This window comes from Nocardia sp. alder85J, from assembly GCF_020176955.2.
Classification (GTDB): domain Bacteria; phylum Actinomycetota; class Actinomycetes; order Mycobacteriales; family Mycobacteriaceae; genus Nocardia.
In genome coordinates, this window is record NZ_JAIUCZ020000003.1 from 1 (window position 1) to 57,671 (window position 57,671).

49 protein-coding genes and 1 pseudogene (1 of these 50 running past the window's edge) are annotated in these 57,671 nt (G+C 67.4%); 22 read left to right on the forward strand and 28 right to left on the reverse strand.

From position 1 onward, the window contains the following. The 5 genes from LBW94_RS11600 to LBW94_RS11610 all read left to right on the forward strand — a co-directional run. A partial coding sequence (locus LBW94_RS11600; protein WP_266270653.1) for a polymorphic toxin type 28 domain-containing protein occupies positions 1–1,696 on the forward strand: 1,696 nt, incomplete at its 5' end. A 41-nt stretch (positions 1,697–1,737) separates the two neighbouring features. Further along, the gene (locus tag LBW94_RS11605; RefSeq protein ID WP_225060982.1) at positions 1,738–2,157 is read left to right on the forward strand and encodes a contact-dependent growth inhibition system immunity protein; all 420 of its coding nucleotides are present in this window, start codon (positions 1,738–1,740) and stop codon (positions 2,155–2,157) included. 138 nt (positions 2,158–2,295) lie between these two features. Next, complete coding sequence (locus tag LBW94_RS44395) at positions 2,296–2,619, forward strand: RHS repeat-associated core domain-containing protein (protein ID WP_225060983.1); 324 nt, start codon at positions 2,296–2,298, stop codon at positions 2,617–2,619. A gap of 829 nt (positions 2,620–3,448) precedes the next feature. After that, the gene (locus tag LBW94_RS44400) at positions 3,449–3,646 is read left to right on the forward strand and encodes a DUF6881 domain-containing protein (RefSeq protein ID WP_416276894.1); all 198 of its coding nucleotides are present in this window, start codon (positions 3,449–3,451) and stop codon (positions 3,644–3,646) included. Positions 3,647–3,741: 95 nt separating this feature from the next. Beyond that, positions 3,742–4,437: an ADP-ribosyltransferase domain-containing protein gene (locus LBW94_RS11610; RefSeq protein WP_225060984.1), complete on the forward strand. Its 696-nt coding sequence runs from the start codon at positions 3,742–3,744 to the stop codon at positions 4,435–4,437. Between the two features lie 74 nt (positions 4,438–4,511). Here LBW94_RS11610 and truA read toward each other — a convergent pair whose 3' ends face one another. The 8 genes from truA to infA all read right to left on the reverse strand — a co-directional run bounded on the left by truA (position 4,512) and on the right by infA (position 9,349). Beyond that, positions 4,512–5,393 (reverse strand): tRNA pseudouridine(38-40) synthase TruA, encoded by an 882-nt coding sequence (gene truA / locus LBW94_RS11615; protein WP_225060985.1) that lies wholly within the window; start codon positions 5,391–5,393, stop codon positions 4,512–4,514. A gap of 109 nt (positions 5,394–5,502) precedes the next feature. Next, the gene (gene rplQ / locus LBW94_RS11620) at positions 5,503–6,021 is read right to left on the reverse strand and encodes a 50S ribosomal protein L17 (protein WP_225060986.1); all 519 of its coding nucleotides are present in this window, start codon (positions 6,019–6,021) and stop codon (positions 5,503–5,505) included. Positions 6,022–6,071: 50 nt separating this feature from the next. Continuing rightward, the gene (locus LBW94_RS11625) at positions 6,072–7,130 is read right to left on the reverse strand and encodes a DNA-directed RNA polymerase subunit alpha (protein ID WP_019929495.1); all 1,059 of its coding nucleotides are present in this window, start codon (positions 7,128–7,130) and stop codon (positions 6,072–6,074) included. Positions 7,131–7,255: 125 nt separating this feature from the next. Further along, positions 7,256–7,861, reverse strand: coding sequence for a 30S ribosomal protein S4 (gene rpsD, locus LBW94_RS11630; protein WP_225060987.1), 606 nt, complete (start codon positions 7,859–7,861; stop codon positions 7,256–7,258). A gap of 21 nt (positions 7,862–7,882) precedes the next feature. Further along, positions 7,883–8,296: a 30S ribosomal protein S11 gene (gene rpsK / locus LBW94_RS11635; protein WP_019929497.1), complete on the reverse strand. Its 414-nt coding sequence runs from the start codon at positions 8,294–8,296 to the stop codon at positions 7,883–7,885. Positions 8,297–8,302: 6 nt separating this feature from the next. Further along, positions 8,303–8,674, reverse strand: coding sequence for a 30S ribosomal protein S13 (gene rpsM / locus LBW94_RS11640; protein WP_019929498.1), 372 nt, complete (start codon positions 8,672–8,674; stop codon positions 8,303–8,305). Between the two features lie 205 nt (positions 8,675–8,879). Continuing rightward, a complete protein-coding gene (rpmJ, locus tag LBW94_RS11645; RefSeq protein ID WP_011207363.1) occupies positions 8,880–8,993 on the reverse strand; it encodes a 50S ribosomal protein L36 in 114 nt (37 codons plus the stop codon). 134 nt (positions 8,994–9,127) lie between these two features. Then, the gene (gene infA, locus LBW94_RS11650) at positions 9,128–9,349 is read right to left on the reverse strand and encodes a translation initiation factor IF-1 (protein WP_003886926.1); all 222 of its coding nucleotides are present in this window, start codon (positions 9,347–9,349) and stop codon (positions 9,128–9,130) included. Between the two features lie 3,264 nt (positions 9,350–12,613). Here infA and LBW94_RS44405 point away from each other — a divergent pair. Both LBW94_RS44405 and LBW94_RS11660 read left to right on the forward strand, forming a co-directional pair. Continuing rightward, positions 12,614–13,741, forward strand: a pseudogene (locus LBW94_RS44405) (MinD/ParA family ATP-binding protein); the annotation flags it as partial. Positions 13,742–13,899: 158 nt separating this feature from the next. Further along, on the forward strand, positions 13,900–14,745 hold the full coding sequence (locus tag LBW94_RS11660; protein WP_225060989.1) for a class I SAM-dependent methyltransferase: 846 nt from the start codon (positions 13,900–13,902) through the stop codon (positions 14,743–14,745). Between the two features lie 28 nt (positions 14,746–14,773). On the opposite strand, the gene LBW94_RS11665 is transcribed toward LBW94_RS11660, so the two are convergent. Next, a complete protein-coding gene (locus tag LBW94_RS11665; protein WP_225060990.1) occupies positions 14,774–15,238 on the reverse strand; it encodes a DUF4254 domain-containing protein in 465 nt (154 codons plus the stop codon). Between the two features lie 226 nt (positions 15,239–15,464). On the opposite strand from LBW94_RS11665, the gene LBW94_RS11670 reads away from it, so the two are divergent. Beyond that, positions 15,465–16,304: a GntR family transcriptional regulator gene (locus tag LBW94_RS11670; protein ID WP_225060991.1), complete on the forward strand. Its 840-nt coding sequence runs from the start codon at positions 15,465–15,467 to the stop codon at positions 16,302–16,304. Continuing rightward, the gene (locus LBW94_RS11675) at positions 16,301–16,921 is read left to right on the forward strand and encodes a GNAT family N-acetyltransferase (RefSeq protein WP_225060992.1); all 621 of its coding nucleotides are present in this window, start codon (positions 16,301–16,303) and stop codon (positions 16,919–16,921) included. Before LBW94_RS11670 ends, LBW94_RS11675 begins: the two co-directional genes overlap by 4 nt. Here LBW94_RS11675 and LBW94_RS11680 read toward each other — a convergent pair. The 4 genes from LBW94_RS11680 to eccD all read right to left on the reverse strand — a co-directional run bounded on the left by LBW94_RS11680 (position 16,904) and on the right by eccD (position 24,440). Further along, positions 16,904–17,404, reverse strand: coding sequence for a hypothetical protein (locus LBW94_RS11680; RefSeq protein ID WP_225060993.1), 501 nt, complete (start codon positions 17,402–17,404; stop codon positions 16,904–16,906). The two genes, LBW94_RS11675 and LBW94_RS11680, sit on opposite strands and share 18 nt — an antisense overlap. A gap of 87 nt (positions 17,405–17,491) precedes the next feature. Next, positions 17,492–21,520 (reverse strand): type VII secretion protein EccCa, encoded by a 4,029-nt coding sequence (eccCa, locus tag LBW94_RS11685; RefSeq protein ID WP_225060994.1) that lies wholly within the window; start codon positions 21,518–21,520, stop codon positions 17,492–17,494. 20 nt (positions 21,521–21,540) lie between these two features. Beyond that, entirely contained in the window at positions 21,541–22,968 is a 1,428-nt protein-coding gene (gene mycP / locus LBW94_RS11690; RefSeq protein WP_225060995.1) for a type VII secretion-associated serine protease mycosin, read from the reverse strand. Next, positions 22,965–24,440 carry a type VII secretion integral membrane protein EccD gene (gene eccD / locus LBW94_RS11695; protein WP_225060996.1) on the reverse strand — a complete coding sequence of 492 codons (1,476 nt, stop codon included), beginning with the start codon at positions 24,438–24,440 and terminating at the stop codon, positions 22,965–22,967. Before eccD ends, mycP begins: the two co-directional genes overlap by 4 nt. A gap of 152 nt (positions 24,441–24,592) precedes the next feature. On the opposite strand from eccD, the gene eccA reads away from it, so the two are divergent. Continuing rightward, entirely contained in the window at positions 24,593–26,416 is a 1,824-nt protein-coding gene (gene eccA, locus LBW94_RS11700) for a type VII secretion AAA-ATPase EccA (protein ID WP_225060997.1), read from the forward strand. 31 nt (positions 26,417–26,447) lie between these two features. Further along, a complete protein-coding gene (eccE, locus tag LBW94_RS11705) occupies positions 26,448–28,202 on the forward strand; it encodes a type VII secretion protein EccE (RefSeq protein ID WP_225060998.1) in 1,755 nt (584 codons plus the stop codon). A gap of 149 nt (positions 28,203–28,351) precedes the next feature. On the opposite strand, the gene eccB is transcribed toward eccE, so the two are convergent. The 10 genes from eccB to LBW94_RS11755 form a co-directional block, all read right to left on the reverse strand. Further along, complete coding sequence (gene eccB / locus LBW94_RS11710; protein ID WP_225060999.1) at positions 28,352–29,866, reverse strand: type VII secretion protein EccB; 1,515 nt, start codon at positions 29,864–29,866, stop codon at positions 28,352–28,354. 97 nt (positions 29,867–29,963) lie between these two features. Continuing rightward, positions 29,964–30,257: a WXG100 family type VII secretion target gene (locus LBW94_RS11715; RefSeq protein ID WP_225061000.1), complete on the reverse strand. Its 294-nt coding sequence runs from the start codon at positions 30,255–30,257 to the stop codon at positions 29,964–29,966. Between the two features lie 42 nt (positions 30,258–30,299). Beyond that, complete coding sequence (locus tag LBW94_RS11720; RefSeq protein ID WP_225061001.1) at positions 30,300–30,599, reverse strand: WXG100 family type VII secretion target; 300 nt, start codon at positions 30,597–30,599, stop codon at positions 30,300–30,302. 76 nt (positions 30,600–30,675) lie between these two features. Beyond that, positions 30,676–31,473 (reverse strand): ESX secretion-associated protein EspG, encoded by a 798-nt coding sequence (locus LBW94_RS11725; RefSeq protein WP_225061002.1) that lies wholly within the window; start codon positions 31,471–31,473, stop codon positions 30,676–30,678. Continuing rightward, positions 31,470–32,516, reverse strand: a complete 1,047-nt coding sequence (locus tag LBW94_RS11730) for a PPE domain-containing protein (protein WP_225061003.1) — start codon at positions 32,514–32,516, stop codon at positions 31,470–31,472. Before LBW94_RS11730 ends, LBW94_RS11725 begins: the two co-directional genes overlap by 4 nt. A gap of 26 nt (positions 32,517–32,542) precedes the next feature. Further along, the gene (locus tag LBW94_RS11735) at positions 32,543–32,869 is read right to left on the reverse strand and encodes a PE family protein (RefSeq protein WP_225061004.1); all 327 of its coding nucleotides are present in this window, start codon (positions 32,867–32,869) and stop codon (positions 32,543–32,545) included. 26 nt (positions 32,870–32,895) lie between these two features. Beyond that, complete coding sequence (locus LBW94_RS11740; RefSeq protein ID WP_225061005.1) at positions 32,896–34,293, reverse strand: hypothetical protein; 1,398 nt, start codon at positions 34,291–34,293, stop codon at positions 32,896–32,898. Next, positions 34,290–34,613: a type VII secretion target gene (locus tag LBW94_RS11745; protein ID WP_225061006.1), complete on the reverse strand. Its 324-nt coding sequence runs from the start codon at positions 34,611–34,613 to the stop codon at positions 34,290–34,292. Before LBW94_RS11745 ends, LBW94_RS11740 begins: the two co-directional genes overlap by 4 nt. Before the next feature lie 95 nt (positions 34,614–34,708). After that, a complete protein-coding gene (locus LBW94_RS11750; protein ID WP_225061007.1) occupies positions 34,709–35,008 on the reverse strand; it encodes a YbaB/EbfC family nucleoid-associated protein in 300 nt (99 codons plus the stop codon). 30 nt (positions 35,009–35,038) lie between these two features. Further along, complete coding sequence (locus LBW94_RS11755; RefSeq protein ID WP_225061008.1) at positions 35,039–35,416, reverse strand: hypothetical protein; 378 nt, start codon at positions 35,414–35,416, stop codon at positions 35,039–35,041. A gap of 307 nt (positions 35,417–35,723) precedes the next feature. Here LBW94_RS11755 and LBW94_RS11760 point away from each other — a divergent pair, with 307 nt between their 5' ends. From LBW94_RS11760 to LBW94_RS11770, 3 genes are read left to right on the forward strand one after another with little or no spacing between them, the layout of a single operon-like run. Next, positions 35,724–38,015, forward strand: coding sequence for a hypothetical protein (locus LBW94_RS11760; RefSeq protein WP_225061009.1), 2,292 nt, complete (start codon positions 35,724–35,726; stop codon positions 38,013–38,015). Positions 38,016–38,058: 43 nt separating this feature from the next. Next, positions 38,059–39,993, forward strand: coding sequence for a hypothetical protein (locus tag LBW94_RS11765; protein WP_266270670.1), 1,935 nt, complete (start codon positions 38,059–38,061; stop codon positions 39,991–39,993). Continuing rightward, positions 39,990–40,772 (forward strand): ESX secretion-associated protein EspG, encoded by a 783-nt coding sequence (locus LBW94_RS11770; protein ID WP_225061010.1) that lies wholly within the window; start codon positions 39,990–39,992, stop codon positions 40,770–40,772. The genes LBW94_RS11765 and LBW94_RS11770 overlap by 4 nt, the downstream gene beginning before the upstream one ends. Positions 40,773–40,819: 47 nt before the next feature. Here LBW94_RS11770 and LBW94_RS11775 read toward each other — a convergent pair whose 3' ends face one another. The 3 genes from LBW94_RS11775 to LBW94_RS11785 form a co-directional block, all read right to left on the reverse strand. After that, positions 40,820–43,030 carry an Hsp70 family protein gene (locus LBW94_RS11775; RefSeq protein ID WP_323137871.1) on the reverse strand — a complete coding sequence of 737 codons (2,211 nt, stop codon included), beginning with the start codon at positions 43,028–43,030 and terminating at the stop codon, positions 40,820–40,822. Between the two features lie 37 nt (positions 43,031–43,067). Next, complete coding sequence (locus tag LBW94_RS11780; RefSeq protein WP_416276871.1) at positions 43,068–43,352, reverse strand: hypothetical protein; 285 nt, start codon at positions 43,350–43,352, stop codon at positions 43,068–43,070. A gap of 121 nt (positions 43,353–43,473) precedes the next feature. Beyond that, positions 43,474–44,709 carry a hypothetical protein gene (locus LBW94_RS11785; RefSeq protein ID WP_225061012.1) on the reverse strand — a complete coding sequence of 412 codons (1,236 nt, stop codon included), beginning with the start codon at positions 44,707–44,709 and terminating at the stop codon, positions 43,474–43,476. 212 nt (positions 44,710–44,921) lie between these two features. Between LBW94_RS11785 and LBW94_RS11790 the strand changes: the two genes are divergently transcribed. Further along, on the forward strand, positions 44,922–45,236 hold the full coding sequence (locus LBW94_RS11790; protein ID WP_225061013.1) for a WXG100 family type VII secretion target: 315 nt from the start codon (positions 44,922–44,924) through the stop codon (positions 45,234–45,236). 39 nt (positions 45,237–45,275) lie between these two features. After that, positions 45,276–45,788, forward strand: coding sequence for a YbaB/EbfC family nucleoid-associated protein (locus tag LBW94_RS11795; RefSeq protein ID WP_225061014.1), 513 nt, complete (start codon positions 45,276–45,278; stop codon positions 45,786–45,788). A 173-nt stretch (positions 45,789–45,961) separates the two neighbouring features. Here LBW94_RS11795 and LBW94_RS11800 read toward each other — a convergent pair whose 3' ends face one another. Further along, positions 45,962–47,008, reverse strand: coding sequence for a hypothetical protein (locus LBW94_RS11800; RefSeq protein WP_225061015.1), 1,047 nt, complete (start codon positions 47,006–47,008; stop codon positions 45,962–45,964). Positions 47,009–47,851: 843 nt separating this feature from the next. On the opposite strand from LBW94_RS11800, the gene LBW94_RS11805 reads away from it, so the two are divergent. The 3 genes from LBW94_RS11805 to LBW94_RS11815 all read left to right on the forward strand — a co-directional run bounded on the left by LBW94_RS11805 (position 47,852) and on the right by LBW94_RS11815 (position 51,822). Further along, the gene (locus LBW94_RS11805) at positions 47,852–49,612 is read left to right on the forward strand and encodes an ADP-ribosyltransferase (protein WP_225061016.1); all 1,761 of its coding nucleotides are present in this window, start codon (positions 47,852–47,854) and stop codon (positions 49,610–49,612) included. A 504-nt stretch (positions 49,613–50,116) separates the two neighbouring features. After that, the gene (locus LBW94_RS11810) at positions 50,117–50,557 is read left to right on the forward strand and encodes a hypothetical protein (RefSeq protein ID WP_225061017.1); all 441 of its coding nucleotides are present in this window, start codon (positions 50,117–50,119) and stop codon (positions 50,555–50,557) included. Positions 50,558–51,258: 701 nt separating this feature from the next. Beyond that, positions 51,259–51,822, forward strand: a complete 564-nt coding sequence (locus LBW94_RS11815; RefSeq protein WP_225061018.1) for a hypothetical protein — start codon at positions 51,259–51,261, stop codon at positions 51,820–51,822. Between the two features lie 18 nt (positions 51,823–51,840). Here the strand turns inward: LBW94_RS11815 and LBW94_RS11820 are convergent, their stop codons facing one another. Then, positions 51,841–52,965, reverse strand: coding sequence for a hypothetical protein (locus LBW94_RS11820; RefSeq protein ID WP_225061019.1), 1,125 nt, complete (start codon positions 52,963–52,965; stop codon positions 51,841–51,843). A gap of 267 nt (positions 52,966–53,232) precedes the next feature. Here LBW94_RS11820 and LBW94_RS11825 point away from each other — a divergent pair, with 267 nt between their 5' ends. The 3 genes in view from LBW94_RS11825 to LBW94_RS11835 are tightly spaced (at most 28 nt apart) and all read left to right on the forward strand, a layout consistent with a single transcriptional unit that may run on beyond the window. Then, positions 53,233–53,553 (forward strand): hypothetical protein, encoded by a 321-nt coding sequence (locus tag LBW94_RS11825; RefSeq protein WP_225061020.1) that lies wholly within the window; start codon positions 53,233–53,235, stop codon positions 53,551–53,553. Between the two features lie 20 nt (positions 53,554–53,573). After that, positions 53,574–54,077 carry a YbaB/EbfC family nucleoid-associated protein gene (locus LBW94_RS11830; RefSeq protein ID WP_225061021.1) on the forward strand — a complete coding sequence of 168 codons (504 nt, stop codon included), beginning with the start codon at positions 53,574–53,576 and terminating at the stop codon, positions 54,075–54,077. A gap of 28 nt (positions 54,078–54,105) precedes the next feature. Beyond that, positions 54,106–57,671, forward strand: the beginning of a protein-coding gene (locus LBW94_RS11835; protein WP_225061022.1) for a toxin glutamine deamidase domain-containing protein. The gene runs 3,970 nt beyond the window's last position; the window shows 3,566 of its 7,536 coding nt (coding positions 1–3,566); its start codon is at positions 54,106–54,108; its stop codon lies beyond the right edge, outside the window.

Here is a 57,671-nt window from a genome sequence, read left to right on the forward strand (position 1 = left end):
CACCTCCGGCACCCGCGATACTGTCACTCACACCCTGACATTCACCTACACCCCTTCAGGGGACCTCGCCACCCAGCAACTCGACGACCAACCCCCCATGCGAAACGAATACGACCAAGCCGGTCGCCGCGTCCGACGCACTACCCACACTGGGTCCGTAACCACTTGGAACCACGACTACACCGGCGATGTCCGCAGTATGTCAGTTGACAGTCACCACATAGATTTCACTCACGATCTCCTGGGCCGCACTACCGGCTGGCGCACCGGAGATATCGCAGTCAGCCGCATCTTCACCGATAACGGTTACCTCGCCACTCAAGAAGTCATCGCCCACCCCGAACAAACTCTCACCCTCGACCGGAAGCCCAATCATCCCCCACCTCGCTCTCTTCGTCGGGATGACTACACCTACCGGCCCGACGGCTACTTCACCACCCACACCGTCACTCATCCCGGCGTCGGACAGGTCCACCGGCAATACAGCTTGGATCCCCGCGGCCGGGTCGCCACAATCCATACGAACGGTGTGCTGAGCGAGTCCTACAATTACGACCGCCTCAACAACATCACCGCCGCAAACACACAGCACAATCCACCTAGCCGCACAACTATCGAATCGGGCACCGACGGCGACCGCGATTTCCATGGCAGCCTGCTGACCCGTGCCGGCCGAACTCGCTACTCCTACGACCCCGCCGGGCGTCTCGTCGCCAAGAAAACCACCCGCCTGTCCCGCAAACCTGACGTCTGGCACTATCGATACAACGCTTTCGACCAGCTCACCGATGTACGCACTCCCGACGGACAGCACTGGCATTACACCTACGATGCAGCGGGGCGGCGAACCAGCAAGCAACGTCTCGATTCCGACAACATCGTTCATAACTTCGCATGGGACGGCACAACACTCGTCGAAGACTCCACACCAACTGGATCAACCAGATGGCACTACCATCCGGATTCTGTCGCGCCCATAGCCCGTATCACTGGAAAAAATGCATCCGATAATTCCTTTTCCGCCATCCTCACCGATCTCGTCGGCACACCCATGGAACTCTTCGACCCTATCGGTGTGGTCAGTATCTCGATTGCAACCATGCAGCTCTGGGGCTCCACCACATGGAGCGACAGCATCGATCCAACTGTTCGGTTTCCGGGTCAGCTCCATGATCCGGAAACCGGTCTCCACTATAACCTTTTTCGTTTCTATGATCCGTCCACCGGCCGATACCTCACACCCGACCCGCTAGGGCTCGCACCGGCGCCGAATCCCAGTACCTACCCGCACAACCCCGTCGCATGGGTCGATCCGCTAGGGTTGGCAGGATGCCGCGAACTAGGACTCAGCGACGCCGCCAACTCCGCCATCCGGCGATTCGAGAACATTATGCAGGACCCCGTCGGAGATGTTAATGCCGAGCCGAACCACAATCATTACCATGCGGCGAGAATAGAGGCCGACGGCGGCGTTGTTGCAATGCGCGCCGATGGAGTTCCGTTCGACCACATCAGCGACCTGACTCAAGCCAGGAACGGTTTGGACGGCATCCGAAGGACACTCGAACGCGAGATCGCCCGACCTCCGGACACTCTCACCGACAGAGGACTGGAGGTTCTGATCAGGAAGAGAAAGGAGGTGATCATCCAACTCGATCGACTGAACGGATTCCTGCATTCCATAGGACATCGGTGACATAGTGCCGGGCAACCTCACCTTCTAGCATCAGGACTCGAATGGGACCATCGGCCGACATTGATCAAGACAAATCCATCCAAGATCACGAAGGACCATGGCCGGAGCCCGCCGCCGGGTCTACGAGTCTGGTTCGAGCCGTCTACAAACTTCGGAAACGACCCATGAAGGAGCTTGAATCCCACGAATTAGCCAGGCTGATAACCCAGAATATCGGACTGAAGTGGTTGATGCCATTAGCTCTCGAATCCCTGCGCAGTATGATTCCAGATCCATCCGATACAAATTGGTGGTTCGACGATGAATTGCTGTCCGCGGTACTGACCAGGGACAGGAGCTATTGGGACGGGTCACCTGAACTCTATCGATACATGAAAGACACGGTCCATATGCTACCGGACGTTTCGGAGTATCTTCGTGATGACATCGATAAATTCGTCGGCTATGACGATCGGTCGTGATACTCGCAGCTCGCCGCATGGTATCTCGTTGAACAGGTCGAGCTCGGCTCCATAACGAGATGGCATTATCGGCCGGGAACCTATGCACCCGTCCTCCAGATCAGCGACCAGAACCTGGTCGACCGAGAACTCGATGCAGTGATCACCAATCCGGCCGGTGTTCCCGTCCAGTTGATAGATCCTGAAACCGCAACTACACGCTCTCTTGCCGATACCGAGTTATGGGGGGATACCAGCTGGCGCGGAGCTTCATCGATACCGTTGCGCTATCCCGGACAGATATACGACGCCGAGACCGGTCTTCATTACAACCTCAACAGGTCATACGATCCGCAAACCGGACGATTTCTCACGTCTGATCCACTGGGGCTCGGTCCGGCACCGAATCCGAGGGCTTACCCACACAATCCCACAGCATGGCCCGATCCGCTCGGGCTCGTCCCGAGGAGTGCGACGAGATAGGACAGTACAACGACACCTATCTAGGAGAATCCCAGAACAGCCCAGGTGGACACCACTGTCCTGGCGTCAGCATAGATCAGGTAAAGATGGCCCTGGGCCTGGGCCGGGCTGGCATGTCTGTCAAAGATTGACAATATAGTTCATGTCCCGACGATCGAGACACCCACCGGATTGGCATATGGAAATAGCCCCCACACCTTCGATGGACTTCCGGCCACCGGACCACGCGGGCTTCCGAAAATCGAGATTTCAGACATAGGACCGCGAGACATGGATGAGGCAGTAACCACCATCCATCATGAGATATACCATCACAAACACTACATCTCGACAAGGAACTCTCCGCACATATGGGGCGGTGACGAAGGCGCCGCAGAAGATTACGGCAGACGTATGCTTGAATATTCAAGAGAAGCGGGAACAGATGAGCGATGAGGCACGCATATGAGGGAGTACGATCAATCACAGATACCAGCCCTGGTAGCAGGCCCGCGGTTCATCGATGAACCAACGGAGCGCATTTGCCCGGCGTGCGGCCACAGAGCAGTGCGGACATATGTGTATCGCAATACCGGGCCGGGCCGCACGGCACGCATAACTTATTCATGGTGTGCATCATGTCGGCGGTTCAAGGGATGGACCGGGCCGGACTCCGACGGCCTGAAATTTTCCGATCCACTCGAATCGCTGTCGCAAGACGATCGGAACGAGATGACTCGAGATCTGGACGAATTTTTCAAGACACTCGATAAGTTGTGGGAATCAGGAGAACTACCTCAGAGATTCCACCGGTAATCAAGGCGTCTTACACTCGCCACATATCGCGACGATCTCTAATGGAAACAACGGCCGAGTTGGCGAGACCGACGAAGACCATGAGGCCGATTCGATCGGCCTCGGCCGGATACCGATACCCTCGGTGGACGAAATCAACCGAGATGCCGAATTCTCGGCTTCGGAGATATCCCGCGAAGAGTTCGACACCGCGTGGGCAGGAGCCCGGTACCCGAGCGAGTCGGCGAGGTGATCACCGTTTCGAGGGATAATCCCCAGCACCGGGAATATGGGAAAATTCCGAATAGGGTGCAGTGACGGTATCTCGCCCGTGGAGCAGGTGCGACGTTGGCTTTCGGCAGCTTGGCGGAACTGGGCCGGAGGATCGGGCGTTCCCTGATCGACGCTACGCAGGCCGGATCCACCAAAGCGTTCGAGGTGAATCGGGATGCCGCGCAGTTCGTGCGCGAGGTTCATGCCACGACGCAGGGGGCCGATCGGGCCGGCGAGGATCTCCTGTCGAAATCGACGTTCCTGGACAACGATTCGGGCGCGCTCTCCGCACGAGCAGAATCGGCGCCGGTCTCGCGGCAACTCACCGACCGTGACGTCGAGGTGATCCACGAGATCACCAAGGGAGACGGCAATTACTGGAGAATCAACCGGGGATTGCGTGCCGGGAATTTGACGGCTGCGGACAGGGTTTTCGTCGCGGATCTGCGAGCAGCGCTGGCGAAACTGCGGAGCTACCACGGGACGGTATTCCGGGATATCTCACTGTCGCCTGAGGAGATCGCACGCTACCAGCGGGGCCGAGTCATCACCGAACCGGCCTTCACCAGCACCAGCCGCGGCAGCCGCTCCATCCTCGGTGGAAATGTGCGCTTCAAGATGAAGTCGCGCACCGGAAAGCGGGTCGGCAGATATTCCGCCAAGCCTCACGAGAAAGAGGTCCTGTTTCCACCCGGCACTCGATTCGAGGTCACCGGAGTGAAGTACAACCGGTACATGTGCAGGACGGAGATAAAGATGACGGAAGTATGAGCTCCGGCTCCGCGTTTTCGCCGCGCGCGGACGGTGCGCAAGCAAGCGGGCCGCCGAGTGAGCGGCGCCGAACCTCAACTCCCGCAGCACCCTTCGTCCCCCGGCACCACCCGCATCTCCCGGGTCTGCGCATTGCGGGCCGCCAATTCCGCATCGGCCGGGTAATCGACCGCGATCAGGCTGAGCCCGTGCGCCGGAGCGACCGTCACCGCACTGGACCGGACACGTTCGGCGAGAAGAGTACGAGTCCACTCCGGCGTCCTCCGCCCCTCCCCCACCGCGAGCACCGCCCCCACCAGACTGCGAACCATGGACCAGCAGAACGCATCCGCGCTCACGTGAGCGGTCAGCAGCGCACCCGCGGAGCCCTCGAAAGGCGAAGACTCCCAATCGAACCGCTGCAACTCCCGGACCGTCGTGGCCCCCTCCCGCCGCCGGCAGAAGGCCGCGAAGTCGTGCAGCCCCAACAGGTTCCGGGAAGCAACCCGCATCGCCTCCAGATCGACCCCACGGCAGGGAACAACACTGCGCGCCTGCAAAGGCTCGGCCCCGTAAGGCGCGGTGGTCAACCGATACACGTAATGCCGCCGAACAGCCGAGAATCGAGCGTCGAACTCCCCCGGCACGAACCGAGCCCCCTTCACCCGCACATCCCTGGGCAGGAACCGCGCCAGCCGATGCACCAGCTTCGGCAGATCCAGCTCCACGGCAGCGGTATCGAACGACGCCACCTGCCCCTCCGCGTGCACCCCCGCATCGGTACGCCCGGCCACCGTCAACTGAACGGACTCCCGGAGCACCGTCGACAGCGACTCCTCCAGCACCCCCTGCACCGTCCGCAACCCGGGCTGCCGCGCCCACCCCGCAAAATCGGTGCCGTCATAAGCGATATCGAGGCGAACGCGCCGGATCGCGGGCACACTCACAGCAGACTCACCGGTCTGTTCAAACGGCACGGATCCAGTCCTTCTCGCTAGCATGAGAAAGCCCGCCGACCCGGAGGGGACGGCGGGCTCCTTCACGGCTTCCCGGCAAGATGTCGCCCCGCATCGGCGGGGCAGACTCTTATTCGGCGGCCTTGTCCTCGGCCTCAGCAGACTCGGCCTCAGCAGACTCGGCCTCAGCGGACTCGACGACGGCCTCGTCGGCAACAGCCTCGGCCGGCTCCTCGACCTTCGCCTGCGACGCGGCCACGCGGCGAGCGCGATCGGCCTCGTTGGTCACGGTCTTCTCCCGGACCAGCTCGATGATCGCCATCGGGGCGTTGTCACCCTTGCGGGGCAGCGTCTTGATGATGCGGGTGTAACCACCCTCGCGACCCTCGAACGACGGTCCGATGTTCGCGAAGAGTTCGTGCACCACATCCTTGCTGCGGATGACCTTCAGCACCTCGCGACGGTCGGCGAGGGTGCCGGCCTTCGCCTTGGTGACGAGCTTCTCGGCATAGGGGCGCAGCGCCTTGGCCTTGGACTCGGTGGTCGTGATCCGACCGTGCTCGAAGAGCGCCGTCGCCAGATTGGCGAAGATCGCCTTCTGGTGCGCCGCCGACCCGCCGAAGCGGGCACCCTTCTTGGGCTTGGGCATTGTAGGAATCTCCTTGTGGGAAGGCCACCGGGGCTGCGGGCCCCGACCGCCTAAAGCTGTTCGGTCTCGGCGTAGTCCTGCTCGCCGGCATCGGTGTCGTGGAAGGAGCCGCTGTCGCTCCAGGTTCCGGTGGAGGAGTCGTAGCCGACCACACTCGACGGATCGAAGGAGGCCGGGCTGTCCTTCAGCGAGAGGCCGAGCGAATGCAGCTTGACCTTGACCTCGTCGATGGACTTCTGCCCGAAGTTGCGGATGTCCAGCAGATCCGATTCCGTACGCGCGACCAGCTCGCCGACGGTGTGCACACCCTCGCGCTTGAGGCAGTTGTACGACCGCACGGTGAGGTCCAGGTCCTCGATCGGCAGCGCGAACGAGGCGATGTGATCCGCCTCGGCCGGGCTGGGCCCGATCTCGATACCCTCGGCCTCGACGTTCAGCTCCCGCGCCAGGCCGAACAGCTCGACCAGGGTCTTACCGGCCGACGCCAGCGCATCCCGCGGGGAGATCGAGTTCTTGGTCTCGACATCCAGGATGAGCCGGTCGAAGTCGGTGCGCTGCTCGACACGGGTCGCCTCGACCTTGTAGGTCACCTTCAGCACCGGCGAGTAGATCGAATCCACCGGGATCCGGCCGATCTCCGCACCCGAGGCCTTGTTCTGCACGGCCGGGACGTAGCCGCGACCACGCTCGACCACGAGCTCGATCTCCAGCTTGCCCTTGTCGTTCAGGGTGGCGATGTGCATGTCCGGGTTGTGGACGGTCACACCGGCCGGCGGGACGATGTCACCGGCGGTGACGGTGCCCGGGCCCTGCTTGCGGACGTACATGGTGACCGGCTCGTCCTCCTCGGACGACACGACCAGGCCCTTGAGGTTCAGGATGATGTCGGTGACATCCTCCTTCACACCCGGGACGGTGGTGAACTCGTGCAGCACGCCGTCGATGCGGATGCTGGTAACCGCGGCACCCGGGATCGAGGACAGCAGCGTACGGCGCAGCGAGTTGCCGAGGGTGTAGCCGAAACCGGGCTCGAGCGGTTCGATGGTGAACTTCGAACGGTTCTCGGCCAGGATCTCTTCGGTCAGCGTAGGTCGCTGGGAAATCAGCATGAGGATCTCCTCCTTCAGGGGCGCCCACTATTTGACGCCCGTTTCTGGGACTCCCGCACGAGCCCGAAAGCCCGTGCGGGACAGCGGCTCCGGCAGAGGCGAACCCCTGCCCGAAGCGCAAGCTCTTACTTCGAGTAGTACTCGACGATGAGCTGTTCGTTCAGCGGCACGTCGATCTGCGCACGCTCCGGCAGCTGGTGGATCAGGATCCGCAGCCGGTTCGGCACGACCTGCAGCCAGCCCGGGAGCGGGCGGTCGCCGACGGTCTCCCGCGCCACCTGGAACGGCAGCGTCGGCAGGCTCTTGTCCTTGACATCGATGATGTCGTACTGCGCGACCTGGTAGCTGGGCACGTTCACCTTCACGCCGTTGACGATGAAGTGGCCGTGCGAGACCAGCTGCCGGGCCTGCCGGCGGGTGCGGGCGAGACCGGCGCGGTACACGACGTTGTCCAGACGCGCCTCGAGCAGCCGGAGCATGTTGTCACCGGTCTTGCCCTTCTGGCGGTTGGCCTCTTCGTAGTAGCGGCGGAACTGCTTCTCCAGCAGGCCGTAGGTGAAGCGCGCCTTCTGCTTCTCCTGCAGCTGGAGCAGGTACTCGCTCTCCTTGATCCGCGCGCGGCCGTGCTGGCCCGGCGGGTAGGGACGACGCTCGAACGCCTGGTCGCCTCCGACGAGGTCGACACGCAGACGACGCGATTTGCGGGTGATGGGGCCGGTATAACGAGCCATTGTTCTCTACTTTCCTTCCCGCTAGACGCGACGCCGCTTGGGCGGACGGCAGCCGTTGTGCGGCTGGGGGGTGACATCGGAGATCGTGCCGACCTCCAGGCCCGCGGCCTGCAGCGATCGGATCGCGGTCTCACGACCCGAACCCGGGCCCTTCACGAACACGTCGACCTTCTTGACGCCGTGCTCCTGCGCCTTGCGGGCAGCGTTCTCGGCGGCCAGCTGGGCGGCGAACGGGGTCGACTTGCGCGAGCCCTTGAAACCGACGTGGCCGGACGACGCCCAGGAGATGACGTTGCCCTGCGGATCGGTGATGGACACGATCGTGTTGTTGAACGTGCTCTTGATGTGCGCGTTACCGTGCGGAACGTTCTTCTTGTCCCGCCGCCGCGACTTCTGGGTCTTCTTGGGGCCGGAGGCCCGACTCTTCGGAGGCATTTATCCCTACTTCTTCTTGCCGGCGACGGTCTTCTTCGGACCCTTGCGCGTGCGCGCGTTGGTCTTGGTCCGCTGTCCGCGCACCGGCAGATGGCGGCGGTGGCGGATGCCCTGGTAGCAGCCGATCTCGATCTTGCGACGGATATCGGCCTGCACCTCACGGCGCAGATCACCCTCGACCTTGAACTCCGACGCCTCGATGTAGTCGCGGAGCTTGGTGAGGTCGTCGTCGGTGAGGTCCTTGGAACGCAGGTCCGGGCTGACGCCGGTCTGGTCCAGGATCTCCTTGGCCCGGGTACGGCCGATGCCGAAGATGTAGGTCAACGCGATCTCCATGCGCTTCTCGCGCGGGAGATCGACTCCCATCAAACGTGCCACTGTCGTGACATCCTTTTCTGTTGCGGAGGTCTGCTCCCTGTCCGTCCTCGCGTATGAGGCCCCGGCCTCCGTACCGGGGGAAGGTGGGCACCCGCCCTTTCGAGCTCGTCGATGCCCACTGGATCTGGGAGGTCTTCTTGTTCTGCCAATCCGAACTGCGTTCGGTGCTTGGCTGGTGAACGACCGAGGTCACCCTCGGCAGGGCTCAGCCCTGACGCTGCTTGTGACGCAGGTTGTCGCAGATCACCATGACCCGGCCGTGACGGCGGATCACCTTGCACTTCTCGCAGATCTTCTTGACGCTCGGCTGAACCTTCACGTCCGTCCAATCTGTGTTGTGGTTCACAGGGTGTGAACACAGTTTTTCCCCAGTCGTACGACCGGGGAAGTTTCACCGGGGGCGAACCCCCACCCCGCCGCGCGGGGACCGTGCGGGCCCCGCGGCGGGAAGTTTCACTTGTAGCGGTAGACGATGCGCCCGCGGGACAGGTCGTAGGGCGACAGCTCCACGACCACGCGGTCCTCGGGGAGGATACGAATGTAGTGCTGCCGCATCTTCCCGCTGATGTGTGCGAGAACCTTGTGACCGTTCTCCAGCTCGATCCGGAACATCGCATTGGGCAGCGGTTCGATAACTCGACCCTCGACCTCGATGGCCCCGTCTTTCTTCGCCATATCCTCCGCGATCCTTTAGGCTGAACCCGCTTGGTTGCAGCTGTGTCGGCCAGCTTGCGCCATGCCGTCGGCCCCACGTGCAAGCACGTACAAACCAGCAGGTAGGTGCACCGCCGATCAAGCTTACCTGGCATTCTACCGAGCGACCAAATAACCCCGCCGCTCGCCTACAGCGAAACCCCGGCCCCCGCCGGGCGCCCGCCGAACATCGGTAGTCTACGCCTCCGCAGCCCCACCGGACAGCGGTTCGGCGTGACCGGCGGCAACCCCGGGCAGCCGCGTCGACAATCACCCCGGCGCACCCGCACACCTCCGCACCCATGGAGTTCCAGCCCGGCCCCCGAACCCGGACCAGGCCAACGGGTCTCGCGGATGGCAAATCTCCAGCTACGCAATTCCCCTCGGGTACCGCGCAATTCGGCAGGCCCGGGATCATCCGGGCCGGGACGAGTCGGGCATACGACCGGTCGCCCTCGCGGCGGCTCGCGTAAACTACGGCTGTCAGTTTGTGTAGGCAAGGAGATTCCAGGGGGATCCGGTGCAGGAGCGCAGCGAGCGACCCGGCGACGCAGCGTTTCCGAATTCGAGCGTCGCGAGCCCCGGCGAGGCGTGGTCGTGAGTCGCCCCAACGACGGTCTGCCCATGTTGCCGCCGTGGCTGTCGGAGAACGACGTCACCGAGAGCGGCTACGAGGCCCCGGTCCAGAACCTGCCACACGAGGAATTCATCCCGGAGAAGCCGTCGTCGCGCCGCCGGTTCGGCCGCAGGTCCGATTCCGAACGGCCCGCCCCCGAGACCGAGAAGAAGCGCGGCTGGGGCCGCCGCAAGGACAGGGCCGAGGCCGAGCCCCCGGAACAGCAGCCCTGGGGGCAATCGGAGTACGAGCCGGACTACAACGGTGGTTTCCGACCGGAAATGCCGCCGGACAACCTGCCCCCGCTGCCGCAGCGCACCGGTGGCGAATTCCAGCTACCCCCCGGCGCTCCGCAGACCGGTGGCCCCGGCCCCGGTGGCTTCCCGATGCCCCCGGACGGCCCGGGCCCGCGCCCGGACGCCCTCTCGGCGCCGCCCACCGAGCACCTCCGCCCGCCCGAATCCGGCCCGTGGTCCACACCGCCACCGGCCCACCAGGGCTTCGGTTCCGCCCCCGCCGAGACGACGGAACGACTCTCGCACCGCCCCGATCTGCCGCCCTCGCCCGCCGAGCAGCGCCCGGCGTTCCCCGGCCCACCGGGTATCGGCAACGGCCCGCAACTCTCGGGCGCACCGGCACCCGCGGACCGCCCGGAACTCCCCCCGCGGTTGCTCCCCCCGACCGGCGAACCCACCCCGCACGCGACCTCCCCCGGCCATCGGCCCGACGGATGGCCGTCCGGACAGCCCGGCACCGAAGACCCCGCGGCCGCGCACGGAGCCCAACCCCGCCCCGGCGGTGGCACCCACGGTTCCGGTGCACCGGGCACCGGCATCAACCCACCCGGCGGCCTCGACACGCCAGGCCCCGGTTTCGGCACAACAGACAGCAACTTCACCGCACCGGCCACCGGCCCGAACGCACCCGGCGGCGGCTTCACCACGCCGGGCACCGGCCCGAACACGTCCGGTGCCGGCTTCACCACACCCGGCGGCGGCCCGAACACACCCGGCGGCGGCTTCATCGCACCGGGCGGCAGTTTCGAAATGCCGGGTACCGGTCCGAATGCGCCGGTGGGCAGCTTCGACGCGTTCGGCACCGGGCCGGACGCGCTCGGCGCCGACGCCCCGGCCGCGAATTTCGCACCCGATACCCATCACAGCGGCGATCGCTCGCCGGTGGGCCCCGGCCCGGCGACCACCGCGGCGCCCGGGCCGCAACACGCCGCCACACCCACACGCGGCGACACCTCGCCCGGCGAAAGTCCTTACGCGGCTTCGCCCTTCGGTTCCGTGCCACGTCCGGAACTGCCGGATCCTCCGCGCCCTGCCGAGGCCGGGAACCCCACGGCGGACGATCTCCGGCTGCCAGGGCCGAATACGCCCGCGCCGATCGGTTCCGCCGGCGCACCGGTCCGGCCGGACCTGCCGGAACCGCCGCCCGCGAGCACCTCACGTGTGCCCGACGGAGGTCCGGCGATCGGTGGGAGCCCTTCCGCAGCAGCAACTTTCGGCAGAATCCCCGGAGCGTCGAATATTCCCGCCGGGCCGTCCGCGAATGGACCGCAGGCCCACGACGGTGGTCGTACGTCGTCGCCCGCCGGTGCTCCGCGACCCGCGGACGGCTCCGGCGACCGGCCGAACCTTCCCGGTTCGTCGGCCGATCCACTACGGCCCGCAGGCGGCGCGAGCAACCGGCCGGATCTTCCCTCCGCACCGGCCGATCCGATTCGGCCCGCAGGCGGCCAGAGCAACCGGCCGGACCTCCCCCCCTCTCCGACCGCGAATCCCGCCCGGCCGGACCTGCCCCCGGCACCGGTGGACCCCGCACGGCTCCCGGGTGGTCCCAGCGATCCGCGTACCGGTGAAAACCCCGCGGCCGCAACTTCTCCCGGGCCGGCCGCATCGAATTTCGCGCCCGCGCAGCCTTGGAACTCGCCGGCGGCCGGAGGTCCTGGCAACCAGCCGATCGGTGGCGAAAGCCATTCCGCCGCAGCCGCGTTCGGCGGCGGCCCGGCCACGCCCAACTCTTCCGTCCCGCCGAGCGCCCAGCAGCCCGGGGATGCGGGCCGACCGGCCCACGGCGGTGAACCGCCCTTCGCACCGGCGGCCTTCGGCGGCGGGGCGGCGCCTGCCGCATTCCCGTTCGCCGCGCCCGGTCGGACCACGCCCGACGGCGCCTCGTCCGGTGACGGCCGGCCGGCAACCGGCGAACCAGGACGGCCCGGCGGCGAATCCCCGTTCCCGGCAGGCCGGCCGGAGTATGACCCGCGCACCGGCGAAACCTCCTCCGTGCCCGGCACTTCGGACAATGGGCCGACGACCGCGCCGCCGGTGAACGCCCCGTGGACGCCGGCCGCCGCCGAGCGGCCGGCGAGCGGTGGCAGGCATCGGATCATCGGTGACACGCCGGGGGCCGGCGAGTTCAACGGGCTGCCACCGCACATGATCGGCGCGGGGTCCGGTGATCCGCAGTTCGAGACCACGACGCGATTCACTCCCGAGCCCGCCGCCGAGGTGCCGCCGTCACGGTTCAACGCGCCGCCGGACCCGGCGATGCCCCCGGGCCCGCCCTACGGCGCCGATCGCTACGGAAACGGCGGCGCCGCAGCCGGTTTCGGTACCGCATCCCAGGCCGGTCAGTCGTACCGGGCGCCGGACGGCACCGATGTGCCCTATGCGCAACCGAATCCCACCGGTCCGGCCGGGCAGTACCCGAACGGCCCGTACCCGAATCCGGGACCGGGCGGCCAGTGGCAGCAGCCGGGTCAGCCGCCCCAGCAGCAGTGGGGCACAACGAATTACGCCTCGCCGCAGCCCGGCGGTATGCAGCCGTCGCTGGACGATGTCCCGGTGCGGCGGGCACGCAAGTCGCCGAACACGGGCTGGCGCCGGGCGGTGCACCACATGTCCGGCGGAACCATCAATCCGGGCATGTCCGCCGAGGAGCGGCGGTTGCAGGAGTTGGTGGCCCGGATCAGGCAACCCGTGCGCGGCGACTATCGGATCGCGGTACTGTCGCTGAAGGGCGGCGTAGGCAAGACCACCACCACGATGGGCATCGGCTCCATCTTCGCGTCGATCCGCGGCGATCGGGTGATCGCGGTCGACGCCAACCCCGATTTCGGCACGCTGTCGCAGCGGGTGGCGCTGCAAACCCGTTCCACGGTGCGGGATCTGCTGCTGGATCCGAAGATCGGCGCCTACTCCGACGTGCGGCGGCACACCTCGCAGAGCACCAGCCGCCTGGAAGTGCTTGCCAGCGAACGTGATCCGGCCGCCTCCGAGTCGTTCAGCGACGAGGAGTACCGGCAGGTGGCGCGCATCCTGCAGCGCTTCTACAACATCATCCTCACCGATTGCGGTACCGGCCTGATGCATTCGGCGATGGCCGGGGTGCTGGATCTGGCGCATTCGCTGGTGCTGATCTCGTCGTCGGCGATCGACGGCGCGCGCAGCGCCGCGGCCACGCTGGACTGGTTGTCGCTGCACGGCCACGATCATCTGGTGCGCAATGCCGTCGTCGTGATCAACCTGCCGCGGCCCGGCTCACCGAACGTGGGCATCCAGCAGTTGCGCGAATACTTCCTGTCCCGGTGCCGAGCGGTGCACGTCATCCCGTTCGATCCGCATCTGTCCGAGGGTGCGGAGATAGATCTGGCCCGATTGCACAAGGAAACCAAGCGTTCCCTGGTCGAACTGTCCGCCACGGTCGCCGACGACTTCGCCACCGACCACCGGCGGTTCCACGAGTTCTGACCCGGCCGCCGGTATCGGATCAGTCGCCCGGCGCGTCCGCCGGACGGCGGGCCCGGCCGGACGCCGCCCGCCGATTCCCGGCCGTTCATGGCTTGACCTCAAGACGACTTCAACTGGCACGGTGGGGTGATCACACACCGCACGGACAGGAGCAAGCGATGAGCGGCACGAACCGGACCGGGAATCCGCAGGCCACCCTCTGGAACGGCCCCGCCGGAGAAGCGTGGGTCGCGGCGCAGGAGGTGGTCGACGGCGCCCTGCGACCGTTCCGGGATCTGCTCGTCGAGGAGGTGGTGGCCACCTCCGGGCAGCGGGTGCTGGACGTGGGCTGCGGCACCGCCGACACGACGGTCGCGATCGCGCGGCGGCTCGGCGCATCCGCGCACTGCGTCGGCGTAGACATCTCCGAGCCGATGCTCGCCGGAGCCCGTGCCCGCGCCGAAAAGTGCGGCGTCGCAGTCGATTTCCGCCGCGCCGATGCGCAGACCCATCCCTTCGAGCCCGGCTCGTTCGACACCGTGGTGTCCCGGTTCGGCGTGATGTTCTTCGATCGGCCGGTGGCCGCGTTCACGAATCTGCGCCGGGCCGCGGATCACGGCGCACAGCTGCGCTGCATCGTGTGGCGCGGACCGGCCGACAACCCGTTCATGGCGGCCCCGGAGCGAGCCGCCGCTCCGCTGCTGCCGGACCTGCCGGTGCCGGACCTCGAGGCGCCCGGCCGGTTCGCCCTCGCGGATCGCGACCGGACCGCCGCCATCCTCACCGGCGGCGGCTGGACGGATATCGACATCCGGCCGATCGATGTCGAGTGCCGGATGCCCGAGGCCGAGCTGAACGGCTACCTCACCAGGATGGGGGTGGTCGGCAATGCCCTGCGCGCGGTCGACGAGCACACCCGTGACCGGGTGGTCGGCGCCGTCCGCGCCGCCCTCGACCCCTTCGTGCACGGGGACGAGGTCCGCTATCCGGCCGGCTGCTGGATGCTGAGCGCCCTCGCCCGCTGATCGAGCCCGGCAGACCGCCCGGAGCGAACTACCAGGTGGGCAGCCGACGGCGTCCGGCCATCACGTCGCGGAGCAGGTCGTCGTAGCCGTCGGCCAGCTCGGCGAGGCGATGCCACGCGCCGTGCAGGACCTCGTTGTCGGCGTGCAACGTCATCAGGGCATGATGAGCGCGCACAGAGGCTTCGGCAAGGCGGTCGATCACCGAGCCGATGGTCTCGGTGTGCAGGGTGGCGCCGAGCCGATGTTCTGGCACGGCGCGGGAGACCCAGTCATCGATCGCCATGACCAGCTCCATGCGACGGCGGTCGATCTCGACGATGGCCGCGGGCTCCAGGTCGGGAGCGTTGTCGCCGGTTCCGCCGACGCGACGCTCGTGCAGTACGGCGAGGTCGCGCGCGAACCAGAGCAGGGGGCCACCGATCACCCGATGGCCACGGCAGGCGCGCAGTAGTAGATCGGAGCTGGGCACCAAGCCGTTGGTGAGAGTTTGCACCGCCACTCCGCCGTACGAAGCGGTGGGCAGCGCCACAACCGTCTGATACGTCTCCGAACCTGCCACGTTGCCTCGCCGTCTTCGCCGTTACAACCCTCGTTCAGGACAGTTCATTACAATAAACTTCGAAACGCGTGTGTCAAGGGTCACACGCCGATCAACTCGACGGAGTAGACTCCGGGTCCTCGAGCAACCAACGTCCTCCACCGAGATGCAGGGGGGTCACATGGTGGACGGTCCGAGGTATCAGCGGATTGCCGGCCTCCTGCGTGAACAGATCCGCGACGGCCACTGGCGACCCGGCGACCGTCTCCCGAGCCACAGCGAACTGGCCGAGCAGATGCAGGTGTCGATCACGACCGTACGCAATGCGATTCAGGTCCTGGTCACCGAAAACCTGCTGTACACAGCCACTTCCCGCGGCACCATCGTGCGCAGTCAGGAAGTGCTGGAATCGGTTGTCACCCACCACATTCGCCCGGATCGCCCGAAAGCGGGCAACGACATCTTCTCCGAGATCGCGCGGACCGCGGGCCGCGAGCCGTCCAAGCAGTTCACCGCCCGGATGGAGCCCGCCGCCCCGGATGTCGCGAATTGGCTGGGCGTGCCCAGGGATTCGTGGGTGGTGGCCCGAACCGTGGTGCAGTACCTGGACAACGAGCCCTGGTCCTGGGAGGTGAGCTTCTACCCGCGCGATCTCGCCGAGGACACCGGCATCGACTCGCCGCACGACATCCCGGAGGGCACCACCCGCCGGCTGGCTGCCTGCGGGCATGCCGAGACCGCGCACCGCGACACCGTGGTCGCCCGCCCGGCCACCGCCGAGGAGGCCACCGTGCTCGGCGTCGGCACCGGCACCATCCTGCTCGACCATCTCCGCATCGGCGCCAACCCGGCCCGCATCACCCGGGTGTCGCGGCACCGCTCGACCGCCAACCGCAACCGCCTCGCCTACGAACTCGGCGACGACGGCGGCCTCGACCTCATCCGCCGCACCCTCGGCACGCCGCAGCCGCTGGGCAATTCACACTATTTCGGCATCTCTCTGGTACCCGGTTCAGCATGAATATCCGCATTCGCCAGGCGAGCCCGGCCGATCTCGGCGTCATCTGTCGACTTCGACTCCAGCGCACAGCGTGGCTCGCGGCGCGCGGTTCGGATCAGTGGTCCGAGCCCGCGGGCGGATTGCCCATCCAGGTGTTCGCGCGCGGGGTGGCCCGATCGCTGCGCGCCGGCGAGACCTGGATGGCGGAGGCCGGTGGCGAACCGGCGGGCACCATCACCGTCAACGACCGCGCCGACGAGGGCCTGTGGTCGCCGGGCGAACTGGTGGACGCCCTGATCGTCCACTACATGATCGCGGATCTGCGCTTCACCGGCTGGGGCATCGGCGCGAGCCTGCTCGCCCACGCCGCGGCGCTGGCCCGCGCCCGGCGCCGCACCTGGGTCCGGCTGGACGCCTGGACCACCAACACCGCCCTGCACGACTACTACCGCCGGGCCGGTTTCCGCCTGGTCCGCATCGCGGAATCGGTGGCCGCCCCATCGACGGCGCTGTTCGAGCGCCGCGCCGACGCCCCGGACCGGGTACCGGAACCGCCGAGAATTCCACGGCGCATCCTGATCGGCGCCACCGACACCCGGCTGGCCGTGCCCGGTGTCGCCTCAAGCGCGCCGGGATGAGCCGAGTACCAGGTCGACCGCGATCCGGGCGTACACCCGATCCTTCTCCTGCTCCTCGTCGCTGAGCCCGGTGCCGAAAGGCTCCGTCGCCCGCGCCCGGTCCCGCTCCGCGCCGGTCATCTCGATATGGAACGGCTCGTCGTCGTAGGGCTCCATCAATGGGGCCCGCCCGGGCCGGGTGTCCGAGATCTTGCGGCGCATCCAGGCCTGATGCACATAATCCGAGATCACCTCGCGCGCCTGCGTATTGTCCGCCAACGCGATGCCGTCCATCCGCATCCGGGCGGCGATCTCGAGGGCGACCTCGACCGAGATCTGGCAGTTGCGCTGGGCGTCCTCCGGTAGGTGCCAGTAGCCAGCGATGTCCGCGGGCGACGGATCCGGTCGGACCCCGGCCGTCGCGGCGTGCGCGGCGGCGAGCTGCCGCATCTGTCCCGGATGCCCGTTGGGACGTGGTCCCAGCACCGGTTCCACCAATGCCATCGGAATATCGGACACAGACGGATTCCCCTCGCCTCACCGCGGCCGATAATCCCATTCCAACGGCACACTTCCCGGCGCCGGGAACGATCACAGCGGCGGCAGGTAGGCGATCTGCACCATCTCCTGTCCCTTGGTGCGCGAGACCAGGATGCCGCGCCCCGGCGGCAGTTTCTCCGGCCGGACATCGCCGATGATCTTGCCCTCGTCGCGGGGACCGCTGCCGATCAGCGTGTCGACACTGAGGTTCTTCATGCCGCCGACCACCGGATCGAACAGCGCGCGCGACACCCCGCCGATGCGGCGGGTGAGGACGAAGTGCAGGCCGATGTCGCGGGCCTGCGGCAGATATTCGACCAGCGGGGCCAGCGGATTGATGCCGCCGCCCGCAGCCACCACCATGTCGTAGTCGTCCACGATGATGTAGATCTCCGGCCCGGTCCACCAGCTGCGCTCCCGCAACTGCTGCGGCGTGATGTCCGAACCCGGTGCGCGCCGGGACAGATAGACGCAGATCTCCTTGATCATGTTGCCGCAGGTCTGCGATCCGGTCGAATATCCGGCCAGGAACTGTTCCGGCACCACCCCGAGCATGGTGCGCCGGTAGTCGATCAGGATGATCCGGGCCTGTTCCGGGCTGGAGTTCTCGACCACACCCATCGCGATGTTGCGCAGCAGCGTCGTCTTCCCGGATTCCACGTCGGCGAAGGCCATGAAATGCGGGTCGGCGTCGAAATCCAGTACCAGCGGCTGCAATTCGGATTCGCCGAGCCCGACCGCGATCTTGGTCGGGCCCAGTGCCAGCCCGCGCGCCCGCACCGCGGCGACCACGTGTTCGCGCTCGACCTTGTGCGGCAGCATCCGCACCTCGGGCGCGCGCAATCCGGGATACAGCTCCACCAGCGCCTGCCGCGACGCCGCGGCGCCGTCGGCGAGCGTCGCCAGCTCCATATCGGAGTCCAGGCGCGGCAGGGCGATCAGCATGTGCAGTTTCTCCGGCGTCAGACCGCGACCGGGCCGGCCCACCGGCACCAGCGCCGCGGTGCGCCGATCCATCTCGGAGTCGGAGGGATCGCCGAGCCGCAATTCGATCCTGGTACCGATCTGATCCTTGATCACCGGCCGGATCTCACCCCACCGCCGGGCCACCAGGATCACGTGGATCCCGAGCGAGAGGCCACCCCCGGCCAGCGCGTTGACCTGGGATTCGAGTGCCTCGTACTCCTCGCGGATGGTGGCCCAGCCGTCGATCACCAGGAATACGTCGCCGAACCGGTCCTCGGCCATCGGATCGTCGGGCGCGATCCGGCCGCCACCGGCGACGAGGGCGGCGTAGCGCCGAGTGCGGAAATCGGTGACGGATTCGATTCCCCAGCGGCTGAACCGTTCCTGGCGTTGCCGCATCAGTGTCGTCATCTCGGCGATGGTGCGCCGGATCCGATCCGGGTCGTTGGCGCGGGCGACCGATCCCACATGCGGCAGTCCCGACAGGCTCGACAGCGCGCCGCTGCCGAAGTCGATGCAGTAGAACTGCACCTGTTCGGGGCTGTGCGTCGCGGCGGCGGCCATGACGATGGTGCGGACCGCCGTGGTCTTGCCGGACTGCGGACCGCCGACGATCGCGACATGTCCCTGCGCACCGGCCAGATTGATGGTCAGCACGTCCCGCTTCTGCTCGTACGGCTTGTCGATGATGCCGATCGGCATCCAGAGCCGGCCGTGCCGGTTGACCGGCGAGCGCCAATCCGGATCCGGCAGCAGCATGTCCACCGTCGGCGCGTCGTCCAGCGGCGGCAACCACACCTCGTGCGCCGGCCGGCCGTGCCCGACCAGTTGCCCGACCACGACCTGCAACAGGGTGTCCGGGATGCCCTCGTCGGCCGGGGCCGGCGGCAAATCCAGCGGATCCAGGCGCGGCAGTTCGGGCGCGGCCGGCAGCTCCACCGGCGCCGCGGTGAACAGTCGCGGCGGCGCCTCGACCACCGCCCGACCCGCGACCTGCCGTCCCGCGCGCGGCGCCACATACGGACCGGAGACGTAGGTCGCGTTGAACCGCAACGGATCCGAGGCATCGCTCTTGAGGTAACCCGAACCCGGCACGGCGGGCAGATGATAGGCGTCGGTGATGCCGAGCACCGCGCGGGATTCGTTGGCGGAGAACGTCCGCAGGCCGATCCGGTAGGACAGATGCGAGTCCAGGCCGCGCATCCGGTTCTCCTCCAGCCGCTGCGAGGCCAGCAGCAGATGCACGTGCAGCGACCGGCCCAATCGGCCGATCATCACGAACAGATCCGCGAAATCCGGCTTCTGCGAGAGCAATTCGGAGAACTCGTCGACGATCACGAACAGCGCGGGCAACGGATCCAGCGGTACCCCGGCGGCGCGGGCCTTCTCGTAGTCGGTGACGTTGGCGAAATTGCCGGAGGAGCGCAGCAATTCCTGGCGGCGGTTCATCTCACCGGCCAGCGCGTCGCGCATACGGTCGACGAGCTCGATCTCCTCCTCCAGGTTGGTGATGACCGCCGCCACGTGCGGCAGCGGGTCCAGGCCGAGGAAGGTGGCGCCACCCTTGAAGTCGACCAGCACCAGGTTCAGCTGATCCGGCGAATGCGTGGTGACCAGCGAAAGTACCAGGGTCCGAAGGAATTCCGACTTGCCCGACCCGGTCGCGCCGATGCACAGCCCGTGCGGGCCCATCCCGTACTCCGCGGATTCCTTGATGTCGATCTCGACCGGCGACCCGTCCGGGGTGATGCCGATCGGCACCCGCAGCCGCTCCCGGCCGACCCGCGGCCGCCATACCTTGGCGGGATCGATCCCCGCCGCGTCCGGAATCTTCAGCAGCGCCATCAGACCCGGATCGCTGGTGGTGGTGTTGTCACCGAGGCTGACGATCTGCGCGGCGGTGGCGATGCGGTACCGGGCCAGCGCGCGAGCGTACGCCTCGGCCTCGGCGACGGTCACCGCGTCGGCGGTGGCGAATTTCTCGACCCCGGCGGCGCTCTTGGCGAACACGTCCCCGCCGGAGGCCACCAGTTGCAGGCCGCGCCGCGCGGCCAGCCCGGTCTCCGGCGCGGTGAGGTCGACCACGGTCACCGAATCCAGCCCGGATTCGCTGATCAGCCGCTCGTTACCGCTGACGTAGCCGTCGTCGATGACGACCACCACGTGCACCCGGCCCTGCGTCGGCTGTGGATTGCGCATGAACCGGCCGCGTTCGAGCAGTTCGTCGGCGAGCGCGGTCTCCAGTTCGGCCAGCGACTGGTACATCATCCGCGCCGACCCCATACCGTCGCGCTGCGAGGAGTGCTGTAGGTGTGGCAGCCACTTCGCCCACGCCCAGGTCGGCCCGTCGGGATCCGCGCAGACCACCGCGATGGCGACGTGGTCCGGTCCGTGGAATGCGGTGAGCTCCATCAGCATCGCGCGCGCCAGCGTCTGCGCGTCCGCGGCCGGACCACCGATGTTGATGGCGGGAAAGGCGCGCAGCGAGACGGCGGTCGGCAGGTGGTGCACCACCGAATGGGTGCGGACGAACCGGCGCAGCGCCACCGTCGACACCGGTTCCAGATCCTCCAGCGGACCGGTCTCCGGCCGGGCCAGCTTGGTGGCCAGCCGGTGACTGCCCACCCCGACGCGCACATGCCCGAAATCGGGGTCGTTGGGGCGGCGCTCCCACATCCGCCGGGTGCCGACCAGCCCTTGCAGATCCGCGGGTTCGGCGTGACTCCAGACCAGCATCTCCAGCTGCTTGACCCCGGTGCGGCGCACGTCGCGGCGAATCTGGTCCAGGTAGCGGAAGTAGTCCTTGCGCTCCTCGTCCAGCTCCGAGGCGCTCTTACCGCCGCGGCCGTAGCCGGCCATCATGCCGACCATCGACATGACCATCATCATCGGGAACATCATCATGTACGGGTTGGACAGCAGGCTGCGGCCCATCATGACGAACATCGCCATCATGCCCACCACGGCGACGACCATGACCACCGGCATGAGCTTCGTCAGCAGCGGGCCGGAGACCGGCCGCGGAATCTCCGGCGGCGGCGTCAATCCGACCTCGCCGCCCGGCGCCCGCGGCGGTGCGATGCGCGGACGGCGGACGAAACCCTCGGTGGCCATGGAACTGTCCCTCCCCGGTGTTACGAATCGAAATCTGGTAGCTCGTCGCCGATTCGCCTGCGCCGGTAGGGAATCGCGATCAGCAGACCGATCCCCAGGGCGGCCAGGCAGCCGATGGTGCCGATCGTGGCGACGACGCGCGGCAGCCGGGGCGGGCCCGCGAGCTGCGCGGGCGGCGCGACGGCGTGCGGCTGGTCGACCCCCGCGCTGGGCGGCTGATCCGGCAGCTGCGCGGTCAGCGCGGCCAGCGGATCGATCAGCCCGGCGCCGACCCGATCGTCACGTCCCGGACCGGGGGCGTGCGCGGTGCGGGTGATCCGGTCCATCACCTGCTGCGCGCTCAGCTCCGGGAATCGGGCGCGGATCAGCGCGGCCAGTCCGGAGACGTAGGGTGCGGCGAAACTGGTACCCGCGTACAGCTGCGGTTTGCCGTCGTTGTCCGGCAGCGCGTTGACCAGGCCGGTCGCCCCCGGTGTGTTGTCCAGCGAGATCACGCCCTCTCCGACCGCGGCGACACTGACCCACGGTCCGTGCAACGTGAACGACGACGGACTGCCGTCCTGGGCCACCGACGCCACCGACAGCACATAGGGGCCGAACCAGGCCGGGCTGGCGATCGTCGCCACCCCGTCCCAGCCGGCGACGTCGTTCTGCTGTTTGCAACGCCCGTCCCCACCGGCGTTGCCGGCCGCCGCGACCACCACGGTGCCGCTGTCGTAGGCGTACTTGACGGCGGCCCCCAGCGCCCCGTCGGCGGTGTCGGACCCCGCCGGACTGCACGCCACCTGCGAGATGTTGATCACCTTCGCGCCCATGTCGACCGCGCGCACCACGGCCGCGGCCATGGTCAGCACATTGCCGTAGCCGTCGTCGTCGACAGTGCCCGGCTGGCCGTTACCGCCGCGGTTCTTGGCCTGGAACGCGGTGCTGGACTGCCGGATGCTGAGAATGTCGGCGTCCGGCGCCACCCCGCTGAACGCATCGTCGGGACCCGGCCGGGCCGCGATGATCCCGGCCACGAAGGTGCCGTGACCGTCACAGTCGGCCAGTCCGTCCCCGCCCGCCTGCACATAGTCGCCGCCCGGCTGCACCGGTGGCAGCCGCGGATGCGGGTTCACCCCGGTGTCGATGACCGCCACCTTCACCCCCGCGCCCCGGCTGAACTGCCAGGCCGCGGGCAGATTCAGCACCTGTTGCGCCACCACCGGATCCCGCGGCGCCGGCACCTGGAGAAAGGGCTTGGCGCACAACCGTTCCGGTTCGGTCGGATCGGGCGGACCGGGCCGGCCGCTGAGGGCCTGCGCGGCGCCGAGCGCCCCCGGATCGATCATCGGCGGCGCGACGGTCCGCACCGGGACGGGTGCGGCGATCGCCGGCACCTCCCCGGATACCAGCAGGGCCGGCGCGACGAGGCACAGCAGGCACGTCCACGCAGCCCGGGACCTCATAGGTTCCGGGCCACCGTGTAGACGTCCATGACCCACAGCACCAGCGGCACCACGAGCACGATGAGCAGATACTCGACGATCTCGTCGATCCGCCGCACCACCGGCGACACCTCGACGTGCGGGCCGATCACGCCGAATCCGATCACGGCCACCGTGAACACCAGCAGCAGCCCCACCGACACCGGCACCAGCCGCGAATCCTGGACCGCCAGCAGCACCGCGAGCGCGACGAGGAGCAGTGCGCCGCCGGAGATCAGCACCGCCGCCTGGGCCAGATCGGCGAAGGCCCGCCCGCGCAGGCACAGGATGATCGCGACCACCGCGGCCAGCGCCGCACCCTGCCAGTGGCTCGCGCCGAACCGGCCCACCGAGCCCAGCGCACCGAGCCCGGCCAGTACCGCGCAGCCGAACAGCATGCCGGTCTGGAAATGGTTGGCGGTGCGCGCCCGCTGCCCGAGCCCGGCCGCCGACGGCAGCACCGTGGCGCCGATCGCGCCGATACCCTCGATCGTGGGCCGCGGCTCGTGATCGGCGGGATCGATCGCGCCACCGGCGGTGGGCACCGGCGGCACCGGCAGCCGGGCCAGTCCGGCCGCCATCCGCGGCACCAGCGAGATCAGCAGCAGCGCCGCGACCACCAGACCGGCCGCGAGCTTCGGCAACGCCGGATCCCACACCATCGAGACCGCGGCCGCGATCGCGGTGCAGCTCACCACGGTGACCACGGCCGCGATCACCGCGGGCCCCGCCCCGATCAGCCGATAGCCGATCACCGCCGACAGCAGCGCCGCCGCGGAACCGAGCAGCAGATGCGGACCGCCCAGCGCCTCGGGAACGAACAGCGCCGCACCCCCGAAGGCGGACAACAACATACACGCGGTGAGCACCGTCGCGGTCAGCTCGTCGCCGTAGCGGCGGGCCACGATCATCGCGGCCACCAGCGCCGCGACCGCGAAACCCACCAGCAGCGACGGCACGATCCAGCGATCACCGGCGGCGCGGGACGCGGCGGCCAGGCCGACGGTGGCCAGCATCGCGACCACCGCCGCGACCAGGCCGGTCCAGCGCGCGGCCCCGGCGGACCAGCCGCGGAACTCCTCGGCCGTCAGGCGGGCCACCGCATCGATGACATCGTCGAACAGCGCCGGCGATTCCTTCGCCGCCACCGGTCGCAACACCAGCAGTTCGCCGTCGTGCACATCGGCCTCGCCGAGCGTCTGCCCGGGCGCGATCATGTTGCGTCCCAACCGCGCCAGCGTCCAGTGCTGGGGCCGGGACGGCACTCCTCCGTCCTCCTGATCGGGCAATCGAGGATTGCGCGATTCGATCAATGCCACCAGGTCGCCGATGAAGGCGGCCACGGGCACGGTTGCCGGAAGCCCGACGTCGAGCTGGGTATCCCCCCCGATGACGGACACTCGGCACAATTCGGGTTCGGCGGCAGCACGTCCGCCGATCGACTGTGTCGTCACGTGTCGATCTACTCCTGTGCAGTGTCGGTTGCCCACGAGGGGCCGTCGTCCATAATGTATCGGAGAGCCGGTTTCGGCGCGACGGAACGATCCGGGGTGGGAATCATGGGCCAAACCGTAAGTAGAATAGACGAATTCGGGGTTCCGCGAACATGACCGACATTCGCCAGGCACAGCGTGCTTTCGATGCCGGCGTGCTGTCCCTGGGATTGAGCATCGACGGCCAGGAATCGACCCGTGATCCGGAGTACGCGAAGCTCGCCTTCGCCCGTGCGACGGAATGGGATCCGACGATGTGCGATGCGTGGCTCGGCCGGGCCGCGGCGGGCGAGGTCACCCCGGATGTCCTGTACAACCTCTACAAGACGAGCACCGTCAGCCTGCGTCGTGAGCAGCGGCGCCTCGGCCTGGCGGCCCGGGTCTTCGGCGGCCGCTTCCTGCCCGGCCTCTACATCGACTATCCCCTGGCGAGTTTCACCGAGATCTGGCTCGCCTATGCGGCGCATATGATTTCGGCGCGCGACTTCACCGAGGCCGAGCGGATACTCGACGAACTCGCGGTGCGGCGCCGCGAACGCGCCAACGACCCCGATCGCGAAATCGACGATCGCATCGCGGCATACGTGCGCGGCGTACTGCATTACACCACCCAGCGCTGGCCCGATGTGATGACCGTGCTGGCCGGTTCGGCGCAGTGGGAGGACCCGTATCTCGCAACCGGCGCACACGTCATGGTCGGCACCGCCTGTGCGCAACTGGGCCTGTTCGGCGAGGCGATCCGGCGGATGGAACAGGCCGAGGCCGGGCCGATTCCGGCCGCGCGCACCGCGGCCATGTTCTGCCGCGGGCTGTGCCTGCGCGAGACCGGCCACGCCGACGAGGCGCAGGCGCTGTTCGAGCAGGTGTATTCGCAGTCACCGGATTTCGCCGAGAACGCCGAGGCCATGCGGGACCGCACCTACCGCATCACCGTCACCGGCAAGGAGGTCATCGACGCCCGCACCGACCGCTGGGACCCGGCGTCGGCGCCCTCGCTGGCGGAGAAGGAACAGGCCGACGCGCAGGACCGCGCGAAGAAGATCCTCGCCGAGGCCCGCGCCGAACTCGAGCGGCAGATCGGCCTCACCGCCGTGAAAACCCAGGTGGCCAAGTTGCAGTCGAGTGCGCAGCTGGCGAAGATCCGCGCCGGGAAGGGCCTGGCCAGCGCCGCCCGCGGCCAGCATCTGGCCTTCACCGGCCCGCCCGGCACCGGCAAGACCACCATCGCCCGGGTGGTCGCGAAGATCTACTGCGGCCTCGGAATCATCAAGACCGACAAGGTGATCGAGACCAAGCGTTCCGACTTCGTGGGTGAGCACCTGGGTTCCACCGCCATCAAGAGCGACAAGCTGATCGACTCCGCCCTCGACGGCGTGCTGTTCATCGACGAGGCGTACACGCTGATCCAGCAGGGGCTTTCCGGCGGTGACGCGTTCGGCCGGGAAGCGGTGGACACCCTGCTGGCCCGCATGGAGAACGACCGCGACCGGCTGGTCGTCATCATCGCCGGCTACGACGGCGAGATCGACCGCCTGCTGGCCGCCAACGACGGCCTGGCCTCCCGCTTCGCCAAGCGCTTGCAGTTCCCCTCCTACACCGCCGCCGAACTCGGCCGCATCGGCGAGGTCATCGCGGCCGCGCGCGATTCGGAATTGTCCGAGGGCGCACTGGAACTGCTGATCGCGGCCTGCGATCGGCTGTACACCCTGGAGAGCACCGACCAGAACGGCCAGCCGCGCCGCGGGGTCGACCTCGCCGGCAACGGCCGCTTCATCCGCAACATCGTCGAGGCGGCGGAGGAGGAGCGCGAATTCCGGCTCGCCAACGACGATTCCCTGGATCTGAGCGCCGCGGACGCCTCCGTGCTCATGCGTATCGAAGCGCCGGACATGCGGACCGCGCTCGACAACGTGCTCGCCTCGCTCGGTCTCGCTTGAGCCCGGCCCGCCTCCGGCAGGACATCACCTCGTGACCACATCCACGACCACGTCGCCGCCCCGGCACGTCGCCGCACCCGCGGCACCCGCGGCGGCCCTGCGCTCCGACGACCCCTGGCTGTTCCGGTATCTGCCACTGCGCCTGATCATTCCGGTCGCCCTGGTGGCGATCGCCGCCTCCCTGGTGACCGTCGCCCTGCACGTCGTCTGGTGGGCCATCGTGGCGGCCGCGGGGGTACCCGCGCTCGTCGGCGTGCTGATCGGGCAGCGCCTGGGCCGCTGGACGGCGTTCCGCTGGCGGCAGATGCGCCACCGCGACGCCGCGGAGCCGACCCTCGTCGACGCCCCGCTGCCCGAGGGCGGCAGCTACGGATTGCAGTGGGACGGCACCTCACTGACCACCATGCTGCGCATCGATCCGCCGCCGGACACGCTGACCATGCTGCGTCGCGGCTCGCTGAGCACCGATCAGGTACTGCCGCTGACCGAGATCGCGGGCTGCCTGCTGCAATTCGACATCGCACTGGACTCGATCGACGTCGTCAGCACCGGAACCCGCACGGCCAGCAACGATGCCGTGCTGTCCGGCTACGCGGCCACCGTCGTCCCGCTGGCCCGGATGTACGACGAGATCCTCGGCCCGCTGCCCGCGATCGCGCACCGCACGGTCTGGGTGGTGCTGCGGCTCAACCCCCTTGCCAATGCCAAGGCCGTCGGCAACCGCGGCGGCGGTTCGGAGGGCGCGCTGCGCACCGCGACCGCCGCCACCCGCCGCGTCGCCAACCGCCTGGCCGCCCGCGGCATCACCGCCTCGGTGCTCACCGCCAGCGAGATGAACAGCGCGCTGCGGGAATTGACCCGCGGCATCCCGGTCGACGAGTACACCGAAACCGCGAAGTCGCTGGAGTTCAACGGCGTCCACCTGGTCAACTACCGCATCGACAGCGAACTGATCAATGCCCGCGGCCTGGCCCGGGTGTGGGCCGTGCCCAGTCTGGCGACGACCGTGGCCGTGCGGCTGCGTCCGGTCGACCCCACCAGCCGCGAATCGGCGGACACCACAATCGAGGTGGACGCCCGGGTGCGCTACGACCTGCCGAGCGTCCCGGACCAGCCGCCGATCGAGGGCCTGCGCGAACTGCCCCGGCGGCAGTCGTGGGCGCTGCTGGACAGCCTGCCGCTGGGCGTGCGCCCGGCGAGCGTGCCCGGCTATCGCGGCCCGCTGGCGGCGCTGGAGGGCTTCGCGGTGCCCACCTCCGGCTGCGGCCAGCTCATCGGCGCCGACGAGACCGGCCGCGGAATCGCGGTGCCGGTCATCGGATCCGGCTCGCGGCGCATCGACATCGTCGGCAGCCTGATGCTCGCGCAGCAGGTGATCCTGCGGGCCATCGCGCTGGGCGCGGCCGCGGTCGTGTACACCAACCGCCCCGGCGCCTGGCAGACGATCATCGCGGGCGTCGGCAACCAGCACGCGCTGTCGCTGGCCTCCTCGGTGACACAGAGCCTGCGGCACAACACCGTTCCCGGCGGGCGGTTCCCGCTGCCCGCCGCGACCCTGGTGGTCTTCGACGGCGTCACCGCCGCCGCCCCACCCGGCTCGGCGACGATCCTGACGCTGTACCCGGGTGTCGGACCGCAGTGGCAGCCGAACGCCGACGTCACCATCCTGCAACACCGCAGCCCCACCAACATGATCACGGTGATCACCCCGTCGGCCACCGCCACCGCGCAGTTGGTGACCACGCCGACGGAACAGCGCTACTTCGCGACCGCCGGACGGCGCTGAAGGCCGCGCATCGACAAGCGCGGCGGGCCGGTACCTTTCGGCGCCGGCCCGTCGACCGGTCCTGCCGGACTTCGCCCCGATACCCGTCGCGGTCACCATGCGACATCATTCACACTGCGGCACAGCATCATTCGTGCCGCCGCGGCAACTCAGTGCTTGTCGTACAGCAGCACGTCGCGGCTGACCAGCGCGCTCTGCTTGTCCAGGATCGGCCCCGGCACCAACTCGCTCACGATCGCCCACGGCGCCAGCCGCGGCGTCCGGCCCAGACCGAGCACCTCGGCGGTGGCGATATCCGGAAGGCCATACCGAATCCCGTTGTCGGACACATAGAACAGCCCGTCACGACGCGCACTGCCCGCCTCGGTGCCGGTGACCTGGACCAGTTCCCCGGTGGCCGGCGGCACGTACACGCTGTCGGCGCGACTGCCACCCCCGTTGCCGGACGCCAGATCCATCGGAATCGCCGAATCCGGCAGCGGCAACCGGGTTCCGGTCAACAGGGTCACACCCGCGCGATCCGCCGGCCCCTCCGCGGCATCCTTGCGGCCCGGCGCGGTGCCGGGATCCTTCGACCAGGCCATACACGCGACCGGCGCGTCCTCGATGCGCACGATCTTCGGCATGGCGGCGGGGAATTCGTCGACGGGCAGATCCCCCCTGGCGATCCGCATCCCGTCGAGCACATCCGGTGGCAGCTGCGGGATATCGCTCATCCCGTGCGAGTCGGCATTACGAAGGAGCTGTGCGGTGAACGCCGAAATGCTCTGCACCCCATCGTCGAGCACGACGTAGAGATCCGACTTCCCCGCATCGGCGGTGCCGGCGACCCGGATGACCGTCCCGACCCGCATATTGTTCAGCCGCCCCGGCCCGGGTTCGTCGGCATGCGGAACGACCGGCGGCGTCAGCATCGGCACCTCGGCCGCGACACCGAGCAGCCCGAGCGAGATCGGCCGGGCCGGCTGCGCCCCCAGGTTCAGGGTCCGCGCGACCACCGAACTCTGCGTATCCACCTGCGCGCGTTTACCGTCGTAGATCAGATAGGTCTTGTCCCCGCTGCGCACCAGCAGCGCCGCATCCGGATCCGCGGCCTGCACCCGCGAACCGAGCGCGAGCTTCCCCACGATGGCGGTGGTCTTCACGCCACCGGCGGGCGCCGCGGCGCCGGCCGTCCGCACCGAATCACACAACGTCCAATTCGAATGATCACCCTGACCCGAACCCAGCAGCGCCGCGGGCGCCCCCGGGATACCGAGCAACGGACCACGCGGCACGGTGTTGAGCTTGGCGTCCTTCACCGATTTCGGGGTCTCGTTGCTGCCGGTGATCAGCCGCGCCGAGGCCAGATTCAGCACCGGATGCAACGTCATCTTCGTCGCGTCGTTCTGGTCCCGATCCACGATGTACAAGGCGCCACTGTCCTTGCCCATCACGATCTTCGCCTTGTCCCCGATCGTGCCCTGGGGATGGATGAACGCCAGAATCGAGCACCCGGCCACCAGCAACAGGGCCAGTACGGCACCGACGATCAACGACCGCAACTGCGACCGCATCGGATCGTGCAGCATCCGGATGTCCCGGCGCACCATCGCATGGTCCAAGCGCCGCAACAGGAAACGATATCCGTTGACCTGGGCGCGGGTGCTCAGTTGGGCCGGCATGGGACCTCCGTCACTGTGTCAAGGGCCGGGCACAGTCGCGCACCCCTTCGGGATGACGACTCCGAAGGGGTGCGCGGATGCAATGTGCAGGTTTCGATCAGGCGAGGAAGGCCTGGCCGACATTGGAATCGGCCGCTGTGATCCGAGACAGCGCCTCGGTGACCGCGCCGGTGATCTGCCCCAGCACATTCATTCCGTCGTTGTGGTGCTGGTCCCACTGGCTGTGCACGGCGGCGAACTGCTCGTGACCGTCGTTGCCCTCCCAGGCCACACCCAGAGTCTTGGCGGCCGAACCCACCTGCTCGCCGTGCTGTTGCAGCTCGGTCAGATGGCCGTTCAGCGTCTCGGCCAGCGCGTGCAGCGACGCGGCGTGGTATTCCATACTTCCCATGGTGGTTCCCTCCCGGAAATCCGTGAATATCCGATCCGACGATCAGATGTTGATGTGCTTGAAAATGTCGATGTTGTCCTGCTCCTGCGCCGAGTAGGTGTTGGAGCCGGATTCCACGTGCTGGGAAATGGCATCGAGAGCGGCGTGCAGTTTGCGCGACTGGTCACCCCACGTGTTGCCGACGCCGACGAACGCGCCCTGCGCGTCGCCTGACCAGCCGGAGACATTGTTGACCGTGTCGTCGATCCTGCGCAGGGTAGCCCGCATGTTGTCGACTGCTTCCGACAGATTGTCCTGGGCGGACTTCGTAGCATCTGCTACGAACTTCACACCGTCAGTCATGGTGTCCTCACCTTTCGGGTTCGAATTGTTTCAGCGAGTCATTGCCGAATCGGCATGTTGCGACGATCGTGGTACGTCAGATCTGATCCGTCAGCCACCTCCCCCCGGGCAACGACTCGATCAGCCCCCGAATCGCCTGTCCGATCCGGTGATCGGTACCCGGTGCCAGCGTCGCCCAGATCTGCTGATCGGCGGCGACACCGGGAGCCGCGACGATCCGCCCGCGCGCCGTGTCGTACACGACGACGGCACCCGGCGATCGGTCGATCACTCCGTCGGCGTGTGCGTAGGCCACCAGTTCCGTGAAACGGTGGCAGGAGTCCAGCGCCAGCCCGTAGGCGGTGGCATCCCGTTCGTCGGCGCCGAGGCCGTAGACGGCATCGGTGTAGTCGGAGGAGCCGTCGGCGGCGTCCAGCCGATCGCTCAGTTCGGTCGCCGGCGCGCTGAGGTTCGCCACATCCGCGGCGGCGGCCGGGCCCAGCACGTCGAGGACGGGCCGGGCCAGCGATTCGCTGGATCCGTCCGTCCAGATCGGCCGGATGTCGTAGCTGTCCCCGCGGCGCACCGCGAGCGCATGCTCGGAACCGCGCCGAGCCAGGCAGACGCGAATCCGGTTGTCGTCGGCGACGATCCGGGCCACGAGCTCCCGCTCCGGCTGCGCCAGCACGAACAGCGCCGTGGCAACGCCGGGCTCGACGTCGCCGTGGCGGTCGATGAGACGCTGCGCCGACAGATCCGCCAGCGCCCGCGCCTGCGCGGCGGTCCAGGCCTCGAACGTGTCCTGCGTGGGGGAGGCCGACAGCACCAGTGGCAGCGTCTGCACCCCGAGGTGGGTGGCCAGTGCGAGCAGGCCGTCGTTGGTCAATGTGGTCATGTCGGCGCCTCTCCTCCCGCTGTCGCGCGCCGGACTCCGGCCCGGTCCGTGGGCTCGGCCGCCGATGCATTCGAATCACTCTGTGCCGCGACGATTCCGGTGCTCCCCGTCGGCACCCGCGACGCGGCGGGATCGAGGCCGCCCAGCACCGCGGGCGCCGCCTGCATCCCCGTCTCCAGCTCCAGTTGCGCGGCCGCGGCGGCAGCCTCGCCGGGCAGAGCAGCCCGTGGGAAGTGCTGCTGCTTGCCCTGCGGCCGTGCGGCGATCGGCGCCCCGCCGACCGGCATCGAGCCCATCGGCACCGAAACCTGTTCGGTCGCAGTGCTTTCAACGGTGGTCTCGGTGGTGACCCGGGTGACATTACGGGAGCGGTAGGCGGTCAGGGTCGGTGCGAAATCGATCGACCCGAGACCGGCGAGACCGCCCGGCAACATCGGCGCCGCGGCGGATTCCGGCGCCGCCGGCGTGGCGGTCTCCGCGGTCGGCTCGGGATCGGGCACCACCACCGGCGGTGCCTGCTGCTCCCACGGCGTGGCCAGTGGCTCGGTGGTCGCCTCGTAGGTGCGCATCACCCGTGCCGCAACGGCTTTCGCCGCGTCGGCTTGGCCGTCGAGCTGCGCGAGAGTGCCCAGCATCGGCGCGCCGAGCGCGGTGCCGACCTGCTCCAGGTTCTGCTGCAGCGCGTGGATCGCCTCGACCTCGCCCGCATCCGGCATGGCCAGGCGGGCGACCTCGTAGGCGGCGGCGTGCGCCTCGGCGTGCGCGGCATTGGCCGCAGCCGAGGCGGCGGCCTCGGTCAGCCAATCCCGCAGTGCGCGAATCCGATCCAGCACGTCACGACTCGCCCGCGACCGCCAGGCGGCATCGACCGCGGCGAGGATGCGCTCGTATTCGACAGCCGATGCGGCAAAAGTGGCGGAGAGCCGGGCCCACGCCAGCCCCGCCTCCGCCGTCGGCGCCGCGCCGGCGCCGGTGACGAGGTCGCGCGCCAGCTGCTCGGGTGGCCTGGATTCCCAGACCGTCCCGGTGAATCCCGGTTTCATCGGCTCCACCACCATCGATGCCTCGATCAGGCCGTCGCGACGCCGCCGAAGTCGGCCGCGTTGTCGGATTCCGCCTGCCCGAACCGGCCGGACTGGACCCGCAGCGTCGCGGCCAGCTTGCGCACCTCGAGCACGCCCGCGTCGGCACTGCGCTGGAACGACTCGGCGACGGAGTCGAGTGTCTGCGCCGCCCGCACCGAAACCTCGTCGGAGCCGGCCGAGGCGGCCGTCAGCCGCGGGCGCTCGTCCTGTAGATCACCGGCCAGCCGACCGGCCAGCCCGTCCAACTGGGCGGCCGCCTGCTGGGCGGCCACGGGATCGAACTGCACGCCGTCGAAATCGCTCGTGACCATGACAATCTCCTGTTCCTACCGGAATTTCAGAGCGTGAGCTCTTTATCGGGCGGTGGTTCCGGCATCGGCTCGGCCGCGCCGACCACCGGCAGCGAGACCCCCTCGATGGTGCCCACGACCTCGTCGCCGTGCGCGCTGGTGACGAGATTCGGGCGGTGTTCGTCGTCGGATCCGCCCTCGGCCCCGCGGGCGGCCCCGGCCAGCCCCGCCCCGGGCATCATCCCGGGGGCGGCGGCCGTCGTTGTCGTTGTCTCCGTTTCGGTTTCCTCGGTCTGGCCACCGGTGCGCGGCGCTTGCGACTGTCCCAGTCCCGGCAGCCCGGCGCGCGGCGCGCCGCCCTGCCAGGGACTGCCCGCCCCCGCACCTCCCGCACCGATCGGCATACCGCCGATGCCGCCACCGGCCCCGAGCGATCCGGTCGTCTCGCCGGAGTCGGCCGCACCGAGGTGCGCCGTCTCGTCGTCGGCGGACACCGGCTTGGCCGCCGTGGCCGCGCTCAGCGCCTGCCCGGCCGGGCCCAGTACCGAACCCGCCACGCTCGACAGCGCCTGCGCGCCCTGGCCGACGAGCTGCTGCCCAGCGGACACCGCCTGGCTCACCGCTTGCTCGCCGACCTGCGCGGCCTGGGTGGCGACCTGTGCCCCGGTGCTCAGGTAGGGCTGCACCAGATTCAGCGCCTCCGACGCCAGTCCGGAGATCTCTCCGAGGTCGGGCACCCCGTCGATCGGGATCTTGATCCCGGCTGTGACCATCTGCCCGGTCTGCACGGTCAATTCGCCCCGTGTCTTGGCGGCGATCACCCCGGCCTCCGAGATCGCGTCGGTGGCCATTCCCATCAACATCGGGATTCCCACCGGTGTGAACAGGAAAATGCCGCCGGCGACCACCTCGGCGATGAATTTCTGTATGACGCCCATGAGTTCGGCCGCGCCCTCGGCGACGACCTGCTGCGCTTGCAACAGAATCGTCTTCTGCTGCTGGCCCTGCTGCGCGACCTTGGCGCTGTCCTGCTGCGCCTGATCGCTTTTGTGCTGCGCCTTGTCGGAGGCGTCACTGTTCCAGTTCGGTGCGACCGCCGCATTCGCCGACGCCCCCTGCGACGCAGTCGACATCAATGCGTTCGCGACCGACGACAGCAACTGGGTCGGATCGAATCCCCCACCACCGCCGAGCTTCCCGGTGCCGAACGCCTGTAGCAACTGCAACGCGGGCTGGATCAGCGCCGACGGGTCTATGTTCGGCAGCGTGGGCATCGCGGGCAGGGGCGGCAACTGCGGCAAGGCCGGTAGCTGTGGAAGTCCCGCGTCCCGCAACATGTCCGAGACCGGACGATCCAGCATGGGACCGATGGGACTGCCGCGCAACACATCCAGCACGGTCGGATCGAGGTGACCGCCCACGGAGCCCACGGCCGGAGTGGTCACAACAGGCCGACGATACTCGATACGAACGAGTTCGCGTTGCCGAGTTCGGTACCGGTGTACGTGGCCGCGCCTTCGAGCGCACCGGTGGCGATACCGGCGTGCACAGCGGCGATCTCGGCACTGGACTGCAGGAAGCTGAACTGCGCCTGCGCGAATGCGGCCAGGAAGTCCTGCCCGATGAGTCCGAACACCGGCACCGCGGACGCCAGCGACCCCACGACATCGGCGGCGGCGGATCCCGCCACCTGCCCCGCCATCCCGGCGTGCTGAGTACCGAACGCCGCAATGGCCGCCGGATCTGCTTTCACAAGATCGCCCATTGGATTTCCCTCCCGACTATACCGACCGGATTGACGTTACAGAAATGAAAGTGATTGCGCCAGAATGTGTTCACATTCGGCCGACTCCGGCGGGATTACCCGCCCACCTGCTGCGATTGCTCATCGTTCAACTCGGTGATCAGCTCGGAGAGGCGAACAAAAGCCTGCTGCGCAGCCGCATTCGCGGTATCCACGAGGACCCGCTCGAACTCCGCCGGCGACATACGCGAAATATCCCCGGAGAACTCGAGATTCCGTAAAGCCCCATTACCGTCGACCTCGACCGCGATGGCACCGTCCTCGGAGACCTCACGCGCTCGCACGCGCGCGACATCCTCGGTGAACCCCTGCATCCGGTACAACTGCCGACGAACCATGGCCTCCAGGTCGTCCATCGATTCGATCATTGCCCACCCCTCCGACACTCAGATCGACCGTAGCCAGCTCTGCGGCTCGGTGTCGTAGTCCTGCTCCTCGACGATCTCCTGCCGAGCCAGCCCGGCTTCCGTCGGCAACCCGCTGTGCGCGAGACTCGCGGCACTGATCCCGGCCGCTTCCAACTGCTTTCGCCGCTCGAGCCCGGCCCGATTGGCCGACCGCTGACACAGTCGCAGCACCTCACCGGCCAACTGCATCGGATCCTTGCCATACAGTTCGGAAGGTTCGATCCGAATCCCCAGTGGCAGTCCTTGTTCCGTGGTTCGCACCACGATGGACCCGGTTACCGACGCCGCGGTGAATGTGGGCCAACGCTCCGAGTCCTCGCCGGCATCGTCCTCACCCGGCGGATCCAGATCACCCATACTGATGCTCCCCTCCTGTGCAGCAAAACAGGTATAGCACCCACGGCGTAGGTGCGCCAGCGGGATTCGGGCGCCGGGACCGTATCCGGTTTTCCGGTCCGGAAAACAAGCGGACGGCGCGTCCGAACTCGCGGCGACGACCCCGCGTGCGGCCGGTTGCGAGATAAGCGGTGTACGAGCAGAATCAACCCACAGCCATGCCAACAGGTCTGCGCCCCGGGGGGTTTCACACGAATATCCGGCGCTCGCCGCGTCCGGGCCCGATCGCCGCCCGGCAATCATGGGCGGCGAGAGAGGAGTCCGAGCGGTGACCGCTGGTGCAGCCGGAGTGCTGACCGTGCACATCGGCACCATGAACACAACGGCCGCACTGACGGACCACACCGGGCTGCCGGTGCCGTTGCCGTTGTCACGCGGCGGCACGACCATGTCGTCCGGGGTGTGCCTGCGGTCGCCCACATCGATCGATGTGGGCGACGCGGCCCTCGACGTCGCCGCGGCGGGCACGGGACAGTATGTCGCGCAGCCGGTGGCGTGGCTCGCCGCGGGGTACCGGGCCCTCGGAGCAGGCGACGGGTCCGTGCCCGTCCAGCATGCCTTCGCGGCAATCCTTCAGCACATCGTCGGTTGTGCTCGAGGCCGTCCGGACAGCGCACCCCCGCGGGGAATGGTGCTGACTCATCCACAGCATTGGCCCGCGCAGGCCGTCGCGGTCCTCGTCGAGGCCGCCGCCCTGATCGGATACACCGCCGACCGCGTCCGGACGGTCTCCGAACCGATTGCGACAGCGCACTTCCTCCGCAGCACGTACCCGGCGGCGGCCGGTGCGCGCCTGATCGTCGCCGATATCGGCGCGGCCACGCTGGATATCGCGGGGATCGTGATCGATCCGGCGGGAGCGGTCCGGGTGGCCGAGCCGGTCCGTGGTCTCAACGGCCCGGCGGGCGACGAATTCGACAACGCCGTTCGACGCTGGGTCGAAGTGGAACTGTCCCAACGGCATCCGCAGCAGCCGGCCGTGCCGGCCGCCACCCCCGGCACCGATTGGGCCCTGATGACGAGAATCCGGGTGGCGAAGGAGCGACTGTCCCAGCACGAGAGCGCCGAGATCACCGTGCCCGGCACCGATGTGGTGCTGGTGCTGACCCGTATCGAATTCGAGCGGCTGATCGCGCCGGAATCCACGAGAATCCAGCAGATCCTCCGGGCTGCCGATCCGGGCGGTGTGCACATCGTCCTCACCGGCGGATCGGCGGCCGTACCGGCCGTTCGCGGCCGGCTGGCGGAGCTCGGGCAGATCACCGTACTCGACGATCCGGGTGCGACTCTGGCGCAAGGGGCCGTCGCCGCTGTTCCGACGCTGTCGCCGACCGTGCCCCCGGCCCCTCACCGGCCGGCGTCCGTCGAACACGGGGCCGCGCCGAAGGCCGAACCCCGGAAGCCGAAGACTCGTCCCGCTCCGAACAATCCGAATCTCTGGGAAGCGCAACGGAACCGGGCCGGATCCGAAGGCCGTTCCCCGGCCGTGGATCGGGGCCGCCGGGTAGCGCGCCGGCACCTCTGGGTCATTGCGCTCGTCATCGGGGCGGTGGTGGTGGCGATGGTCGTGATCGGCGTGGTCGTGAGCGGCGTCGGACGCTCATCGGCCACGAAAGATGCACGCCTACCGGCCGTTACGGTCGAGGCCAAGGTGCCCGTCGCCCAGACCGCGAGCAAGGTAGCGGCGGACTCCGCCACGATCTTCATCGCCAACCACGACGGCTCATTGTGGAAACTCGACCGCACGTCCAAAGCCGTCTCCGCGGTCGTTCAACTCGGCGGATCGACGATGCTGATGGCAATCGACGGCAGCTCCCACACCGCGTATCTGCAAATCCTGGTCGACGGTTGGCGCATGCAATTGGTGAAGGTCGACGGCGCGACGAATGCGGTCGAAGCCATGCCGGAGACCCCGGGCACCACCATCACCGCGATCGCCGCCGACCCGACCTCCCACATCCTCTACGCCGGGCTGGGCAACCGATCGATCGTGACGATGGATCCGGTGACCAAATCGGTGGAGACGATGATCCAGTTCGACGGGACCGTCTCCGATATCGTCCTCGACGGGCCGAATACTCTGTACGCGCTGGTAACCGAGGCGAAGGACAGCCGATTGGTCACCGTCGACCGACTGGCGCGGACCATGCGGAGCAGCTCACCGATCGGCGACGATGCCCGAGCACTGGCGGTGGATCCGGCCGAGCACCTCGCCTACTTCACCGTTCCCGCCACCACCCCCGGCAGTAACCGCAAGACCGGGCGTGACATAAAGGTATTCGATCCGGCATCCCAGAAAACCCTGGCGACCATCGCCGATCCGGCCGATCTCGCCGAGGAGATCACACTCGACCCGGCGAGCCATACGGCCTACGTCGTGCACTTCGCCGCGGACGCTGCGACCGTGATCGATACACGATCACGCAAGGTCGTGGAGTCACTGGATATGAAGTCCGATACCGGCGGATCGCAAAGATGCCTGGACACGGCGGCGGATCCCGATGGGCACGTCGTCTACGCAATCAGCACGGAGGGGAAGATGTGGGTGTTGAAACGATGACGACACACAGTGCCACTGGACCGCAGCCGAGCGAAGGAGAGAAATGAGCCTTCAAGACGATGCCAATGATTTCAAGTTGCACATCAAATTTGATCCCGCCGAGGCGCGGAAACTGCTTCCCCTGTTCGCCGATCTCGATTATGCGTTCAAGCAGGTTCAGGCGAAGCGCGACGATCTGCACAGGATTCCGGCCTACAGCGCCCTGGCCACGGGGTCGGAGCTGACCGACAAGATGAAACAGAAGGCCGATTATCTGATCGATACCGTGATGAAGCAGCACTCGGATCTGGTCACGACCATGGCGGTGGCATTTCAGAAAGCCATAGAAAGTTTCGAGGAAACCGAAGAGAACGTCACGAATCTCTTCAAGAACATCGAGAACGGCCGCACACATCACGATTACAAGCCAGGCGACATCGACGACCCGAACTGGGGAGCTTCGAACAAGGCGAAGAGTGACGGTCTGCTCTCCTGGGGTGATGCGGGTGCGGCAGTCAGGGTCACCGGCAACCTCAGCGGCGCCGTGATGGTGAGCACCGACAATACCGATTTCGACAATGTGCTCTCCGGAACGGGTCTCGCCACGAAGGTCGACCAGATAGCAGCCGACAAGGGCGACACGAATCCCGTCGGACCACCGATCGCCGGCGGCAGTTTGAACTATGACCAATTCCACAATCACCACGTCGATATCGAGGCCCGACGAGCGGTCGACGGCTTCAAGGATGTCGCGCGCGTCTGGTCGGGCGTATCCGATCTACTCCGCACCGCTTTCTCCGAATTCCAGTCACAATTCGGCAGCATCAGCGGGGGCACTGACCGCAACCAGACGGTCTGGGGCCCGGACTCCGTGGCGGGCACTGACCGCAACCAGACGGTCTGGGGCCCGGACTCCGTGGCGGGAAAAGAAGCATCGGGACTCGTCAACAGATATATCGCCACGACACAACCGCTCGCCGACAGTATCGGCAACATGGCCACGATACTGAGCTTTTCGGGCAACTGGCTGGGGAAATTGAATCCAGAGTTGCCCGGTGTGGATTCGGCGACACTGGTCAAGGAAACGCAGAGCCCGGACATCATCTGGCAAACGCAGCAGATATACCAGAAGGTATGGGACAAGCTGTATGTCGCCAGCTATACCGAGTGCGCCGGCCACCTTCCCGTCATTCCGGCACCCGATGTCGCGCCACCGGATATCCCGGCAGCCCCGCCCGCGCCACCCGCCCCGCCCGCGCCGCCGTACGTGCCGACCGGCAACGACAGCCCGGCGGCCCTGGGCCTCGACGGCAAACCGAGCCCGACGACAGAATTGCCGGACGACAAGCAGGTTCCGGACCCGGGTACACCGGCCCCGGACAACCAACAGCCCCAGAACACCGGCGATCAGAACAACACGGCACTGCAACAGGCCCAGCAGGTCGAGCAGATGCTGCAGAGCGCCGCGCAGCAGGGCTCCCAAATGGCTCAACAGGGTGCTCAGGCGGCACAGCAGACCGCGCAGCAACTCGCGCAGGCCGCGCAGCAAGGACTTCAGCAGGCGGCGCAATCCGCCCAACAGGTCGCCGCGGCAGCGCTGCCGGGCTCACCGGACCTGCCGCTCGGCGGACTCGACAAGGTTTCCGGAGCCGGCCCGGGCGGGCCGGGTGGCGTCAAAGGCGGCGGAATCGGCGGCGGCGCGGCCCCGGGCGGGCCGCCGTCGTCGCTGGCCCGCGATTCCGCAGCGTCACGATTGTTTCCCCGCGCGGCGGCGGCTACCACGGCGGAACCGGCGGCGTCCACGTCGCGGGCCGGTCTCGCGGCGACCGGTGCGACCGCAGGCGGAATGGGTGGTGGCATGGGCAGCCCGGGTGCCCACGGTTCCGGTCAGGGTCAGAACAAGGAACACAAGCGGCCCGACTACCTCAAATCCCAGGAGCACCTCGAAGAAGGTCTCGGCGAGGCGCGGGCCGCGGTACGGCCCGTGGTCGAGAAATGACCCCGATATGGCGATTCACGGAACTGGAGTTCTACGCACTGTGGAGCGGGGCCGCCGATGACTCGCTGCCGGGGCCGTTCACATTCGTGGCCGATCCCACGTCCACCGATCAATTGGAATACGACATCCGCAGCACCCGGAATCGACTGTCGGCCACGCTGCATCCGGCCGCGCTGGCGATGTTCGAGGCGATCGCGGACCCTGATCTGTATCTCGTGGTGACCGGCTGGGACGAGCAGGAACCACTCGAGCCCGAAGGTCATCTACGGATGGTCGCGAGCCGCAGGCAGGATAAAGGATATGTAATCACGCAATTGCCCGGTTCCTCGTTCTGGCACAGTCGCGGTTACACCGCATTCGAATGCGATCCGCTGCGGCTCGCGGACGAGGCGGTCCGGGCACTTCCGGATACCGGCGCCGGAACCCACGGTGATTTCAGCCTGGTCGACGTCGGCGGATCGGGAATGGATTACGATTACGGCCGTTCATCGGTCCGGGAGCCCGAATACGAATCGATCGCCGTCAGTGCGAGAAGATTCCGGGAGTCGACGGCCCGGCGCGCCGGGCGGATCACGATAAACCAGGGCCGATCCATTTTCGGCCCGCGCGGCCAAGTGCAGTACCGATTGGGCTGGCGCGATCTCGACGGGGACGGCCGATACGTGACGACCGACGACACTCCGCCGCGCGTGATCTCGGCCGACGCCGCGCAACTGACGGCACTCGTGAACACCCGCATCGCCGCGACCATCCGCGCGATCAAGGACGAACGGCGCTGATCCAACCCGGTTCGCACGAGCGGAAGCCCACTCTCGTCCGAACCGGGTCACCGCGGTATAACCCGTACCTGCATCGATCCGCACGGAACGTAGATCTTGCCCGATCCGGCGTTCAGCGCCGCCCCACCGCTGGCAGACGTACGGCCCAGCTCGACGGTGCGAACGACGGCTCCGGTGCGGGTGTCGATGGCGACCATTCGGCCGGTATCGAAGGTACCGCCCGCAGCGTACGCGATATGACCGACCGGATCCGTTCGCACCGTACTGAACAGCGGATCGACCGGCACGGTTCCCGTGATGACGGCCGATTTCGTGTCGACCGTCAGAATACTGCCCGATTCGTCCACCACGAAAGCCGTCCGGCTGCCCGGATCCACCGCGATATCGCGGATGGAATCGCTCGCTTTCGGCAGCGCGATGAACCCGGTCAACTGATTGGTATCGAGGTTCAGCAGCATGATACCGACCGGATTGCCGGGCTGGTTTCGGGCTACCCCCGCGAAATAGGCTGTGCGAGTGACCGGGTCGATCGCTATAGCCCACGGCGTATTGTCGCCGCCGGGTACCGTCGCGAGCACGTCGAACGAGGAATGATCGAGAATCAGGACCGAACCCGATGAATAGGCGCCGGGCGGATCACCGGTCCCGGTATCGACACCGATATAGATATTGTGACTCGACGGATCCAGTGCGATTCCGTGCGCCGATTTCCCGATCGGGACGGCAGTGATCAATCGTTTCGAGATGGTGTCGACCACCGACAATTTCGCGGTGACGTTCGATTCGGCGATGTTGGTCCCGCGTCCCACCGCATACACCCGATGCAGTTCGGGATCGACGACCACGGGGCCCGGAGCCTCGCCCACCGGAATCGTCGCCACCACTTTGTCCGTGGCCGTGTCGATCACCGACAGCGTATTGTCGCGGTCGTTGGAGACATAGGCCAAGCCGGACGACGGATCCAGCGCGATATCCTTGTCCAGGGTAGACATTCCCACATCGATCGCCGGATATCGGGAAGCGGCAGGCCCTTTGGGCGTGAGACTCAGCGCCACGGCGACCGCGGCCGCGCTCACCAGGACCACTGCCACGATCGCACCGGCGATCCACCGTCCGGACTTCCGGACACCGGCGGGACGGGGAGCCGTGCCGGTCGGCGCACCCGCGAAGACCGGGCGATCCGTAGCCGGGGCCACGCCGGCCGTCGCGATCGGCGCAACCTGGGTCCTCGCCGACACCGCACCCCGGACGATCGCCGTGTTCGGCTCCGGCAACTCCACCAGCGGGAGCGCCTCGGCGAGGCGTTCGCGCAGCAACGGAACCTGCGCGGCACCGCCGATCAGCAGCACCGAATGCAGTTCCTGCGCAGTGAGATTCGCCTGCGTCAATACGGTCCGGACGAAATGTACGCACTTGGCGATCTCCGGGCCGATCAGCCGTTCGAACTCTGCTCGTCCCAATGTCAGCGCCGCCCGGCCCGCAGCCGACCACACTTCGATATCGGCACTGTCGGCGACGGTCAGGTGCTCCTTGGCGGAGGCGACAGCATTGGCGAGTCCGGGATCATTGCCGGATATCGCAACGAAGATGTTCGGGTATTCCTGAGCGAGCCGGGTGTCGACCCATCGCCGGATCGCGCTGTCGACTGCGTCGCCGCCCAACCCGGTACCGCTGCGGGTGACGACAACATGGAATTGCCCGTTCGACGCTGCGACCAGCACCGTCACATTCACTGCCGTCGCGCCGATGTCGACGACTGCGACACGGGCACCGGTCGGAACCGGGCCGATTCCGTGTACCGCGGCAACAGGCTCCGGTACCGTCCGAACCCGATCGGCGGGAAATCCCGCCAGGCGAGCCGCTTCAGCCAACAGTCCGACTTGCGGCGCTGTCCAACCGCAGGGATGGGTGATGACGATTCCGGTCGGCGGATCGGCGATCGATCGAAACCGCCACGACACCTCCCGGAGGACGGCGGCCACGATCTCGGCTGCCGAGACCACACCGGCTCGGAGCTGAAACTCGGTCGTTCCTGCCGCGATCCACTGTTTGGGGCGAGAGATGAGATCACCGACCACCGAATTGCTGTCGACCACGACGCCGGCGCGCACGACCGCAGGCGACTCGACCACGACGGCCGAAGGCATCGACAGACCACGACCGGCCGAAGGCAGTGAATCGACGCGGCCGAACCCCTCGCCGATCATTGCGACCGTACACGCTGTCCCGAAGTCCACCGCGAGCCAGCCCGCAGCCATATCCCCCTGCACAACAGCCCCTTTCGACAATTGTCTCTCAGTGATCCGCAGTGTTCCCGCCGAGTCTCGTCAGCAGCAGACAGCTTCCCGGCGCGGCCGCCGATACCAGCCAATGATCGAGCCGCGCGACCACATCGGCCTCGCGCAGAAATCGGTGCCGCAGTTCATCACTCACGGCCATCTCGCGCGTCAGCAGCTTCAATGCCACCTGCTGCGGAAGCCTCGGATGCCGGGCCAGGTACACCGTGCCCATGCCGCCTTCTCCGAGCGTGCGAACGATCGTGTATCCGGCGAAAATATCACCGGGCCTCAACTCGGCCATCTCCCCCTCGCTGATACCTGCGAAACAAGCGGAGCATAGCCGCAACGGCTCGGCGAGGCGATCCTCGCAGGTCGGACCAGCGGGCTGCCTCCAGAACTTCATGTGCGTTCGAGATACGAGATCACTCGACGGCCACGCCCGCAAGTGAGAGTTGGTACACGGCACTGTCGATACCGGCAGTCCGGACGTCGAACACGTCGGTGATCGCCTTCACCGAGACCCGGCCGGACTCCACCAGCAATACGAATGTGGCGGCGGCGCTGGATGATTCCGTTGTCCCGTGAGTACCGGCAACGCTGCGAACGACATCCGCGGTGGTCTCTGCCGTCCACATACCTGGAACAGCCTCGCTGATCTGCGCGATCGACGGTGACCGGGCGCAATACCAGCCGTCGCCACCCCACCAGTAGCAGAACGACAGCAGCCCGGAGGATGCACGCGCATTCAGGACCGGGTCGGCGATCCATGCGGGAGCGCCCGCGTAGAAGTCCGGCATGTCGGCGCCGGTGTTGTACACCGCGTCGAGTACCGGCGCATTCCATACTCCGCCGGACAGTACCGCGCGGTCACCGGGCAGGCGATACAGGGTCGACCCGCTGTGTCGCGCTCCTTCGAAGTATCCCTGCGACGGCAGTATTCGCGGGCCCAGCGGTGATTCCACGGCAGCGAAGGCCGCCGCGATCGCCGCCCAGCGTGCCCACATCACCGACAGGGGTGGGATGGCGGTGTCCGCATGTCCGGCGACGATTCCCGCGTCTCGATCGGCACGCGCCCGCGCGGCGGCCCGAGCCGGAGGGCGGTGTTGCCGGCCACCGTGGCCGATGTAGGCGCCGAGCCAGACCGGCACTCGGTTGCGTGGAAAGGTTTCGAGGTCTTCGATGTACAGGCTCGGCGCGAGCAACTGATTCTCCGGGAACGGCTCCTCTCCGTAGTCGTGGTCGATGTCGAGCTCACCGGATGCGGTGTACCGCAGCTCCATTCGCCACCACGGCCCTGCTACGGCCCGCGCCGACACCTCACGGTGGGCCCGTGCCAACTCGATGATTCGAGGCGACGGTTCGAAGCGCGCCACCCGGTCACGCGCATCGGTGTAGAACACGAACGAGACTCCGCCCGAAACCGTCAGTGCGAAGATCGCATCGACCTGCCGCCATCCGGGTGGGCCGCCGGCGCCGAGTTCACCGGCGATGGCACGGGCGAGGTTGTCCGCCTGCGCCCGGTCGTCGGTGACCGGCCGTGTTGCCACGGCTTCCACCACCTCGGCCGCCGTTGGTACACCGAGGGTGAAGCCGAGATCCGGTGTACCGGCCGCCGGGGGAGAACCCGCACCGGAGGCGGACGGCGCGGGGATGTTCATGCGGCTGTCCTCCCCCACTCGCCGACCGAATCCGACCTGATTCCGTATCTTGCCGCACCGCGGCAACTCTCCGCCACCGGCGCCGCAATTCGGCTCGTACCACGCTGTCTCCGCGCATTGTCCGGTCGGAGGCGCTGTGACACGATGGATTTCAGTGCCCACACCGGTGATCGGACCGACCGACACGGTGATGGCGAGGAGGTGGGGCTGTCATGACCGATCGGGTTCGGATCGAAACACAGCATCTGCGCGGCGTGGCCGGTGATCTCGACGGTGTGGCCGACAGCATCCAGGCGATCCTGTCGCGCTTGACCGCCGCGTCCAGCGCGCACTGGGGGCGATGGGGAGACGACGATTTCGGCCGGCAGTTCTCCGGTGGCGACAACGGTTACGTGAAATCGGACCAGAATCTACAGAGCGTCATCGGGTCCAGGGCCGAGATGCTGCGCTCGTACTCTCAGGGGCTGCGGGATGCCGCACAACACCTGGACGACACGGAACAGGGGAATACCGACGGTTTCCGGTGAGCCGGACACCGCGGCCGAGTGGATCGCCCGGGAGATCGAATGTCGAACGAGATGGCCAAGGCACGGCTGGCCGACCTGATGGACACCGTGCGCACCGGAATCGAATCGATCGCCCGCACCCAGCAGGAGCAGGCCCGGCTCACAGCGACGGCGACTGCGGCGGGCAAGCGGGTGACCGTGACGGTCAACGCGCAGGGGGTGGTCGTGGAGGTGCGCTTCTCCGACGACGTAGCGGACCTGACCTATCCCGAGATCGCGCGGGCCGTCACCGCTGCCACCCAGACGGCAGCGGCCGAGGTGCAGCGCCGCACGCGCGAAATGCTGGATCGCCTCCGCGCGGATCAGTCCCAGATGCCGCGGCTGTCGGAATTCCTCGGCGGTATTCCGGATGTCCTGGACCTCATGCCGAGTCCGCCGGAGGTTTCGACGGCCCCGCCCAAGGCGCACGCGCGCACCGAGACCGGCGACGGCTCGACGACGTTCGCCGATGTCGAACGCTGGGAGCACGGATCGGACTCGGCGACATCGCCGGTGGCCGACAAGTCGTGGTGAAGCGGATCAGAAATACTTCAGCATCTCGCGCTGGAACTCGTCGGTGAGGTCGATCGCGCTCGGCGGCCGATAGCCGAGTTCTCGCACGTGGACACAGAATTCGTCCGGCGAGAACATCGAGGACATCGAATACCTGAGGCGCGGACCGCAGATACCCCACCACGATCCACCCCTCACGTTGTATCCGGGTGATCGCTGTGGCACAGTCGGTTTCGCGACCGCCGCACGACTGCCCGAGGTCCGGGACCGGACAGCCGATCGGTAACCGGGGGGTTTGTGTGTCCATCACCAGGATGTGGGAATGGATCCCGCCGTGGATCCTGGAGGCCCTCAACTTCGGCGCGGCCTATCCGAAGGGCGACGAGGACGCCATGTTCGCCCTCGGTGACGCCTGGAATCAGGGAGCCGCCGAACTGGAGAAGCTCGAGCCGCAGATGCGGTCGACCACCGACGAAACTCAGGAGTGCTACACCGGCGCCGGCGCCACCGCGATCGCGCAGGAGTTCGCCAAGCTGTACGACGGTGGCGACGCGTCGATGCAGAAACTTGCCCAGGGCCTGCGCGACCTCGGTCGATACACCCGTAACGGCGGTACCCAGATCGAGTACACCAAGATCCAGGAGGCGGCCTTCGCGGCATTGACCGCCTACGCCGTCATCATGTTGTTGCTGGACTTCCCCTGGGGCGAAGCGGGAGTCCCCATCGCGCTCGCCGCGGGCCGCGAGGCGGTGGAGGTCGCCGCCGAACAGGGCGCCGGCGCGCTGGCTCGGGAAGCAGCCGGCGTCGGCATACGCACGCTGCTGAAGACGATCGCCAAACAGATCGGCATCGCCGGTATCAAAGGATTCGGCCAGGGCGTCCTGCTGGATGCCGGAATTCAGGGACTCCAACTGGCGGAAGGCAATCGCGACGGTTTCGATGTCGGCCAGACCCTGCGGACCGGCTTCGAATTCGGCGCCGGCGCCATGGTGGCCGCGCCTGTCGGCCTGGGCACCGGACGACTGCTCGGCGATGCGGTATCGCCCCGGCTGAACCGCATGATCAGCGCCGCGTCCGGCGGGACGGCCGCCGGAGTCGGCATGTACGGCGCCGGAATAGCCTGGCAGGTCGGCGATCAGCTTGCGCACGGCGGATTCGACTGGGACAAGGTCGATACCCACTTCGATCCCCAATTGCTCGCGGCCGGTGTCGGAATGGGGGCGATGCACGGAGTCGGTCACACCGAGGCGCCGGGCCGCAGCGCCGGGGCGAACGAACCGGAAGGAACCACACCACGGACCGAAGTCCGTGCAGACACCACGAGACCGATCACCGAACCGGCCGAGGTGGGCACCCCGGCCACCGGCCGGTCCGGCACCGAATCCACCCTCGAGCACGGACTCGACGCCCGGCCGGAATCGGCCCGGACCGCTGTGGTGGACGGCAGTGCGCCGCCCCCGGAAAGCACCCGGGCGGAACCCCGTTCCCCGGCAGCCGATTCCGGTGCCGCGACAGGCACTCGAGCCGGGGCGGATTCGGCCCGACCGACCGGTGGCACCGACAGGCTGAGTTCGCCCACCACCGATGCCGGCACCCGAACGGCTCCCACCGAGACCACTGCCAGCAATCGCCCCACTCCGAACGACACCACCGGTCACAGCACCCCATCGCGCGAGGCCCCCTCAGCCACAAGGCCGCTCGATCGCGAGCCGGCCCGCGCCGGCGCGGGCAACTCCACCACCGCCGAACCGAACACGAATGTCGCTGCCGGACAGAAGGACCAGGCCGTCACAACGAGCCGGTCCAGCGTGGCAGGCCGCCCCGAAACGGTCGCCGTCCGGGCCGAATCACCGGACACCACAACACCGCCCCGCGGTTACGCGAGTGCGGCCGGTCACGCGGATGAGGGACGTCCCCCGACCGATACCCTCGCGGAACGCCCCGCCGCCGCGACCGAGGAAGGCCCGCGCACAGCCACCTTCGACGACGGCCGACCGGCCGATACCACCGAGCCACGCCGATCCGCGTACGCCGACCCACCCCGATGGGACGATCCCGATCCGTCACACACCGGCGGACCGAGCATGGACTGGCTGGACACCGGCGGCGCGATGCGCCCCCGCGACCCCGGGTACGACGATGCCTGGGCCGCCGATGCCTACGACCATTTCCGAGCCGACCCGACCGATGTGGACGCCATCGCCGACCACCTCGCGGCCGTCCGGCGGCCCGACGGATCGATAGGCTACTCGCGCGACGAGGTAGCGCAGGTCAAGAGCCACCTGATGTCCGAGGAACATCTGCTGCGCGACTACGACAACGGCGGATACACTCGTGCCCGGTTCGACCCCTCCGCGGACCAGGCCGAGGCCTGGATCCGCCTGCGCGAGGGCCGCCCACTCCCACAGGACCTGGTCATGCTCGAACACGAGCTCGCCGAGTCGAACTACATGCGTGATCATCCGGACGCGACCTATCCCGAAGCACATCGTCACGCCAACCAGCGCTACAACTGGGAGCGCGACATTCCGGAGCGAACCGGCGAACATTACGACAGCGCGGGAAAGGACGACCATGGCTCTACTGGTGTTCTACGACCGGATCCGGGAGGACACGACCCAGGTGGAGTACCGGTTCGGGACGGACGAGCAGAACCTGGATCGCAACCTGGTGATCGACAAGAAGACTCGGGAATTCCGGGCCATCGGCAAACCGGCGGACGGGATACTGCGGGCGACGGCGGGCCGGATCCTGCATCGGGCCCGCACGGAGGGGAGCTGGCCGAAGGGCGGAATCATCCAGTCGTAGAACCGGTCTGGAATCGCGCCCAGGCACACGACCCGAGACTCCTCAACGAGATGCGAGCCCGCGTAGCCCGCGGTGGTCACCCCGGGCTCGAACACATCCTCGACCGGCTGACCGGTAACCCGGCCAAGGGCATCCCGGCGACACCACACGATCCGGACCTGTGGGCCGAGGCATATGGCGAATATCAATTGGGGCCAGCGCGGGATCAACTGTCACCACACGAATTCGAGGCGGCACACAAGTACACAGTGCAATCCCTCGTCAACAGCTACCTGCGCGATCCGCAGTACGACGACGCCAGGATCGACTGGTTCCTGAAATGGATGTCGTACGACTTCCAAGGCGTCGAAGCGGTGGGCATCGTCACCGACTCGGGGCCACCACGCTACCGCAGCGTGACCGAACTCCGACGTTTCGCCGTCGACCTCTGGAACAGCGATAGATCCCATCCGCTCCACAGCTACCTGAAGACCGTCCTCCAGAATCCGGACGGCAGCCTGAAAAACGATTCCTCCGAGCGATGGAACGAAGCATTGGGCCGTCATTCGCAATACTCGTCATTCGCATACCAGCTCTCCGGCGACATGTCCGCGAGCGGCTGGCGAAATCACATGGATCTGTTCGATCACGCAGTAGACCAGCCGATCGACGAAAACATCCGAGTATTACGAGGATTGCACGACATGAGCTTCCTCACCGCGCAGGACGGAATGCCGCTCGGCGGACGTGACCCTGCACTGCTGAAAAATCAACAGCAAGTGGAACACGGCTATATGTCGACCGCAGTCGGCGAATCACTTGCGGTGATCGACAAAAACCCCTTCCGCTACCGGGTCGAACTCGATGTGCCGAAAGGAAGCAGAGGACTCTGGATGGGTCCTCGAAGCGCCTACGGCGGCCAGAGAGAGGTCATCCTCCCCCGCAATACGCATTATGTGATCGAGGATGTCGTGCCGATGGCGGACGGTAGCTATCTCGTGCGCGCGAGGGTACTCACACCACAAGAGCTCGGCGCACCGGACACAGCAAGCGGATGATGCTTGCACGCGCTCAGGAGGTCGACGACTATAAAATCGCGTGGACCGAAGACAACTCGACGAAAGATCAGGTTCCCAGTGACCAGTGGGCCCAATCCAGATTTCCGACCACTCCCGTCCGACATTCAGTCGATACTGAATACCTATGAGAGCTGGACCAGGAAGCCGGTGATCTTCTACGCGGTCGAGTTGAACGGCGGACCCATAGGAGTGCTGTGGGGATCACAGTCCTACCACTCGGCGGGATTCCTGTTGAGAAGCACCGCAACGACCTCGGACGCCCTGCCCGGGGGCAACCCTTACGAAGCCAACCCCTACGAAAGCCCGCTACTGTCGTGCTCGATCCTCTGGGCCGAGCGATTGGCTGAATCGTACCGACAGGGATTGGCTCCTGCACAAGCAGTCCGTCGATGGGTCGGCGCGCCCGCGGATCCAATAGGCGGCCGGATACCTGCACACGCCACCGAATATCACGCGGCGAATCTGGCCGAGCTCTATCAGTTGGTGAACCCTGGTGGCCCACCGCCACCGGATCCACCGATCCAGGACGGCATGTTCGCCGACGGCGCACCCGCCGACCGATCCCTGGGCTGGGGACCACTGGTCAGCACACCACCACAGACATATCCCAGTCGAACGGACGGCCCGGTGATATTCCTGCCGGTGCGACTCGAGTCCGCTCTGGCCGGCTACGTCTGGGCCGCCACTACCGGCGACGCCGCAGGGTATCTGCCGTGCGCGAACGCGGGACAGCCGGGTGTGATCGCAGGTGGATTGTGGCGGGCGCGGCTGGATACGGCGTATGCGCAACGGATCTCGGCGGTCGATGCGGTCCGCCGCTGCCGAAGCTTCCCTACCGATCGACTGTCGGGCATGATCGGCGCCGACGCTCCCGAGCAGGAGCTCGGCAGTCTCGACGAACTCATCGCCTTGGCCGCACGCTGACCTGCGAAACCACCCTCTTCAACGGCCGTCCGAGGCGTTCTCCCCGGTGTCCGCCGTCCTCCCCGCAACCGTCAATTGATACGCGGCACCCGGGATATCGTTGTCGGCTCCCACACCGAACAGATCCACCAGGTGGCGGTCAGCGACCGCACCCCGCCTCCGCCGCCACCACCAATACGACTGCCGCAGTGCACTGTTCAGCCGTCGGCGTCGCAGCGATCAAGCCGCAGATCAGGCCGACGGTGGTATCGCCAGTCCAGACACCCGGCACCGCCTCACCCAATTGTGTTGCGGCAGGCGACTCTCCGCTTTGAGGTAGATGGGTACGACTTTCGCGGAGCCGAGAGCGTGGGGCCGATCTTCGACTCGGGTGTGCCTGGCGATAATTCTACGAAAGATTGGATTCTTCAGTGACCGATGGGCCCACCCCCGATTTCCAACCACCCCCGCCCGACACGCAATGGTCATCGAATTCATACGAGCATTGCACCAGGCAGCCGGTGATCTTCTATACAGTCGAGTTGAACGGCGCTCCCGTGGGTGTCCTGTGGGGGTCACAGGCATATAATTCGGCGGGATTCCTACGGAGGATCGACTCCACGGCCTCGAACATACCTGACGAACGCAATCCATTCGACAGCCCATTACTGTCGTGCTCATTCGTCTGAGAGCTTCGACTGGACGAATCGTATCGACAGGGAATGCCGCCGGCACAGGCGGTCCGGCAATGGGTCGGCTCACCTCCACATCCAGAGGGCGGCGGAATACCCGCGCACGCCACCGAATATCGCGCCGCGGACCTCGCCGAGCTGTACCTGCTCGTGAATCCCGGTGGACCGCCCGCGCCGCCGGGTCCGCCGATTCAAGACGGCATGTTCGCCGACGGCACACCCGCCGACCGGTCCCTGGGCTGGGGACCGCTGGTCAGCACACCATCACCTACATACGCCCGTCGAACCGACGCTCCCGTGATCTTCCTGCCGGTACAACTCGACTCCACCGTGATCGGCTATCTCTGGGCCGCCACCACCGGGGACGCAGCCGGGTATCTACCGCGGGCAGCCACCGGCAAAGTAGGCGTGTTCGCCGGTGGATGGTGGTTGGAGCGACTGGAAAACGCCTACGCGCAGGGGATCTCGGCGGTCGATGCATTACGCCGAGGCCGGAACTTCGCTCCCCACCCGAAATCGGGTGCGATCAGCGCCGACGCTTCCGAACAGCAACTGGCCGGCCTCGACGAACTGACCGCCCTGGCCGCACGCTGACGTGCGAAATCGCTCGTCTCAGCGGCCGTTCGTGGTGATCCCCTCGGTGTCCGCGGTCACCCCGGCCAGGGTCAGTTGGTACGCGGCGCCCGGGATGTCGACGTCGGCTGCCGCACCGAACAGATCCGCGAGGTGGCGGTCGGTGACCGCACCCGCCTCGGCCGCATTCACCAATGCGGTTGCCGCGGTCCGCTGTTGGGCGGTCGGTGCCGGGGCGATCAGGCCGCAGATCAGGTCGACGGTGGTGTCGGCGGTCCAGACACCCGGCACCGCCTCGCCCAATTGTGTTGCGGCAGGGGAATCTCCGCAACGCCAGTGGTGGCGGTCCCACCAGTAGCAGAAGGACAGCAGGCCGGCGGCGGCGCGCGGATTGAGCACCTGATTCGCCACCCAGTCCGGGGCTCCCGCGAAGTAGTGCGGCATGTTTCCGGAACCGTTGTAGGCGTCGTCGAGTGCGGGGTCGTTCCAGATTCCACCGGAGAGGACGGCTCGTCCTCCCGGCAGCAGACAGAGCGTCGACCCGCTGCGCCCGGCGCCCTCGAAATAGCCGAGCGACGGCAGCATGCGCGGTCCCATCGGCGACCGGATGGCTGCGAACACGGCGGCGATAACGGACCAGCGCGCCCACATGTCGCCCAACGGTGGCAGATCGGGTGCGGTTTCGGCCGATGCGCCGCTCGCGCGGTCGGCGGCAGCCGCGGCGGCCGGTGTCCGCTGCTGCCGGCCCGCGTGGCCGATATGAGCGGCCAGCCAGATCGGCAGCCGGGGGCGCGGAAAGGCCCGCAGGTCGAGGAGGTAGGCCTCCGGGGTCAGCAGTTGATCGTCCGGGAACGGTTCGTCGCCGTAGTCGTGGTCGACCTCGAGCTGTCCGGATCGGTTCAATTGCAGCAGCATTCGCCACCACGGCCCGGCGCCGAGCCGCGCGGCGATCTCACGGTGACCGCGAGCGGCCTCCACCACCTCGGGTGCGGGCTCCCGCCGGACCACCCGATCCGGGGCATCGAAGTAGTCGACGAACGCCACGCCGGCGGTCACGGTGAGGGCGAACACCGCCTCCAGGCGCTGCCAGCCGGGTGGCCCGGCGGCGGCCAGTTCCCGGGCGATCGCGCGAGAGAGAGCGGCGGCCCGCTGTTCGTCGCTCACCGGCGGCGGGTCGGGCGGTATCGGTGGTGAGACGGGCGGGCTCACATCCAGACTGAAACCGACATCCGGCAAAGCGCTTTCCTGATCTGCACCGGTAAGGCCCGCCCCCGCAGGATCATTCATCTACGTGCTCGTTCTCCTCGTAGCCCGGCGTCTCCCATGACGTGGCCGGTATCCGGTTGTGATCAATGTGTCCCTGTGGCACAGTCGATCACACCGTAGACGAAAGGCGGATGCTCGGCATCCGTGGAGTGGGGAGTCCGGAGCATGGCTGATCATGTCGAAGTCGATCCTGTTGCGCTCAACACCGCATCGCAGGTGGTGCAGGGTGTGGGTGACAAGATTGCCGCGGTATTCCGCAGTTTGAACGGAGGAGTCGACAGCCAGGGTGAGCCGTGGGGTGACGACAGCATCGGAAATCAGTTCGCCAACGGCACCAACGGCTCCAACGGTTACAAGACCAGCAAGCCGAATCTGCTGCACGCCGTCGATGTGATGAGCCAGTCCTTCACCGATATGGCCGCAGCACAGAGCAAAGCCGCCAACGATCTGATCGGCCAGGAGCAGAACAACCGAGATTCGTTCTGAACGACTGGGGGGTCGATGTCATGGAGAACGAATACGCGAGAGCGGAGCTGGCGTCGGTCGTCGACGAGGTGCAGCGGCAGCTGCGGCTGGCCGCCACCATCGAAGAGCAACGCAGGCAGCTGACGGCGACAGCGTCCGTGCGCGGAAACCGGGTGTCGGTCACCGTGAACGCGACGGGGCAGCTGACCGACGCCACCTTCGGCCCCGGCGCCGAGGACCTGTCCTACGCCGAACTGGCCCGTGCGGTCACCGAGGCATCGGCGCAGGCTATCGCCGAGGTGACCCGGCGCAGTCGGGAATTGGCCGCGCCGATGACCGCGAACTACGGTCGCTTGCCGAAACTTTCGGACCTGATCGAGGGCATGCCCGATCTGAGCGACGCTCTGCCGACGACACGACTGACGCAGTGGGTCACCACGGATCCGGAGGCGACCCCGGCGGACGAGGACGCCCCACTCGTGTTCGACGACACCGAGACGCTGGATTCGACACCCCGAGGCACGGTCGATGATTCGGGGTGGTGAACACCCATGGTGACGAATCGCGAAGGCGATGGGTAAGCTCCCGAATCTGCCGGGGTGGGCCGAATGGCTGCTGGAACTCGTCGGTGGCGGATCGTACCCACACGGTGACCCCGACAAGATGCGTGCGCTCGCGGCGATCTGGCACACGGCGGCAACGGATCTGAAGCCGGTCCTGGACGAGATACCGGACGCGGAACAGGCGGTGCGCCGCGCGTACCCCCACGGCGACGGTGGCCAGGCGATGGTGGACCGGCTGGCCGCGCTGCGGCAGGGCGACGGCTCGGACCAGGATCAGTCGCTGACCAAGCTGATCGAGTACGTCGACGAAACCGTCGGTGAGATCAAGGATGTCGCCAACGAGATCGAGTACGCGCAGTTGATGATCGTAACCTCGCTGGGGTTGCTCGCCATCGAGATCGCCGCGGCACTGTTACTGCCACCGATCGCGGACGAGGCCGCGGAGATGGGTGCGATCATGGCAACCCGGGTAGCGGTGCGGCGAATCGCGGTGCAGTTGCTGAAGCGGGTCGCCGAGCGAATCGCGGAATCACAGGGCGTCAAGCGATTCGTGTTCCAGGCCATGAAGTACGGGCTGGAACATCTGGTGTTGTCGACCACGCTGGGGGCCGGACAGGATCTGGGCATCCAGGCGTACCAACGGTGGGAGAATCACACCGATCGAATCAACTGGGGCCAGACCGGAATGGCCGCACTGGGTGGCGCGGTGGCAGGTGCGGTGAGCCCCTTCGGTTTGCGGGCGGGAACATCGCTGGCCGAGCGGGCCGGGCTGGGCCCCAGGCTCACCGGGATAGCCGAACACGGTCTGGCAGGTCTGGCGGGTGCGGCAGGCGGCGCCGCGGCGTCGACCGCGGCCGGATTCACCAATGATCTGGTGCAGGGGAAAAGCCTGAACCAGGCGCTCCACGACGCCGAAAGCGGCCTGGACTGGCGCATGTTCAGTGCCGGCGCGGTCGGCGGCGCGGCCTCGGCGACGTCTCGCGGCATCCGCGGCCACGCCGCCCCCACTATCGGCACAGATGGCAGCACCGGCGCCCCGAGCCGGGGTAGCACGAGTCACGACGGCATCGCCGCCGGCCGCGACGCTGCCGAGCCCACCGGGGCATCGGCAACCGAGAACAATGCGGCAGCCGGTACCGACCACGCCGGCGCCACCGCCGAAAACCGCGCGCACGGTTCGGATTCGGACGCCCATCGCGGCGGTGTGCCCGAGGATGAACGCGGCCCGTCGAACGACAACCGAGCCGAACACGGTGACGGTTCCACCGCCGGGGCGCAATCGAGGCAGGAATCGTCGACCGGCAGAGCCGATGCGGAGACTACGAACCGGGCCGGTGCCCCGGGCTCGAACGGCAACCACGCCACGCCGGTCTCCGATGCGAACGCTACCGGCGAACACGGCGGCAGCCTCGGCCGCGGCCATCAGCCGCGGCTCGGCCGCTTCACCGACACCCTCACCGGCACCGGCATCGGCGGAGCCTCGGACACCTGGCGCCCCGCGGAGGCCGCGGCGAGCCCGGCCGCCACCACCGCGACGGCTCCCGCGAATCATCCGGCCGCGACGGCACCGGTGGACACCCGCGGCCCGGCCGGCCTCGAATCGGCGCGACCCGACGCACCTCTTCCCGCCGGCGACGGCAGCACCCCGAAACCCACTGGGGTGGAACAGATCCGGCAGTCGGCGGCGAGCACTCCCGCGCCCGATACCCGCGGCGGCGCCGGCCCGGAGAAATTGCCCTACGCCGGGCACCCCGGCAGCGGAATCCAGGCCCGGCGCACCGGCGAAGCGGTTGCCGTCCATGCCAACAGCAGAGACGAACGGCCCATCGGCGACGGCTCCGCACCGGTTCCGGTGGCAGCGCCCGTGCCGGCGGCTCCGCACACCGAGTCACGGTCGACCACCACCGAACGGGCTCCCCGCTTCGGCAGGAGGAGACCCGCCGACCCCGGACCTCGGCCATCCCCCCGCCCGCCGCGCGGCGAGGGTCCCGAGAACGTGCCGAATCGACGACGGCCGAACCCGGCCGGGCCGGCGGATCCGCCGGACGACGTCGGCCATACCACGCCGCCGACCGAACCGGCTGCGCCGGAACACGTTATGCCGCCGGAGCCGTCTTCCCCCGAACGCCCCGCGCTGCCCTACGAAACCCAGCGTACCTTCGACGACAACGGCGACCGCGTCACGAAAGCGACCGTCCGAGCACACCTTCCTGAGGGAATCGGTGGGACCCAGCGGGCGCACGCCGAGCTGACGTTCCGGCAGGCTGTGGCGGCGATGACCGGATCGGATCCCCGGCTGCTCTACGGTGATCGGCTGGCTCTCGACATCCGGTTCGTCGACGACCCGGCCCAGGCGGATTTCCACGTCCCAGCGGACAGCATCACTCCCGACGCCGCGATACGGCACTTACGCGACCACCTCGGTCTGCCGGACTCCGGTGTCCTCGAACTGACAGCGCACGAGCTGCGGACGATCACCGACCAGATCACCGTCGACAACACTGCTGCCGCCCTGCGCGGGCTGCCCGAGACACGAGAATTCGGCCACGGCAAACTGGCGCCCCTCGAAGATCCCGCCTACCAGGAGCAGCTCCGGGATGCGTGTCGCGAGGACGACCAGTTCGTCATCGGCGCCGATCCTCGCACGCATCCGATGGGGGGCTTGATCAACGACGGCGGAATGGAGGTCGCGGGCCGCGACAACGACTGCGTCGAGACATGTCTGGCGGGGCTGTCCACGTTCCACGGTGACCCTCAGGTGGCACTACCGCTGCATCTCGATGACCTGATCGAGAATACGGACGTTCTCAACACCGGCGAGGAAGCGGGAATGGACCGGGTGGAGTCCTGGCTCGGTGGTGAGTGGTCGATATTTCCGCAGGATCTGTCCATAGCCGACCAATTCCAGGCGTTGCACGACTACGTCGACTCGCTCGGGCCCGGAGCGTCGGCGATCGTCCTGAACGAGTGGCACGCGTTCGACCTGGACACCGGAGAGCCGCTCTACAATTCGGACGGAACTCCGAAGCCGGACGTGACGAGCCACACCAGCCTTGTCGTGTATCCGCTGGATGCCGACGGCCCGGTCTGGTGGGATCCGCAATCATCCGTGACTTCCGACCATCCGCCGACCCCGCTGGTGGACGGATCGGCCACCATCCAAACGATCGTCCTGCTACCCGACGGGAGCCCCGACAGTGCAGTTACCGATCCGCACCACCCAGGAAGCACAGCGGTACCTGGATCAGGTCCTCCCCGGGCACCCGGAATTTCAGCTGAACAAATTCGAGTTCGGCTGGATATGCACCCGGATTCCGACCCCGCAGGAGGCGCGCCGAGTGGGGACGGGGAGATTGGTGCTGGACGCCCGGACCGGAGTGATCACGGCAGTTCCGAGTTGGTCGGTGCCGATGATCGCCGACCGGCACGCGAAGGCGGTTCGCGAGGGGGCCCGTACGCCAGGACGCCAGATCTATCCGCCGACAATTCGGATCGAAGTACAGCAGATCAGCGACGAACCCACCCGGGTGACCTACCTGGTGAAGACCGAATCCCTGGAGCACCCGGACCAGCGGA

Excerpts from the sequence above, each read along its gene's own strand:
- LBW94_RS11605 (WP_225060982.1), top strand. The coding sequence starts at position 1,738 with ATGGGACCATCGGCCGACATTGATCAAGACAAATCCATCCAAGATCAC.
- rplQ (WP_225060986.1), bottom strand. The coding sequence starts at position 6,021 with ATGCCCAAGCCCAAGAAGGGTGCCCGCTTCGGCGGGTCGGCGGCGCAC.
- LBW94_RS11625 (WP_019929495.1), bottom strand. The coding sequence starts at position 7,130 with ATGCTGATTTCCCAGCGACCTACGCTGACCGAAGAGATCCTGGCCGAG.
- rpsD (WP_225060987.1), bottom strand. The coding sequence starts at position 7,861 with ATGGCTCGTTATACCGGCCCCATCACCCGCAAATCGCGTCGTCTGCGT.
- rpsK (WP_019929497.1), bottom strand. The coding sequence starts at position 8,296 with ATGCCTCCGAAGAGTCGGGCCTCCGGCCCCAAGAAGACCCAGAAGTCG.
- infA (WP_003886926.1), bottom strand. The coding sequence starts at position 9,349 with ATGGCGAAGAAAGACGGGGCCATCGAGGTCGAGGGTCGAGTTATCGAA.
- LBW94_RS11660 (WP_225060989.1), top strand. The coding sequence starts at position 13,900 with ATGAGCGGCACGAACCGGACCGGGAATCCGCAGGCCACCCTCTGGAAC.
- LBW94_RS11670 (WP_225060991.1), top strand. The coding sequence starts at position 15,465 with ATGGTGGACGGTCCGAGGTATCAGCGGATTGCCGGCCTCCTGCGTGAA.
- LBW94_RS11675 (WP_225060992.1), top strand. The coding sequence starts at position 16,301 with ATGAATATCCGCATTCGCCAGGCGAGCCCGGCCGATCTCGGCGTCATC.
- LBW94_RS11680 (WP_225060993.1), bottom strand. The coding sequence starts at position 17,404 with ATGGCATTGGTGGAACCGGTGCTGGGACCACGTCCCAACGGGCATCCG.
- eccCa (WP_225060994.1), bottom strand. The coding sequence starts at position 21,520 with ATGGCCACCGAGGGTTTCGTCCGCCGTCCGCGCATCGCACCGCCGCGG.
- mycP (WP_225060995.1), bottom strand. The coding sequence starts at position 22,968 with ATGAGGTCCCGGGCTGCGTGGACGTGCCTGCTGTGCCTCGTCGCGCCG.
- eccA (WP_225060997.1), top strand. The coding sequence starts at position 24,593 with ATGACCGACATTCGCCAGGCACAGCGTGCTTTCGATGCCGGCGTGCTG.
- eccB (WP_225060999.1), bottom strand. The coding sequence starts at position 29,866 with ATGCCGGCCCAACTGAGCACCCGCGCCCAGGTCAACGGATATCGTTTC.
- LBW94_RS11715 (WP_225061000.1), bottom strand. The coding sequence starts at position 30,257 with ATGGGAAGTATGGAATACCACGCCGCGTCGCTGCACGCGCTGGCCGAG.
- LBW94_RS11720 (WP_225061001.1), bottom strand. The coding sequence starts at position 30,599 with ATGACTGACGGTGTGAAGTTCGTAGCAGATGCTACGAAGTCCGCCCAG.
- LBW94_RS11725 (WP_225061002.1), bottom strand. The coding sequence starts at position 31,473 with ATGACCACATTGACCAACGACGGCCTGCTCGCACTGGCCACCCACCTC.
- LBW94_RS11730 (WP_225061003.1), bottom strand. The coding sequence starts at position 32,516 with ATGAAACCGGGATTCACCGGGACGGTCTGGGAATCCAGGCCACCCGAG.
- LBW94_RS11735 (WP_225061004.1), bottom strand. The coding sequence starts at position 32,869 with ATGGTCACGAGCGATTTCGACGGCGTGCAGTTCGATCCCGTGGCCGCC.
- LBW94_RS11745 (WP_225061006.1), bottom strand. The coding sequence starts at position 34,613 with ATGGGCGATCTTGTGAAAGCAGATCCGGCGGCCATTGCGGCGTTCGGT.
- LBW94_RS11750 (WP_225061007.1), bottom strand. The coding sequence starts at position 35,008 with ATGGACGACCTGGAGGCCATGGTTCGTCGGCAGTTGTACCGGATGCAG.
- LBW94_RS11755 (WP_225061008.1), bottom strand. The coding sequence starts at position 35,416 with ATGGGTGATCTGGATCCGCCGGGTGAGGACGATGCCGGCGAGGACTCG.
- LBW94_RS11765 (WP_266270670.1), top strand. The coding sequence starts at position 38,059 with ATGAGCCTTCAAGACGATGCCAATGATTTCAAGTTGCACATCAAATTT.
- LBW94_RS11770 (WP_225061010.1), top strand. The coding sequence starts at position 39,990 with ATGACCCCGATATGGCGATTCACGGAACTGGAGTTCTACGCACTGTGG.
- LBW94_RS11775 (WP_323137871.1), bottom strand. The coding sequence starts at position 43,030 with ATGGCTGCGGGCTGGCTCGCGGTGGACTTCGGGACAGCGTGTACGGTC.
- LBW94_RS11780 (WP_416276871.1), bottom strand. The coding sequence starts at position 43,352 with ATGGCCGAGTTGAGGCCCGGTGATATTTTCGCCGGATACACGATCGTT.
- LBW94_RS11785 (WP_225061012.1), bottom strand. The coding sequence starts at position 44,709 with ATGAACATCCCCGCGCCGTCCGCCTCCGGTGCGGGTTCTCCCCCGGCG.
- LBW94_RS11790 (WP_225061013.1), top strand. The coding sequence starts at position 44,922 with ATGACCGATCGGGTTCGGATCGAAACACAGCATCTGCGCGGCGTGGCC.
- LBW94_RS11795 (WP_225061014.1), top strand. The coding sequence starts at position 45,276 with ATGTCGAACGAGATGGCCAAGGCACGGCTGGCCGACCTGATGGACACC.
- LBW94_RS11805 (WP_225061016.1), top strand. The coding sequence starts at position 47,852 with ATGGACTGGCTGGACACCGGCGGCGCGATGCGCCCCCGCGACCCCGGG.
- LBW94_RS11815 (WP_225061018.1), top strand. The coding sequence starts at position 51,259 with ATGCCGCCGGCACAGGCGGTCCGGCAATGGGTCGGCTCACCTCCACAT.
- LBW94_RS11825 (WP_225061020.1), top strand. The coding sequence starts at position 53,233 with ATGGCTGATCATGTCGAAGTCGATCCTGTTGCGCTCAACACCGCATCG.
- LBW94_RS11830 (WP_225061021.1), top strand. The coding sequence starts at position 53,574 with ATGGAGAACGAATACGCGAGAGCGGAGCTGGCGTCGGTCGTCGACGAG.